At 36.2% G+C, this 51,672-nt stretch carries 37 protein-coding genes and 2 tRNA genes; 17 read left to right on the top strand and 22 right to left on the bottom strand.

What is annotated here, in order from left to right:
• Positions 1-192: 192 nt before the first annotated feature.
• Genes HHL23_RS19765 through HHL23_RS19755 form a run of 3 tightly spaced genes read right to left on the bottom strand, consistent with a single transcriptional unit; the run spans position 193 to position 2,631 of the window.
• Positions 193-1,230, bottom strand: coding sequence for a patatin-like phospholipase family protein (locus HHL23_RS19765; protein ID WP_169236474.1), 1,038 nt, complete (start codon positions 1,228-1,230; stop codon positions 193-195).
• Between the two features lie 4 nt (positions 1,231-1,234).
• The gene (locus tag HHL23_RS19760) at positions 1,235-2,038 is read right to left on the bottom strand and encodes a phosphatidate cytidylyltransferase (RefSeq protein WP_169236473.1); all 804 of its coding nucleotides are present in this window, start codon (positions 2,036-2,038) and stop codon (positions 1,235-1,237) included.
• Positions 2,035-2,631 carry a CDP-alcohol phosphatidyltransferase family protein gene (locus HHL23_RS19755; RefSeq protein ID WP_169236472.1) on the bottom strand — a complete coding sequence of 199 codons (597 nt, stop codon included), beginning with the start codon at positions 2,629-2,631 and terminating at the stop codon, positions 2,035-2,037. The genes HHL23_RS19760 and HHL23_RS19755 overlap by 4 nt, the downstream gene beginning before the upstream one ends.
• Positions 2,632-2,783: 152 nt before the next feature.
• Here HHL23_RS19755 and HHL23_RS19750 point away from each other — a divergent pair, with 152 nt between their 5' ends.
• Complete coding sequence (locus HHL23_RS19750) at positions 2,784-4,391, top strand: CTP synthase (RefSeq protein ID WP_169236471.1); 1,608 nt, start codon at positions 2,784-2,786, stop codon at positions 4,389-4,391.
• 180 nt (positions 4,392-4,571) lie between these two features.
• Positions 4,572-6,368: a membrane protein insertase YidC gene (yidC, locus tag HHL23_RS19745; protein ID WP_169236470.1), complete on the top strand. Its 1,797-nt coding sequence runs from the start codon at positions 4,572-4,574 to the stop codon at positions 6,366-6,368.
• 479 nt (positions 6,369-6,847) lie between these two features.
• On the opposite strand, the gene HHL23_RS19740 is transcribed toward yidC, so the two are convergent.
• The gene (locus HHL23_RS19740; RefSeq protein WP_169236469.1) at positions 6,848-7,432 is read right to left on the bottom strand and encodes a ribonuclease HII; all 585 of its coding nucleotides are present in this window, start codon (positions 7,430-7,432) and stop codon (positions 6,848-6,850) included.
• Between the two features lie 313 nt (positions 7,433-7,745).
• Here HHL23_RS19740 and HHL23_RS19735 point away from each other — a divergent pair, with 313 nt between their 5' ends.
• The 5 genes from HHL23_RS19735 (at position 7,746) to argS (ending at position 19,174) form a co-directional block, all read left to right on the top strand.
• Complete coding sequence (locus HHL23_RS19735; protein ID WP_169236468.1) at positions 7,746-10,721, top strand: SusC/RagA family TonB-linked outer membrane protein; 2,976 nt, start codon at positions 7,746-7,748, stop codon at positions 10,719-10,721.
• 10 nt (positions 10,722-10,731) lie between these two features.
• Entirely contained in the window at positions 10,732-12,357 is a 1,626-nt protein-coding gene (locus tag HHL23_RS19730) for a SusD/RagB family nutrient-binding outer membrane lipoprotein (RefSeq protein WP_169236467.1), read from the top strand.
• Positions 12,358-12,775: 418 nt separating this feature from the next.
• Positions 12,776-15,697 carry a SusC/RagA family TonB-linked outer membrane protein gene (locus HHL23_RS19725; RefSeq protein WP_169236466.1) on the top strand — a complete coding sequence of 974 codons (2,922 nt, stop codon included), beginning with the start codon at positions 12,776-12,778 and terminating at the stop codon, positions 15,695-15,697.
• Positions 15,698-15,702: 5 nt separating this feature from the next.
• Positions 15,703-17,277: a SusD/RagB family nutrient-binding outer membrane lipoprotein gene (locus HHL23_RS19720; RefSeq protein ID WP_169236465.1), complete on the top strand. Its 1,575-nt coding sequence runs from the start codon at positions 15,703-15,705 to the stop codon at positions 17,275-17,277.
• 136 nt (positions 17,278-17,413) lie between these two features.
• On the top strand, positions 17,414-19,174 hold the full coding sequence (argS, locus tag HHL23_RS19715; RefSeq protein WP_169236464.1) for an arginine--tRNA ligase: 1,761 nt from the start codon (positions 17,414-17,416) through the stop codon (positions 19,172-19,174).
• A 105-nt stretch (positions 19,175-19,279) separates the two neighbouring features.
• On the opposite strand, the gene HHL23_RS19710 is transcribed toward argS, so the two are convergent.
• From HHL23_RS19710 to ccoN, 5 genes are all read right to left on the bottom strand, one after another.
• The gene (locus tag HHL23_RS19710) at positions 19,280-20,218 is read right to left on the bottom strand and encodes a YihY/virulence factor BrkB family protein (RefSeq protein WP_169236463.1); all 939 of its coding nucleotides are present in this window, start codon (positions 20,216-20,218) and stop codon (positions 19,280-19,282) included.
• Positions 20,219-20,293: 75 nt separating this feature from the next.
• The gene (gene tamL / locus HHL23_RS19705; RefSeq protein WP_169236462.1) at positions 20,294-22,618 is read right to left on the bottom strand and encodes a translocation and assembly module lipoprotein TamL; all 2,325 of its coding nucleotides are present in this window, start codon (positions 22,616-22,618) and stop codon (positions 20,294-20,296) included.
• Positions 22,618-27,642: a translocation/assembly module TamB domain-containing protein gene (locus tag HHL23_RS19700; RefSeq protein WP_185194897.1), complete on the bottom strand. Its 5,025-nt coding sequence runs from the start codon at positions 27,640-27,642 to the stop codon at positions 22,618-22,620. The genes tamL and HHL23_RS19700 overlap by 1 nt, the downstream gene beginning before the upstream one ends.
• Before the next feature lie 452 nt (positions 27,643-28,094).
• Positions 28,095-28,982 carry a cbb3-type cytochrome c oxidase N-terminal domain-containing protein gene (locus HHL23_RS19695; protein WP_169236461.1) on the bottom strand — a complete coding sequence of 296 codons (888 nt, stop codon included), beginning with the start codon at positions 28,980-28,982 and terminating at the stop codon, positions 28,095-28,097.
• Between the two features lie 19 nt (positions 28,983-29,001).
• A complete protein-coding gene (gene ccoN / locus HHL23_RS19690; protein WP_169236460.1) occupies positions 29,002-31,281 on the bottom strand; it encodes a cytochrome-c oxidase, cbb3-type subunit I in 2,280 nt (759 codons plus the stop codon).
• 185 nt (positions 31,282-31,466) lie between these two features.
• Between ccoN and HHL23_RS19685 the strand changes: the two genes are divergently transcribed.
• The 3 genes from HHL23_RS19685 (at position 31,467) to HHL23_RS19675 (ending at position 34,378) form a co-directional block, all read left to right on the top strand.
• Complete coding sequence (locus HHL23_RS19685) at positions 31,467-31,760, top strand: helix-turn-helix domain-containing protein (protein ID WP_111955217.1); 294 nt, start codon at positions 31,467-31,469, stop codon at positions 31,758-31,760.
• 116 nt (positions 31,761-31,876) lie between these two features.
• A complete protein-coding gene (locus HHL23_RS19680; protein ID WP_169236459.1) occupies positions 31,877-33,304 on the top strand; it encodes an amino acid permease in 1,428 nt (475 codons plus the stop codon).
• 273 nt (positions 33,305-33,577) lie between these two features.
• The gene (locus tag HHL23_RS19675; protein ID WP_169236458.1) at positions 33,578-34,378 is read left to right on the top strand and encodes a GLPGLI family protein; all 801 of its coding nucleotides are present in this window, start codon (positions 33,578-33,580) and stop codon (positions 34,376-34,378) included.
• A 71-nt stretch (positions 34,379-34,449) separates the two neighbouring features.
• Here HHL23_RS19675 and HHL23_RS19670 read toward each other — a convergent pair.
• Both HHL23_RS19670 and HHL23_RS19665 read right to left on the bottom strand, forming a co-directional pair.
• Positions 34,450-34,520 (bottom strand) — tRNA-Gln (locus HHL23_RS19670).
• Between the two features lie 186 nt (positions 34,521-34,706).
• Positions 34,707-34,777 (bottom strand) — tRNA-Gln (locus HHL23_RS19665).
• A 98-nt stretch (positions 34,778-34,875) separates the two neighbouring features.
• Between HHL23_RS19665 and HHL23_RS19660 the strand changes: the two genes are divergently transcribed.
• The 4 genes from HHL23_RS19660 to HHL23_RS19645 all read left to right on the top strand — a co-directional run bounded on the left by HHL23_RS19660 (position 34,876) and on the right by HHL23_RS19645 (position 38,253).
• Positions 34,876-35,907: an AMP-binding protein gene (locus tag HHL23_RS19660; RefSeq protein ID WP_169236457.1), complete on the top strand. Its 1,032-nt coding sequence runs from the start codon at positions 34,876-34,878 to the stop codon at positions 35,905-35,907.
• 72 nt (positions 35,908-35,979) lie between these two features.
• The gene (gene arfB / locus HHL23_RS19655) at positions 35,980-36,372 is read left to right on the top strand and encodes an alternative ribosome rescue aminoacyl-tRNA hydrolase ArfB (RefSeq protein WP_169236456.1); all 393 of its coding nucleotides are present in this window, start codon (positions 35,980-35,982) and stop codon (positions 36,370-36,372) included.
• 345 nt (positions 36,373-36,717) lie between these two features.
• Positions 36,718-37,098: a GreA/GreB family elongation factor gene (locus tag HHL23_RS19650; RefSeq protein ID WP_169236455.1), complete on the top strand. Its 381-nt coding sequence runs from the start codon at positions 36,718-36,720 to the stop codon at positions 37,096-37,098.
• A gap of 180 nt (positions 37,099-37,278) precedes the next feature.
• Positions 37,279-38,253 carry a deoxyhypusine synthase family protein gene (locus HHL23_RS19645; RefSeq protein ID WP_169236454.1) on the top strand — a complete coding sequence of 325 codons (975 nt, stop codon included), beginning with the start codon at positions 37,279-37,281 and terminating at the stop codon, positions 38,251-38,253.
• A 233-nt stretch (positions 38,254-38,486) separates the two neighbouring features.
• Here HHL23_RS19645 and HHL23_RS19640 read toward each other — a convergent pair whose 3' ends face one another.
• On the bottom strand, positions 38,487-38,633 hold the full coding sequence (locus HHL23_RS19640; protein ID WP_169236453.1) for a hypothetical protein: 147 nt from the start codon (positions 38,631-38,633) through the stop codon (positions 38,487-38,489).
• Positions 38,634-38,748: 115 nt separating this feature from the next.
• Here HHL23_RS19640 and HHL23_RS19635 point away from each other — a divergent pair, with 115 nt between their 5' ends.
• Positions 38,749-39,045, top strand: coding sequence for an MGMT family protein (locus tag HHL23_RS19635; RefSeq protein ID WP_072922467.1), 297 nt, complete (start codon positions 38,749-38,751; stop codon positions 39,043-39,045).
• 193 nt (positions 39,046-39,238) lie between these two features.
• Here the strand turns inward: HHL23_RS19635 and HHL23_RS19630 are convergent, their stop codons facing one another.
• The 6 genes from HHL23_RS19630 to HHL23_RS19605 form a co-directional block, all read right to left on the bottom strand.
• Positions 39,239-39,619, bottom strand: coding sequence for a helix-turn-helix transcriptional regulator (locus HHL23_RS19630; RefSeq protein WP_169236452.1), 381 nt, complete (start codon positions 39,617-39,619; stop codon positions 39,239-39,241).
• A 423-nt stretch (positions 39,620-40,042) separates the two neighbouring features.
• Positions 40,043-41,935: a molecular chaperone HtpG gene (htpG, locus tag HHL23_RS19625; RefSeq protein ID WP_169236451.1), complete on the bottom strand. Its 1,893-nt coding sequence runs from the start codon at positions 41,933-41,935 to the stop codon at positions 40,043-40,045.
• Between the two features lie 103 nt (positions 41,936-42,038).
• Positions 42,039-42,764, bottom strand: a complete 726-nt coding sequence (locus HHL23_RS19620) for a phosphodiester glycosidase family protein (RefSeq protein WP_169236450.1) — start codon at positions 42,762-42,764, stop codon at positions 42,039-42,041.
• A gap of 74 nt (positions 42,765-42,838) precedes the next feature.
• On the bottom strand, positions 42,839-43,846 hold the full coding sequence (gene recA, locus HHL23_RS19615) for a recombinase RecA (RefSeq protein WP_169236449.1): 1,008 nt from the start codon (positions 43,844-43,846) through the stop codon (positions 42,839-42,841).
• Positions 43,847-44,049: 203 nt separating this feature from the next.
• Positions 44,050-45,237, bottom strand: a complete 1,188-nt coding sequence (locus tag HHL23_RS19610; RefSeq protein WP_169236448.1) for an oxygenase MpaB family protein — start codon at positions 45,235-45,237, stop codon at positions 44,050-44,052.
• Positions 45,238-45,336: 99 nt separating this feature from the next.
• Complete coding sequence (locus tag HHL23_RS19605) at positions 45,337-46,110, bottom strand: response regulator transcription factor (RefSeq protein ID WP_169236447.1); 774 nt, start codon at positions 46,108-46,110, stop codon at positions 45,337-45,339.
• 813 nt (positions 46,111-46,923) lie between these two features.
• Here HHL23_RS19605 and HHL23_RS19600 point away from each other — a divergent pair.
• Positions 46,924-47,124: a bacteriocin-like protein gene (locus HHL23_RS19600; protein WP_169236446.1), complete on the top strand. Its 201-nt coding sequence runs from the start codon at positions 46,924-46,926 to the stop codon at positions 47,122-47,124.
• 68 nt (positions 47,125-47,192) lie between these two features.
• A complete protein-coding gene (locus HHL23_RS19595; protein ID WP_169236445.1) occupies positions 47,193-48,011 on the top strand; it encodes a GLPGLI family protein in 819 nt (272 codons plus the stop codon).
• Positions 48,012-48,090: 79 nt separating this feature from the next.
• Here HHL23_RS19595 and HHL23_RS22785 read toward each other — a convergent pair whose 3' ends face one another.
• The 4 genes from HHL23_RS22785 to HHL23_RS19580 form a co-directional block, all read right to left on the bottom strand.
• A complete protein-coding gene (locus tag HHL23_RS22785) occupies positions 48,091-48,225 on the bottom strand; it encodes a hypothetical protein (protein ID WP_262889257.1) in 135 nt (44 codons plus the stop codon).
• Between the two features lie 339 nt (positions 48,226-48,564).
• Complete coding sequence (gap, locus tag HHL23_RS19590; protein WP_073334309.1) at positions 48,565-49,569, bottom strand: type I glyceraldehyde-3-phosphate dehydrogenase; 1,005 nt, start codon at positions 49,567-49,569, stop codon at positions 48,565-48,567.
• Between the two features lie 30 nt (positions 49,570-49,599).
• Positions 49,600-50,586, bottom strand: coding sequence for a 6-phosphofructokinase (gene pfkA / locus HHL23_RS19585; protein WP_169236444.1), 987 nt, complete (start codon positions 50,584-50,586; stop codon positions 49,600-49,602).
• A gap of 83 nt (positions 50,587-50,669) precedes the next feature.
• Positions 50,670-51,542, bottom strand: coding sequence for a DUF4846 domain-containing protein (locus HHL23_RS19580; protein WP_169236443.1), 873 nt, complete (start codon positions 51,540-51,542; stop codon positions 50,670-50,672).
• Between the last annotated feature and the right edge of the window lie 130 nt (positions 51,543-51,672).

Below are 51,672 nucleotides of genomic sequence, written 5' to 3'. Positions count from 1 at the left end.
ATTCCTATAAGACCTCAGAGATCAAACAAAAGAAATATAGGTAAATATAGAGCAAGAGCTAAACCCATAGTCTCTAAAAATCAAAAGGATAGCTTGTGATATTTTACTATCTTAATGACATTGGGCTAAAGCCCGTTTACTGAAAATGAAAATCATACAATTTGGCTTTAGCCGAAATATTTTTGGAAAACATCACCCGCGAATAGATTTCATTGTTTGATCATAACCATACTGCCACTGCATTTCCATGTCTTTTGCAAACTGTTCGTATGTTTTTGGAAAAGAAAAATCAATCTCAAATTTTCCCCAATTGATTCCTTTTTTAAGATAATGTCCTTCTAAATCCTGTTTGATATCCGTTGTGTCAATCTGGAAATCCACTGAAAGTTTTTCAATCTCTAAAAGTCTTTCATTACCACTGAAGCCAAGCACAGCCCGGACAAAAGCTTCTTCAACCGAGCTGTATGCCTGCTTTTTTTCAATAATGATTTCATCGGCAAGATGGTGAGCCAGTTCAGCAGGAATAAGATCAATTGCTCCGCCTGCAAAATATTTTCCCTGAAGATAAACCGGTTTTACATAAAACATATCGGAAACGGAAATCCGGGTACTTTCCAGTAAAGGAATATCCGTTTTGATGACCGGAAGTTTTTCTACCGCACTGTTCGTGAAATTTTCAGTTCCGATGATGATCTTTTCAGGATCAATTTTTTCTGCAGTCTTTTGATCCGTCAAAATAATTTTCCGATAAAGCTTTCTGCCGTTTCTTTCCTGTCCTGCTTCTTTGGGATCAAAAAGTATTTCTGAACCGATGATTACTGTTGGAATTTCTTTTGAAAACTGAATATTTTTTAATGAAGGAAAAACTTCGGACAGATCCTGAGGCATTTCGACAAGGTATCTGCCAAAGACATCTTCTATGAAAGGGGCGCTTCTTTTGTCCAGTATTTTTTTAAATGAAAAAAGCCCAATTTGGGTAAGTTTTTTATGCATTGTTAAAACCGTTCCTGATACAAACCGGAAGTATTCCTCTGACTTGAGGTATTTCTTTCTGGAATTGTTGTCTGGAAAAGCATTAATAACATTTGCGGCAAATGCTCCTCCGCAGGAAGCGATCAGTATATCAGGTTTCATATCCAATTCTTCAAGGGCTGCAAACATTCCGAGATAAATCATCAGTCTGGTTCCACCTCCTGAAAATAGTACGGCTCTTTTAAATTTTTCTTTCATGATTTTAACTTTTTACAAGAAGAGAAAGGATCCAAAAGAATATAGGCGCATTGAAGATCAGACTGTCCATCCGGTCAAGGAGGCCGCCATGTCCGGGAAGGAGTGTTCCGGTATCTTTTATATTGGTTTTTCTTTTTAAATAAGACATAAAAATATCCCCGATAAATCCTGAAATGCCCAGAATAGTTCCCAGAATTGTATTGACCAAGATATCTGTTTTCAATAAGAAGAAACCTAAGATATTGCTCAATATTATAGTAAGAAAAACCCCACCGATAAATCCTTCCAAAGTCTTATTAGGACTTATTTTAGGCGTGATTTTATGCTTTCCGAAAAACTTACCCATCAGATATTGAAAAACATCATTGAGCTCAGTCACAACAACGATGAAAATGATGGAATTCAATCCGGAAACGGTGTCTCTGATAAATGAGAGATGAGGAAAAGTAAAAAGACAGACTAATAAAGCTGTGAATACTCCATAAAGCAGCTTTAAAGGTGTTTTTAAAAGGAAAAAATACAGCAGAACGATGACCGACAAAATAGCACCGTAGATAAAATAGTTTTCAATGGTGAAAAAATACAAGAGAAAAAACTGTGCAATTCCAACACATAATGATGGAATAATACGGTTTGAATTTATTTTAAATAATCTTAAAAATTCAAAAAAAGACTGGAAGCTGATCCACGAAACAAAAATTTTCATGACGAGAGGATGTGAGACTCCCAGTGCACAAATGAGGATGATATAAATCCACGTTTTTACCCTTAAAGGAACATCTGCAAATTTATTTTCTTCAGGCTTCATGCAAGGGATCTCTTTAATCTGATATAGGTGCTGATTGTCAACAGAATAATAATAAGCCCGAAAATATAGGGTGAAATTCCTGAAATGTCTGCTCCGAAAAACACGGCTAGACCATAAATTCCTAGGATCAGAGCACGGTCGCTTTTCCCCATAGGGCCGTCGTATCGGCGTTCTTTTCCTACGACTTTTCCGATCAGACCTGAAAATTCATTGATGACACTTAATATAATAAGGATAACAATAAGGTAGAGGCTTTCCGGCTGGAATTTTAATAAAGGAAAAAAGATGATCACATCAGAAACAATATCACCCACTTCATTTAAAACTTCACCCAATTTGCTGGTCTGATTGAATTTTCTGGCCATCATTCCGTCCAATGCATTCAGGGCCATTCTCAGTAAAAGTCCTATTGGAAGGCTTAGGAAGAACCATTTGGAGAGATCCCCATTCCAGAATAGGATGCCTATAATAACAGATAACAATATGGAAGCTACCGTAATTTGATTGGCTGTGATCTTATTTTTATGCAGTAATAATAAAACCGGAGTAAGCAGCTGCTGAAATTTTGGTTTTAATTTATATACGGAAATCATGATGGTTATAGCTTTTTGTCATTGTGTTTATCAAATATAGGTAAATTTTTTAATCAGAATTTATAATTGATGGAGCAGGGTTTTTCCATTTTCAAAATTTAAAAAATTGCTTTGTGTCTCTTTTTCCCATAACTTTGCACAAACCTAATCTAATGAGTAAAAAGAATACAAAGTACATCTTTGTGACAGGAGGTGTAACTTCATCTTTGGGAAAAGGAATCGTGTCTGCTTCTCTGGGACTTTTATTAAAATCACGTGGTTTTAATGTAACGATCCAAAAACTAGATCCTTATATTAACATCGACCCAGGCACACTGAATCCATATGAACACGGAGAATGCTATGTAACCGAAGATGGCGCAGAAACGGATCTGGATTTAGGCCACTACGAGCGTTATCTTGATGCTCCTACTTCCCAAAACAACAATGTTACGACAGGGAAAATCTACCAAACGGTTATTGAAAAAGAAAGAAAAGGAGATTTCTTAGGAAAGACTGTTCAGGTAATTCCTCATATCACCAACGAGATCAAACGCAGAATCAAAATGCTTTCCAAGCAGAACTACGATATTATCATTACCGAGATCGGAGGAACTGTAGGGGATATTGAATCTCTTCCATACATTGAAACGGTACGCCAGTTGAAATGGGAGCTTGGTGAGAAAAATTCTATGGTGATTCACCTTACGCTGTTGCCTTATCTGGCTTCAAGCGGCGAATTAAAAACAAAACCTTCTCAGCATTCCGTTCGTCAGCTGATGGAAAGCGGAATCATGGCAGATGTTTTGGTTTGCAGAACAGAACACAATATTCCAAAAGATCAAAGAGCTAAACTGGCTCAGTTTTGTAATGTTTCTTTAGATAATGTGATTGAATGTAAAGATTTGGAAACGATCTATGAAGTTCCCATGTATCTTCAAAAGCAGAATTTTGATGATGTCGTTTTAAAAGAACTGGATCTGAAAAATGATAAAGAAGCTGATCTTAAAGACTGGAAAACTTTCCTTAAAAAATTCAAAAATCCTAAAAGAACGGTAGAAATTGCCTTAGTAGGAAAATATATTTCTCTACAGGATTCTTATATTTCTATTGCTGAAGCTTTCAAACATGCAGGGGCAAGTCTTGAAACTGAAGTGAAAGTAAGATGGGTATACAGTGGAGATATCACCGCTGAAAATATTAAAGAAACTTTAAATGGTGTGGACGGAATCCTTATTGCTCCAGGTTTTGGCGATAGAGGAATTGAAGGGAAAATACTTACTGCCCAGTATGCAAGAGAAAATAAAGTTCCGATGTTGGGAATTTGTTTAGGAATGCAGATCATGACTATAGAATTTGCAAGAAATGTTCTTGATCATTCAAAAGCCAACTCCATGGAATTTGATACTTCTACACCGGATCCTGTGATCTCTATCATGGAAGAACAGAAAAATGTAGTGGATAAAGGCGGAACAATGCGTCTTGGAGCCTGGAAATGTTCACTGAAAAATGGTTCTAAGCTATATGATATTTACGGAACTAAAAATATTTCTGAAAGACACCGTCACCGTTATGAATTCAACAGTGATTATCTTCAGGAATTTGAAAAGAATGGCTTCTTGGCGACAGGTACAAACCCTGAAACAGGATTGGTAGAGGCGCTTGAAATGCCGGATCACCCGTTCTATGTAGGAGTGCAGTATCACCCGGAATATAAAAGTACAGTAGCAACGCCACATCCTTTGTTCAGAGCTTTTATCAAGGCTTGCGAAAAGAAATAAGGTAATACTATACCATAAACGTCTTACCATAAACTCAGGCTGATTATTCTCAGCTTGAGTTTATTATATAGTAACATGGTAATGCATAGAGTTTTGATAAAAAAACAGTATTTTTGTCAGCTCAAAAAGTACATCATTGGTGTACTTTGGTTAAATTTAAAATTTTAATATAAAAATAAAATGCAAGAAAACAAGGGAATCGATAAAAGTCAGATGATCAGTTTTGCGGTTTTATGTCTGGTTCTTTTCGGATTCATGTTCTATTTCCAGAACAAGCAGTCGAAAGAAGAGCAGGTAAAAGCTCAGGAACAGAAAACGGAGCAGGTACAAAATGCTGTAAAACAGACTCAGGCCAACAATATCAATCCAAATGTAACTCCTAGTGCCATTCAGACAGCCAGTTTGAACAACAAAGAGCTGAATGTGGAATTCTCAAGCTTAGGAGGACAGGTTTCTAAAGTACAGCTTTCGGAATACAAAGCATATGACCATAAAACAGATAAAGCAGACCTTCCTCTTTATCTGATTGATAAAAAGAATTCCAACTACGGCTTTCAGTTTAAAGATAAAACTGGAAAAGTAATCAATACTAAAGACTTAGTTTTTACACCGGCTGTTAATGGAAACGCTGTAACAATGACTGCAAATTACAATGGTGCTGTTATTCAGTTTATTTATACATTACTTCCAAAATATACACTGGACTTTAAGGTAAGAACAAAAGGACTTGCTGCTATTACTTCTGATAATAAAGCGGACTTTATCTGGGATTACAGTGTAAGAAACCTGGAAAAGGGTAGAGCACAGGAGCAGTCTCACTCAGAATTTTCATATGCGTTCAATAATTATAAGGATTATGATTATGATGGAAGAACAGAGATGAGTGAAGAAAAAGAAACGCTTAACTGGATTGGTGTAAAACAGCAGTTTTTCTCTTCTGTAATCGAAGCTAAAAATGGCTTCACCCAGAGTAAAGGGAATCAGGAAGCAATTGAAGAAGGGGAATATCTGAAGAAACTTAATTTTGAAGGATTTGTTCAGATGACTGGGAGCGAATTGAATCAGGATTTTACCTGGTACTTTATGCCGCTTGATTTACCGTTGTTAAAATCTTATGATAAAAACTTTGACGAAATTTTACCATTAGGATGGTCTTTCATTGGAGGAATGAACCGTTATTTCTTTATGCCTATGTATAATTTCATCGCAGGATGGGGACTTACAGCAGGTTGGGTGATCTTTTTAATGACGATCATTGTGAAGTTGATCTTATCACCCATTATGTATAAACAGCATAAGTTGAGTGCGATGATGAAAGTTATTCGTCCCGAAATTGATGAAGCTAACGCGAAATTCAAGGATGCGGATCCAATGAAGAAACAGCAGGCTACCATGGAAATCTACCGAAAGGCTGGGGTTAATCAGATGGCGGGATGTCTTCCGGCACTGGTGCAGATCCCGATCTTCTATGCCTTATTCCGTTTCTTCCCGAACTTTATAGATCTTAGAGGACAAGGATTCTGGTTTGCAAAAGATTTGACGGCTTATGACGATTTGATCAAACTTCCATTTAAAATTCCTTTCTTAGGAGATCATTTAAGTGTTTTTGCATTAGCATGTACAATCGTAATCTTGATTTATACGGTAATGACTTCAGGAAATATGCAGCAGCCTCAGCAGGAGGGGATGCCGAACATGAAAGTGTTGATGTATATCTTCCCGATCACATTCCTGTTTTTCCTTAATACATCGGCTTCTGGTCTTTCATGGTATTATTTTGTATCGAATGCGATCAACATTTTAATTATTCTTGTTATTAAATACGTGATACTGGATGAAAAGAAAATCCATGCGCAGATTCAGGCGAACAAAGAAAAACCAAAGTCAGAAGGTAAGTTCCAGAAGAAAATGAGAGAAATGATGGAGAAAGCTCAGAATCAGCAGCAAATTCAAGAGCAACAGAAAAAAAAGAAATAAGATAATAATTTATCATAACAAAAGAGAAGCAAATTACTGCTTCTCTTTTTTGTTTTTCTTGATGTAATTTTAATCACAAAGTTTTGGAACGGGTTGATTCATGTGTGGACATGGTGTACCACAAGGACAGATTTGTCCGCCCATAATCTGCTTTAACTGATTTTTGCTAATTAATTTAGCATTTGCAATTTTTGTAAGGTTTTTCATATTTTAATATTAAAATTGTTTGTTACATTTCTTGAAAATTCAAAAAATTGTATAATGTTTGTAAATCAAATATAAGTAAAATATCTATTTCAAATATTTTTATTTGAATTTTATCAAATTTTATATGGTAATGACTTTAGGAAACAGGCAGCAGCCTCAACACGAAGGAATGACAAATATGAAAGGAATGTATTTATTTTCCTGATTATATTCCTATCCTTCCGTAATATATCAGCATCTTGCCATTCTAATCAGAAGATAAAAGCTTCTACTTAATCATATTTAAGTCTGAATGACTGTCTGTGATGTTTTGTAGGGCCATACTTTATTAAAGCCTGTTGATGAGCTTTTGTGGCATATCCGAAGTTGGTGTTCCAGCTGTATTCGGGATGTTCTTCATGGAGTTCGATCATTAATTTATCCCTGTAGTTTTTGGCCAGGATAGAAGCTGCTGCAATAGAGAGTACTTTTGAATCTCCTTTTATGATACATTGGTGAGGAATAAAATTATAGGGATGAAATTTATTTCCGTCGACCAAAATAAGCTCGGGTCTTATCGTTAACTGATCCAAAGCCCGGTGCATAGCATGAATGCTTGCATTAAGGATGTTATGCTCGTCAATGAATACAGGAGGTAGCTCTGCAATAGCGTAGTTTTTTACATTGTCTTTAATATAGCTATCCAGTTCCATTCTCGTTTTGAATGTTAACTTCTTGGAGTCATTAACCAGATTTTGCTTAAAACTGTCGTCTAAAATAACGGCAGCAGCAACAACGGGTCCGCTTAGGCATCCTCTTCCTACTTCATCACACCCAGCTTCGATGTAAAGATCTGTCCATTTTTGTAATAAATCCATGAGTTTATTTATATCATATCATAAAAGAATCGTAAAATTAGTGAAAATTGTATTTAATCAGGTATGCGTTTTTTTTAGATATATTTTGGTTTTAATAAATATATTGCTTCTATTTAACACAATGGTTGTATTGTATTTAATCCAGATGTTTTTGTGTTATTTTAAGTAATATATTCTTTTTGTTAATATATTTCTAAGTATTTGGTTTCTTGATATGATGTTATTAGTTAATTTAAATATTTTTAACGAAATATTTGGTGATTTTAAGAAAGTTTCACATATTTGCAATCATAAAAAAATAATCAATTTAAACATGAAGAAATTAACAACAAGTGTTTTGGTGGTAGTTCTAACTTCGACTTTTGCAATAGCAAGTGGACAGAAGCGAGATACTGTTAAGACGACGGAGATTGGTGAGGTAATCATGACCGGAGCCATGAACAGAAAAATGAAGCTGGATGCTCAGACTTCAACGGCTGCCGTTATTAGTAAAGAAAAGCTGACACAGGCTGGAGCTCCAAATGCTATTGCGGCTTTAGCAAGTAAAGTTCCGGGACTTACTATTAATAAAACAAGCAGTAGTGTTGATGGTACATATGATATCAAAATCAGAGGTTCGAGAACATTAACCGGAAGTACTGCCCCGTTAATCGTTATTGACGGTGTGATTTCTTCTATGAATATTTTTCAGTCATTACCTTCTGATGCGATCGAATCTGTTACTACTCTATTAGGTCTTCAGGGTGCTGCTCTATATGGATCTCAGGGTGTAAATGGTGCGATTATCATCACAACTAAAAAAGGAAGTGGTTCGAGAAAACCAAGAATTAGTTTTAACAGCAATGTGGAATTCGAAAATGTACTTTTTACCCCTAAAAGACAACAAAAATATGGTCAGGGTTGGTATGGAGATAGAATCCACGTTGAAAATGGTTCATGGGGACCAGCGTTTACTGATCCAGCTTATGCCGGGCAAAATGTAGCGATTGGTGTTCCTTTTTATGATGTGAACGGCGATGGGGTTATTTCTGTTAATCCAGATGGAGATGTTCCTGCTGCAGATGCAGCAGCATCTGTTTTTGCTCCGTTTGCTGCAAGAAGCAAGGATAACGCCAAGGAATTTTTTAATACGGGATTGAATTTAAATAATACATTGAGCATAAGTGGAGGAAGTGAAGGTGCCTATGCGGGATTGACAATTAACCGTCAGGACAGAGAATTTATCGTTGCGGATGATAAATTGAAGAAAACCTCTGTAACGTTGAATGGAGGTTTTAAAATGGATAAATTTACTTTAGATGGATCGGTGACGTATATCAACAGCTCTGTTAATACAACGGATCCTGCTTTATATAGAAATCTTCTTCAATCGGCTCCTGAAATTCCAATTACGGAATTCATAAACAGCCCGAATCCGTATGCATGGACCTTATTTTACACTAATCCATACTGGACTATGAGAAATGTAAGGAATACTACAAAAACGGATATTTTAAACGGAACGATTTCATTAGGTTATAAATTTAATGACCATATTTCCATTACCAATAATGGAACAGCCCAAATGACTTCGACGGATATACTGAACTATAATAATGGATACGTTCCATCAACTGCAACGCCGAGAATTGTGTCAGCTCCTAATCCGATTACTTCGACATTTTTGCAGTCTAATGCAGTCAATAGGTATTACTATAATGACTTAATGGCTAATTTTAATTATGACTTTACAAAAGATATCAACTTTAAATTAACATTAGGGTACAACGTTCAGCGAACAGAATTGAAAACCACCAGCGTAGGAGGTAATGGTATCAAGATTCCGGGGATTTATCAGTACTGGAATCTTACGAATCTGACCAATCCATATAGATTGAATAACAGAAGGTTTATTGATAACAGGTATGCCTATTTTGCCAATTTGGATCTATCATACAAAGATTATTTATATGTGAATGGTACAGCACGATATGAAAATTCATCTAAGCTGCTTCATTCTGATAAGAGTCAGCCAAGTGAATCTGGATACTTCTATTATTCAGGTGGGGTTTCCTTTATGCCTCTGAAAGCCTTCAATATTGAAAGTAATACCATAAGTAGATTTGTTATCAAAGGATCTCATACCAGAGTAGGGAATGATCCGGTAAATGTTTTCGCAATAGAGGATACAGTTGTTTTAGGTGCAGGTTATCCGTTTGGTACAGGTCCTTTAAGTTTTACCAACAATCAGACTCCTACAGATACCAATATCAGACCTGAAAAAGTAACCAGTAATGATATTAGCTTAGGTTTAGGATTCTTAAAAAATAGAATTACCTTAGATGCCAGTGTTTATCTTCAGACTACGAAGGATTTGATTACTAATCAAACTACATCATCCGCGTCTGGATTAAGATTTACTCCTGTTAATATAGGTGATATCCGTAATAAAGGAATGGAGGTAAGTTTGGGGTTGGTACCTATTAAAGGGACTGATTTTTCATGGGACTTAAATCTGGCATGGTCAATCAACAGAACCAAAGTAATTGAGCTGGCTAACGGACAGGATGAGGTCAATCTTACTACAGGAGGCATTGCCGGTATTTTTGCAGTTAAAGGGGAGGAATTTCCAATGTTGAAAGGTACGGCGTATATGAGAGATGAGCAAGGCAGAATTATCATTAATCCTGACAATGGAAATCCTTATATCAGTAATAAATATGTTAACTTCGGTAGAGTAACGCCTAATTATACATTAGCATTAAATACGAATTTTAAATATAAGAATTTTGGTTTCTATGCGGTTCTTGATTATAGAAACGGTGGTAAATTGTACTCAGGAGCTATGAGTGGATTGGCATTCAGTGGAAACTTAGAACAGTCCGCGGAATTTGACAGAACTCAAGGGGGTTATATTATCCCAAATTCTGTGTATATGAATTCTGCAGGGCAGTATGTTGAAAATACATCCATAAAATCCGGAGGAAATGATTATACAGGTTTGCCGGATTATTACGGGAAAATATATGGAGGGATTGCGGAAAACTTTGTTATAAGTGGTACAGCATTCAGAGTTAGAGAATTAGGGGTGTCTTATACCTTAGGTGCTGATATGGCAAGATCAATTGGGCTTTCAGGATTAAGTTTCAGTGTGTATGCAAGAAACCCATTCTATAAGTTTGCAAAAGACAATAAAGGATATTCTGATCCTGAAGGATCGTTTGGAACAGGCAATATAGCTGGTCTTACAAATAATAACCAATATCCATCAACTAGAACGGTAGGTTTTACCACCACTATTAATTTTTAAATAAATCATAATGAAAAAGATATTAATACCAATTTTAGGAATGACTACGCTGCTGTTTTTTAATTCTTGCAGTGATGATTTCTTAGATGTTAATCAAAATGTGAATGAAGCTTATACCAATCAGGTAAGCCCTAAGGATAGGCTGTCAGCTGCTGAGTCTATAGTATTCAGAACACAGGGCAATACCATGAACAGATTTGGTAACCTGATGATGAATGCATGGGCAGGAAATATTTATTACTTTGCTTCTCCATATGGGGATGAATTCAGAATGGCTGCAGATGCGCAGTTTTATGATAATATTTGGGATAACCTTTATTTGGGAGTTTCCAACTTACAGTCTGTTATTGATGCTCCTGGTGCTGAAAATTATCCACACCATGTTGCAGCAGCGAAAGTGATGAAAGCTTACTATATGCAGATGATTGTAGATCTTTATAATGATGCTCCTTATTCTGAAGCATTTAAAGGACAGTCTAATAAGAATCCCAAATACGATAAATCTAAAGATATATATAAAGGATTGATGGTGGAGCTTAATCAAGCGTTGTTATTAATTGATAAGACGCCTGCTGCTTCTAATGCTTTAGTTTTTACTGAAGATCCAATATACCAGGCTACTGCTATTGCTAATAATGAAACACAAAATGTTGCTAACTGGAGAATATTTTGGAAAAAAATGGCAAATACAGTGAAACTTAAAATGTTAGTGAGATTGTCTAACTGTACTGATGCAGAGGTGACTACATGGAGAAATGCTGAACTTCAAGCAATGACTTTGCTTACTGCTAATCCAACTGTTAACTTTATTGATAAAGATGTAAAGATTAATCCAGGCTATGTTACTTCTACTCCAGACCAAAGAAACCCGTTCTATGGTACTTTCGGAAGAATTGACTTAGATGCACAAGATATAGGTCAGGATTTCAGGATTACTGTGGCGTCAGATCATATGATCAAAACGTTAAAAGGGGAAACAACTGAAACATCAGGGATTGTAGACAACAGAATCAGTAGGTTATTTAAGGCTAACGGAATGGGTGCTGGTAATAATACAGTGGTTAATATGAAAGGTCAGGTTCAGGGTGGTACCAAAGAAGTTGGAGCCGTTGAAGATGATTTTGCGACTTTGGGTGACTTTATGATTTATAATAGTGGTGCTGGAGCTACTCTTCCGGGGATTGTACTGACAGTTTCTGAAGTGAAATTTTTACAGGCTGAAGCTGCGGTAGTATATCCTGCTACAATGGCATTTAATGCCCAGACAAGCTTTAATGATGGTATTACTCAGTCGTTTGTAACATTTGGTTCTACACCAGCTGCTGCAGCTACTTATCTTACTGCAATAGCTGCAAAACCAGGAATGGGATGGGCTGCTACCGCTAACAAGATCCAGGCAATTCAGTATCAAAAGTGGGTTGCGTTGACCAATATTAACCCAACGGAGACTTACATCAGTTATACTAAAACTGGATATCCTCAGTTGCCGATGCCAATAGGATCTTACTACCCGTCAAGACCTAAGAGATTAATGTATCCGCAATCTGAGTATGTTTCTAATAGTGCCAATGTGCCGAATCCAAGTGTTAATGATATGTACAATATTAACGCTTATTCTCCTTTCTGGATGAAGTAACCGAAACAAATTTTTAATATATTTTATTACCGCCTTCGGGCGGTTTTTTTGTTTAATAAGCTTAATTTTTTCGTTGTTTAGGATGAAAAATGTAATATGTACAGCATTGTATGTTTTGGGATTTATTTTTGCTTTTTCAATATAAAGTGACTAATATATCTGATAATCAGCTTGTTATTGATGTGTGTTGTTAATATTCTAAATAGAAATTATCAATTAAAATGATTTGTGTTTTCCTAAAAAAAATATTGCTTAAATGATTTGTTTTTGTTAATTGTATTGATTTTAACTTATTTTAATAATTTTTTTAATCCTAATTTTAAAAATTAATGAATATTTAATAATTTTTTATGATTTTGTTTTGTATTTTTAAGAAAGTTTTACAAATTTGTAGAGTTACAAAAAATAATAATTTGATATGAAGAAACTAACAGCTAGTCTGCTTGTTTTGGTATTGTCTTCTTCGATTGCTATAGCTCACGCTCAGCAGAAGAATGATACTATAAAAACAAAAGAAATTGAGGGGGTAGTGGTAACTGCACTCGGAATTAAGAGAGAGAAAAAGTCTTTGGGATATGCTTCCCAAGAAATCAAAGGAGATATGATCTCTGATGCCGGACAAACTAATGCGGTAAGTGCATTATCTGGAAATGTTGCAGGGGTACAAGTTACCGCGCCAAGTACAATGGGGGGATCTACTAGAATTACTATGAGGGGTATCAGTTCTATTACTGGTGAAAACAGACCTTTGATTATTGTTGACGGGGTACCATTAGATAACTCAAATGTTAACGATATAGATACACAAAGAGGTGCTGGAGGTAGAGATTATGGAGACGCATCTTTTGATATTAATCCTGATGATATTGAAAGTGTAACTGTTTTGAAAGGAGGTCCTGCAGCTGCATTATATGGTTCAAGAGCTGGAAACGGTGCTATTTTGTATACCACTAAATCTGCTAAAAAGGGTAGAACGGATATTCAGTTAAATACAGGAGTAGCTTTTGAAAGTATTTATATCCGTCCTAAATTACAAAATCAATATGGTGGTGGATATTCTGCTACATTACCAACGGCCAATATAAATGGGCAAACCTATAACATACAGGAATACGAAACAGATGCTTCATGGGGACCAAAATATGATTCTAATTTGATGTATCTTCCATGGTATGCATTTGATCCTGAATTTTCTAGTGATTATTTGAAACCAGTTCCGTGGGTAGCTCCTAAAAATGATGTAGATTCTTTTTTTGATACAGGGGTAACGTATACTAATAACTTATCTGTAGCCAAGTCCTTTGGAGATACTAACGTAAGACTTTCATATACGAATACAAATATTGGAGGTATAGTTCCAACTTCTAAAATTAAGAAAGATAACTTTAGTATTAATCTTAACTCTAAATTATCTGATAATCTAAAAGCTGAAGCAATTTTTAACTATGTTCATACTGATGGTTACAATCGACCTGAATTAGGATATGGAGATAATTCTGTGGCTCAAAAATTTTATCAATTTGGCCAAAGAAATCTAGATTTTGTTAAGTTAAAAGATTATAAGCTTTCTAACGGAGGTCAAAGAACATGGAATAGAACAGCATGGAATGATCCTACACCATTATATTCAGACAACCCTTATTGGATTATTAATGAAAATACATCAGAAGATTCAAGGCATCGATTTTTTGGTAATGCAGGTTTAACATATAATTTTAACAAGAATTTTTACATTGTAGGTAAGGTCTATGGTGATGTATATTCTCAAAATATCAGCTCAAGAGTGGCAGTGGGTTCACAAGCTGTCTCTGATTATACTATAGAAAAAAGAAATGTATCAGAATTTAATTATGAGGGTAGAGCCCACTATAACAATAATTTTGGAGATTTTAGTGTAAACTCTTTTGTTGGATTTAATATTAGGGATAATAAGATGAGCTGGTTGAACGGCACTACCGTTGGAGGACTTGTCATTCCTAATTTGTATAATTTGAATAATGGCGTGGAAAACTCCTTAGCTACAAATGCATCTATTCATTCTTCAGTAAAAAGTTTATTTGGATCAGTTTCATTAGGATATAAAGATATGTTATTTGTAGAGGCAACGGGAAGAAATGACTGGTTTTCTTCTGTAAATGATGATCAATTTTATCCATCTATAACAGGTAGTTTTGTATTCTCAAAGGCATTAAGCATAGATTGGTTATCATTTGGTAAAGTTAGAGCAGGGTGGTCTAGTATTGCATCGGGGGGAGATGCATATAAAAGACTTACTTATACGGTGATCGGTATTCCTTTTAATGGGGCTCCTCAATATTCGAATCCAAATACAAATAATGATCCAAACATTAGGCCTGAGGTAAAAACGACTAAAGAGTTTGGTATAGAGGCTAGTTTCTTTAAAAATAGATTTGGTTTTGACGTAACGTATTATGATACTAAATCTAAAGATTTAATACTTCCATTACCAATTGACCCTGCTACAGGATTTTTATTTAAAAATATTAATGTGGGAGAAATGACTAATAAAGGTATTGAAGCAATGGTAAACGTTAGCCCAATCAGAAATGATAACTTTTCATGGGATATAACTTGGAATTTTGCTAAAAATAAAAATAAATTAGTAGAATTACAAGGGGATTTAAAGAATCATATTCTTACTAATGCACCATTTAGAGCTCAATTGGCAGCACAAGTAGGAGAAGCATATGGTGCTATATTAGGTACGGATTATGTGTATGATGCTAATGGAAATAGAGTAGTTGACGCCAATGGTTTCTATAAAGCTTCAGACCTTAAATCTTTAGGATCTATACTTCCTGATTATAATATGGGTTTTAGAAATACTGTTAAATATAAGTCATTAAGCCTATCTTTCTTAATAGATATTCAGCAAGGGGGTAAATATTTTTCAACTACACATATGTGGGGAATGTACTCCGGAATGTTGGAAGAATCTGCTTTGGGAGGAAACAGAGAGGCAGGTGTGATTCTTGATGGTGTTAAAGAAGATGGAACTAAAAATGATATTTTACTAGATGCACCTACATGGGGGGGAACTTATTATAATACGGTGGATGCACAAAATGTCTTTGATGCTAGCTATATAAAATTAAGAGATGTAACTATAGGCTATGATTTGCCAAAATCACTTATAGGAAATGTATTTCAAGGCATTAGAATTTCAGCGTTTGCAAGAAATTTATTTGCGTGGAACTTAGCTAATAAAGGAATTGACCCTGAAAATACATCTTATGGTTCTGGTAATATTCAAGGTATGGAAGGTGGATCTTTACCTTCAACAAGAACTTATGGGTTCAATGTTAACTTTAAATTTTAATTAAAATGAAAAAAATAGCTTTAATATTATCTGTTTTAACAATTTCATTAGTATCAAATAGTTGTTCAGATAAATTTGATGAAATCGATACTAATCCTAATTCAACAGATAAGCCATTAACTTACGGTTTATTCAATAGTGCCAATAAAGAATTGATGGACAATACAAGGGATGAATGGCAATCAGGCAGGATTGTTTTGCCGTGGGTACAATATTCTGCACAAAGAGCATATACAGAGGAAGACAGATATCAGTATAGACTTTCTACTGGGGTGTCATTATGGAGCTTTTCTTATAGGGTGGCTCAAGATTATAAGCAAATTATAGATCTTAATACTGATCCTGCTACGAGTACTCAGATGAGTGTTTATGGACCTAATAAAAATCAAATTGCAGCGGCAAGAGTAATGTTATCTTATGTGTTTCTTAACTTAGCAGATTCATTTGGAGATATTCCTTATTATTCTTATGGTAATAAAGATGCAGATTTTCAAGCTTTAAGTATTGGGGGAACTGCACAGCCTATTATACAGCCTAAATTTGCAAGTCAGCAAAAAGTTTACGCAGATATTATGAAAGAATTGAAAGAAGCTTCTTCAATGATTGATGCTAATGAAGTTGTTTTTACCAAAGGAGATGTTTTATTTGGATCTGGAGAAAAACTTAAAAGATTTGCTAACTCATTAAGATTAAGAGTAGCAACTAGAGTTAAAGGAGTTGTACCAGGTGCTGAAGCACATATTACAGATGCAATAGCTTCTGGAGTAATGCAATCTAATAATGATAATGTAGGAGTTACTTATGAAAATAATTTAATAAATCCTTCTCCTTTATATGATAACTTTAGAACCAGATCAGATTTTGCAATTTCTAAAACTTTTGTTAATTTATTGAAAGGTAATGTAGGGAACTTTAACCAGGACCCTAGATTATTTAAATTTGCTACACCTAAAGGAACAAATAAAGCTTTGATTTTGGATGGATCTGCCCCAGAATCGACTAATCCAGCCGATTTTAATGGTATGCCTTATGGAGTTCCTAGTTCTTTAGCACCAAGCCAAGCTGCAAGTTCAAACTTTTTTAGCAAGAATATTTTAAAACCAGATTATACTGAAATTTTAATGGAGTATTCTGAAGTTCAATTTTTATTAAGTGAAGCAAACGGTTGGTCGCAAACCAATTACGTAAACGGAGTGAGAGCATCAATGGAAAAATGGGGAGTAAGTGCAGCGACAATTAATAGTTTTGTTTCAGCATTACCAGCAGCTTCAAAAGCAAATGTTTTAACCCAGAAATACATTTCGTTGTTTATGCAGCCATATGAAGCGTGGGCAGAGTATAGAAGAACAGGTTATCCAAACACTTTATTATTACCTGGACAGACTGGTACTCTTAATGTAGCTTCTGGAGGTAATACCACTTATACTTTTACGTCTCTAATTGCAGGTCTTACAGATCTTCCTAAAAGATTATTTTATCCGACATCAGTACAAACTCTTAACACAGTTAATTATCAGGCTGCGTCTAATGCAATCGGTGGTGATAAGATGGATACTAAATTAATTTGGGATACCAATTAATATAATTTTAATATATTTAACATTCATATCAAATAACCGCCTTCGGGCGGTTTTTTTATTTCCGTATATTTGTATCTCAAAATATTTAGACGAAGCAGGCTGCTTCATCCGGCCTTTAAAAAAGTAATACATACACATGAATATTAAAGATATAATAGAAAAGAAACTTTCGGAGGTTATTTTAAATGTTTATCAGTTAAAAGAAATCAATCTGGAAGTTCAGGAAAATAAAACGGAATTTGAGGGTGATTTTACTATTGTTACATTTCCATTGGTAAAACAGCTGAAAAAGAATCCGGAAAGTATTGGCGTTGAACTCGGAGAAGCTTTGACGGAACAGTCTGATCTGTTCGAAAGCTTTAATGTAGTAAAAGGCTTCCTTAATGTTAAGGTGAAAAATCAGTTGTTTGTAGATAATTTCAGATCTGTGAGCAACGATTTTGACACCATAGAAAAGAAAAACTCGACGGTAATGGTTGAATATTCTTCTCCAAACACAAACAAACCGCTTCACTTAGGACATGTCAGAAATAATCTACTAGGCTTTTCTGTAGCACAGATTCTTAAAGAGGCTGGGTATGATGTGATTAAATCTCAAATCATCAATGACAGAGGGATTCATATCTGCAAGTCTATGCTGGCTTGGGGAAAATTCGGGCATGGTGAAACTCCGGAATCAACAAATATAAAGGGAGATAAATTTGTAGGAAACTATTATGTAGAATTTGATAAAAACTACAAAAAGGAAATTGCTGAACTTATTGAGCAAGGGTCAACCGAAGACCAGGCTAAAAAAGAGGCACCATCAATTGTTGAGGCTCAAAAAATGCTTTTAGATTGGGAAAGTGGTGATGAAACCGTAAGAAATCTTTGGAAAGAAATGAATTCCTGGGTTTATAAAGGTTTTAGTGAAACTTACAAAAGGTTAGGTGTTGATTTCGACCAGGTTCAGTATGAAAGTAATACTTATATTCTGGGGAAAGATTTGATTCAGGAAGGTTTGGACAAAGGTATTCTTTATCAGAAAGAGGATGGCTCTGTTTGGTGTGACCTTACAGACGAAGGCCTTGATCAAAAACTTTTGCTTCGTTCAGACGGAACTTCGGTGTATATGACTCAAGATTTAGGAACGGCAGTAGAGCGTTTTAAACAAAATAATATTCAGAAATTAATCTATACAGTAGGAAACGAACAGGATTATCATTTCCAGGTTTTATTTAAGATCATGAAAAAGCTTGGATACGGCTGGGCAGATCAGTTATTCCATCTTTCTTATGGAATGGTAGAGCTTCCTAACGGAAAAATGAAATCACGAGAAGGAACTGTTGTGGATGCTGATGAGCTGATGCAGGAAATGTATGAAACGGCAAAATCGATCACAACAGACTTAGGAAAACTAGAAGGACTTTCTGATGAAGAAAAAGAAATTTCTTATGAAGTAATAGGATTAGCTGCTTTGAAATATTTCATGCTCAAGGTAGATCCGAAGAAAAAAATGCTGTTTGATCCCGCTGAAAGTGTAGAGTTTTCAGGAAATACAGGTCCGTTTATTCTCTATACCTATGCACGTATTCAATCGCTGTTATCAAAAGCTGATGTAGATTATAAGGAAATTTCAGATGTTGCTTTAAATCAATTTGAAAAAGAACTGATCATGCTATTGACCAATTATAAAACAGTAGTTGCAAAATCGGCAGAAGCTTTAAGTCCTGCTTTGGTAGCCAACTATGTTTACGATTTAGTTAAGGCTTACAATTCATTCTATCAGAGCAATGTCATTTTGAAACTTGAAGATGAGAATTTAAAACAATTCCGTTTAAATCTATCAGACCTTACCGCTAAAACGATTAAAAAATCTTTAACGCTGCTCGGCATCGGAACCGTAAACAGAATGTAAAAAATAAAGCCTCCTGATTTTTTGGGAGGCTATTTTTTTGTAATATGTATTAATGATAAATAATCAATGAGGGGAAATCTGGAATCCTTCCACGCATCATAACGATTAACTCTCAGTTTTAACCTCCTCTTCACTTTTTCTTCTCTCCTCATACAGTTTTGCAGCGCTCCATTTTGCGTGTTTTGAAGGAACGATTTTATATCCTTTTTTATAAGTATACACTTTAGTAAATTCAGCTCCAAAAAAGACAAGCATACATGAATAATTGATCCACATCATAATTAAGATCACTGTTCCTGCAGTTCCAAAAGCAGAAGTCGGTTTGAAATTGCCAAAATACAGACTCAATAAGAATTTACCTAATGTAAATAAAATGGTAGTCAAAAAAGCACCTTTCCAAACTGGTTTCCAGCTGATTTGTACATCGGGAAGGAATTTGAACATTAATGCAAATAGCAGCATAACAAGCCCGAACCCTATTATAAAATTTACTAATTCAACTAATAAATAAGTCTCAAAACCGAAATAGGTAGTAATTATAGTATTAAAAACACTTATCAGTGAAGATAGAATCATCGTGATCATTAATAAAAATCCGATCATAAGAATCATTCCTAATGAATTGGCTCTGTCTAAAAGAAATTTTATTAAAGCTTTTTTAGGTGCAGACTGCACGTCCCAAAGACTATTCAGTGAATGTTGAAGTTGGAAGAATAAAGTCGTGGAACCAAAAATCAATGAACCGATACCCACGATCTTCATGAAGATATTTTGTTTGTCAATTAAAGCTCCCGCAATCATGCTTTCAACACTTTTTGACACTTCTGTTCCCATAATTCCGCTAATCTGGTTGCTTATTTCACCGCGAATAGCTTCTTCACCGAAAAAATTACCTGCGATCCAAATAATAATGATCAACAACCCCGGAATGGAAAAAATAGCATAGTACGCTAAACTTGCAGAATCTCTTGATGCATTTGAATCATTCCATTCATCGAAAGTTTCTTTTAAAATCTCCCAGAAAAATTTTACGTTTTTAACCATACAATTGTTTAAACTGATCAAAAAAAGCACAAGACAAATGATTTAATTGTCTGGAATCTGAATTCTAATATCTCATTAGAAAGGATATCCGATGGCTAAATTGAAAACTAAATTATCTTTTCTCCATTGCGAATCTCCGAAATTGATTCGGTCAAATGCCCATCGGTCTCCTTTTTCATAATAAGGAACCCGTAACGGCATTGCTAGATCCAGCCTTAAAATTAAGATAGAGAAATCAAGTCTTAGACCAACTCCGGCTCCAACGGCAATTTCACTTAAAAATTCTTTTGAAAACTTGCCTCCTGGTCTGGTTGAATCTTCATTTATTAGCCAAACATTTCCTGCATCAACAAAGGCGGCTACGTTTAAAAATTTATATAGATTGGCGCGGTATTCTGCATTCAATTCTAATTTGATATCTCCCGCTTGATCTAATAGAGTACCTTTTTTAATTGTTCGTGGGTCAAAACTTCCAGGTCCCAAAGTTCTTGCACGGAAAGCACGAATGCTGTTGCTTCCCCCTGCAAAAAACTGTTTGGAGAAAGGAATGAATTCCGAATTTCCATAGGGATAGGCTATTCCGCCGATAAACCTGCTGGCGAATGAACTCTTTTCAGTGAATTTATGATAGAACCTAAAATCATTCTCGATTTTTGCATACTGACTGAATGGAATTCCAAATATTTTTTTCTCCTTATCGTTTTTGACGTTGGCACCTGTTACCAAACCGGTAATATTTCCAGCTAAATCCAACGTCCCTTTATAATAAATGGTGGTAGGCTTGGACAACATGGTATTGGTATACGTATACGAGTAAGTTGGCCCGAAAATAAGTTGCTTCGCAACGACTCTTTGTGCAGCAGGAGTGGTTGCCTGCTTGTAAAACTCATCAGTTACATTGGCAGGAGATACCAAAGTAATGTCAATGACCTTTAAATCATGCTCCTTTCTGGCGTTCTCTTTCCATACATAGCCAAATGCAGCATTAAAATTATTAAGAGTATAAAGTTGAGTGCGATTTTGAAATTCATACCCCAAAGTAATATTTGTTCTTGGAACAAAAGCACTTGAAGAATTGAAACGAAAAGGCGCTACAATTCTCGGAATCGAAAGCTGCACATTCGTTCCTGCACGGAATAGATTCTGTGCATTTTCCTGTCCTCCCATCTGGAAATCAAAGGCTCCATAAACGGCTGCTTTAAACTGTTCGGCTCCTTTGAAGAAGTTTCTGTGCGTCCAGTTCAGGTTTAGTTCACTACCTGCATAGTTGGCGGAATTGGTTCGTCCCAAAGCTTCCAGTCTGAGTGACTGAATTTGTCTCGGTGTCAATAAATAATAAGTATCAAATTGATGTTTTAATGAATCTGAAACAATGAATTCATTTTTTACAAACTTAAAAACACCCAAGCTGATCAGACGGTTAAGGGTAAGATTATGATTGGAACGGTTATAAAGATCTCCTTTCTTAAAATATAATGCCCTGTCGAAAATTTTGGGTTTGAATTTATGTTGAGGGTCAATTACATAGATGTCGTCATAAGCATATTTGGACAGTGAATCAGGATTCATCGGAACACTGTACTTGCCTCTTTTTACATCCTGAATATTATAATTTGGAAAGACAATGACCTTATCAATACTGAACTGTTTCGTTGCCAGATCCGGAGTGTCTTCTTTAAGTTTTACGTTAACTTCAACCTTATGATTTTTACTTACTGTACTGTCTGCCTGAACAATAATATTATCGGGGCTGAAATAATAGAAGCCTCTTTCTTTTAAGCCATTATCAATACGTTCCCTTTCGTTTTTAATCACATCAAGATCGAAAGGCTGTCCGGATTTAAGTAAAGTTTTATGGGCGAAATTTTGAATTTCTTTGTTGACCAGTGATGAATCCTGTTGAAACTTAACATGACTTACAAAATACCTTGCACCAGGTCTTAAAGTGTAAATAACCTGAGCTTTTTTGTTTTTGGAAACCGTATCATAGGTAGCTTTTGCATTAAAATATCCTTTGTTTTCAGAATAATTTTCAATGATTTTTCTGTTGAATTCACGATCTACATCTCCTAGTAATACAGGTTTTTCACCTACTTTATATTTTAGCCAGTAATTAAAACCTTTATCTTTTTTGGGTTCTTTGGCAATGTTGTAGAAATATAATTTCGGACGGAGACCTAATAAGGTGGAATTGGGTTTAGGAACCAAATTCTCCTCCAAAGCAGCCTTGAGCTCCTTTTTTTCATTCTTCGAAAGGCTGTCATTTTCTATTTTTACTTCTCCGCCGGTGTAAAGCATCTGTCCCTGCTTCAGATATTTGGTATTGCTGCATGAAAGAGTAGCTGCGGTAAGGCCCGAAGCGAACAGATATTTACAATATATATTAAGTCTGCTTTTCATTATTTAAATTCTACCACTTGGTTATTTTTGTTTTCTTTTTTGCGTCTTTCCTTCTTGGTTTTTTGGAAAATCTCACGGAATTTATCATAGTCTAAAGTAATGATAAAGCCTACTCCCGTTTCTATGATCTGCCCCTGAAGCGCCACCTGATATTCATCCTTACGATAAGCCCGAAGCATGTATCTTCCGTCTTTTGAAAGGCTGTAATCTACGGTAACATTTCCTGCGATGTTTGTTGTACTTTCGTTTTGACGTGCTTCCCCTTCCAGTGCAAAATTACTTCCCACGGAAACCTTCAGACGGTCATTCAGTAGTTTTTTACTTACGCCTACATTCAGGTCGGTTCTTGTATTTTTTGTTCCGGTGGAATAATCCTCAGAAGAATCAAGACCTAAATCTATATCAACTCCTTTGATCAAACCTGAGGCAAGATTGTTTAGCTGTTGGGAAAGAATTTTACTCACACTTTGTCTGGCCATCATTTCAGCCGACATTCCGGCACCGGATTCAAAAGGATTTTCCCCAATGAAACGGTTCAGTAAAAGAAGGGCGAAAACCTGTTTATTCATTTCCGATTCCTGAGTTCGGAGCTGTGTAAGTTTTTGGTCAACAACATCGGTTACCGCAGATGAAACAGAATTATTTTTTTCGGCCGTAGTTATATCAAAACTGATTTGCGGTTTTAGAAGTTCACCTTTCATTTTTAATAAGGTATTGAAAGGAATTCTTTGTTTAAGTTGACTCAATAAAGACGCATCATCAACCTGTTGCTCAACGAGGTCAATAGGTGGAGCTTCCGTTTTATAGACTGCTGTGATGTCCATAATCGCTGCAGTCGGTTCTCCGGTCCAGGTAATGGTACTTCCTTTCTGAATATCAAATTTACGCTTCAGAAGACTTACCGAAAGTTCATAAGAACCTTTTTCCACTTCATACACGCCTACAAGAGTTGTTTTTCCTGAAGGATCAATTCCTCCGGTTAATTCTGCTTCACCTTGTAGTTTTACAAAATCTCCGTTAGCCTTATCAATAACAATAGACATTTTAGCTTCCTTGCTGACTTCAATATTCACACTTACATCCATTCCTTTGAAACTGCTTTGTGCTTTCAGAGAATCAGCCTTAATCGTTTTGTTTAAAACGACCTGATCCTGATCGATGAACTCTACAATCCCGTCTCTTTCCTGAAGAGATGGACTGGACTGAGGAAGGACAAAGGTGAAATCAGTATCATCAGAAACAGAAAGTCTGCCGTCAACTTTTGGAAGATCTAAGTTTCCTCTGATATGAAGTCCTGCATCAATAGCGAGAATTCCATACATCATTGCATCATTGGATTTTTCTGAATTAACTACTTTGAAATCTTTGGCGTTCACATCAAGATTAAATGCGAAATCCCTGTAGGTCTGTGTAAGAACCTGCCCGTTGATGACAAGAGAATTTCCGTCCTTATCATTTATTTTGAACTTATTAAATTCAATTCCCCGGTTTGTAAAATCAATTTCATCATTCAGTTTTCTGAAATCACTGCCTGTTTTGGCAATTTCAAGTCCTGCATCATTAAATTTTACTTTCCCTAAGATATTCGGTTTATCCGTATTTCCGGTGATCTTTAAATTCCCTGAAATATAGCCTTCCGTATTCGTTATGGCATTCATGGAAAAGCCCTGAACACTCTTCATCTGAAGTTTATTGATCGCCATATTCAGATCAAATGTGCTTGAAGAAGTATTGTAATCTCCAAGAATTTTCACATCGTTATTATTGCCGGAAAGGGCAACATCAGCATTTAAAATATTCGAGGAGGTATTATTTACTTTTACAGCAAGGTTTCCAACTGCATTTCCATAGACGATCAGGTCTGAAATATTCAGATCGGAAGTGAAGGTCATGTTTTTTGTAACATCCCGAAGTTGTGCCGTTCCGTTGATCGTTCCCCTTGCCAGCACCGTATCTTTTTTGATCAGTTCTGTGATGGTTTCAATTTTAAAATCTTTCAGTGCAACATTCAATGGACTGGTTGGACTGTCGGTTTCAGATTGAAGTGAGATCTGACTGCCTGCATTCGACAAAACAAAATTATCTGCCAAAATCCCTTTGCTGCTGATCTGGATCTTGTTGTTATCCGCAACATTCCAATCCGAGTAATTTAGTTTTAAACCATTTGGGTTTAAAGAAATTTCTGTGATGTCATTCAAAGACTTGGCGTTTCCTGCGATCAGAAACTGTGTGGCATCTTTATCGTCTTTCGTGGTGATATTGTAGTTGATTATATTATCTGCAACGTCTCCACTCACAGCCACTTTTTTCAAAGTGAAGCTGGAGCTTTTTAAAGCGGCTACATCAAGACCGTATTGTAAAGCCTGATTTTCATTGGTTACTTTTAAAGCTACGTTTTCCAAAGAATTTTCACCATACAACAGCTGCGGAATTTGCCCGTCAATTTCTATTTTTTGAGAATCAGCATCATAATTTCCTGCTAAATTGATGGTTTCAAAACTTTTCAGATCCGGAACAAACTTTCTGATCAGATCATCATTTTTGATCTTCGCATTGAATGTGAAAAACTGCCCCGGATCAATTTTCTGACCTTTAGCGGGTTTCTGGAACTGATAATACTGATTGATGGTCTGTGTTAAAGCACCAAAGATCTGTGTCAGTTTATATTTTCCCTTTAAAGAAATATCAGCGATTTGAGAATTGAAAATGATCTGTGTGGAATCCTGGGTAGAAGAGGCCTTCAGGTTCACTTCCTGTACAGGATAAACTTCTTTGGTATCTGAAAAAGCGAAATCTTTTAAATTTAAATAACCATTCAGGGCATCCGGATCAAGGCTTGAAAAATCTCCGTCGATCTTTCCTGCGATAATCATGGGCTTCTCATAGAAACCAAGTTTATTAACATCAAGCTTGATCACCTCACCGTTGATTTTTACTGTAGGATTTTTTTCGTTATAAACTCCCGACGCTATTAAATTCAGATTTGCATTCGGATCTTTTGAGTTTAAAACAATGTTATAAACTCCTTTATTAATTTTGCCTGTCAGATCCATATTCTGGTAGCGGTATCCTTTATAGACAGCCGATGCTACATGACCTTTCAGATCTGCTTTTGCATTTTTGAAATCAAAGCTTTCGCCTTTTGCGGAGATCTGAGCGGTAATAGCTCCAATATCTTTATTCTTAATGATCTTTCCAACCTGGATGCCCTGAAGATTGGCTTTTACATCATACAGCTCACGGTTTTTTCTGCTCATATCCACATCTGCAACAATCGCGGCGTTTCCAAAGGTAGAGTAGAGGTTCAGGTCTGCTTTTACGACTTTAGTAGTTCCTTTTGCACTTCCTTTGATACTGAAATGAGAAGGCAGCGAAATATTGGAAGGAATGGTATTTTTCGGAACAAGATTGTAAACTGTTTTAGCTTCAGCTGAAAATTCTCCGATCCTTAAATCATAAGACAGGTTTTCAGGTTTCATCGCATTTTTTATTCTTCCGGATGCCGCAACTCTCAACTGGTCTAAACCTGAAACTTTAAGATCTTTGATCAATAGGTCATTCACCATTCCCTGAACGTTGGCATTAACATTCAATATAGCATTCGGATATTTGTTAAAGGGAGCTGTATTTCGTAAAGTCGGAACAATATTCAGAATATCTGCGAAACCGATTTTGGAATCTTTGATGTTGGCTGAAATTTTTACCGTACCCGGATTTGAAGTCAGTTGATCAAGGGAATCATAATTTAAAATCACCTCATCACGGATCAGCGTTTTGGGAGTCTGTAAATAAAGATCTTTTAAATAAGCCTGCTTTTCCGCATACACAAAATCTGTATTGAATTTCTGAATATCCAGACCTTTTCCTTCCTTAATTTCCGCTGAATTGACAGTTCCTGCAAAAGTGTTGTTCTCCATTTTGAAGCTTCTTACTTCCACGTTCATTTTGGAAAAATTCATGTGGTTGAAATCCATTCCCTGTTTTGTTGGAGCGATCGCGGTGTTGTTGTAGACGGCTTTTACATCATTCAGGACAAGTTTTCCAAGGAGTACCTTCATGGCTTTATCCTGATCTGCAACTTTCGAAACTTCAGGTTCTTTTTGGTCTTTCGGATTAGCGTTTTGGGCAGGAAGATAAAGGTTGGCATTAATATCTGCCCCGGAAAGGAAAACATTGGAAATATTATAGGAATTATTTTCAAGATCCAGTTTATTGACCTTTGTACTTAATTCTTTGAACAGAACCTTAGCGAATGTTTTGGTATTGTCATCACCGTAATCGATATCGAAATTGGTGAGTTTGATTCCTCTCAGTCCAATATTCATCGGCTTTTTGTCATTGAGGGAATCTACCTTTTTTTCTACTTTTTTAGAAACTTCTTCGAGCAGGTCCTGCTTTAATTTGAGTTTAAGTCCGTCAAGATTAATATCATTAACGGCATAGGTATTTTTATTAAGGTCAAATGTTTTAACCCTTGTATCAAATGATTTGAAATACAATTGAATATCATTCCTCGACTGCTGGTCGTTGAACGTCACCCCAATATCTTTTAAATTGATCTTATCAAGCGAAATGATAAAAGGTTTGGAAGAGCTTTCCTCCTTATCACTGGTCGCAAAAGCATTGATGATATAATCAAAATTGAATGTCCCGTTGGGTTTCCGTACCACATTGGCACGCGCTCCTTCAAGATCTACAGAAGTAATGTCGGCAGTGGAACTGATGAGCTTCATCATATTTAGGCCAACGTCCAGTTTTCTGACAGCAAGAAGTGTGTCTACATCTTGTCCTTTAAGGTAAAGGTTTTCCATTACAAGACTGTTTGGAAAGCCAATGTAAACCCTTTCAAGACTGACTTTGGTCTTGATCTTTTTTTCAAGATACACGACGAGTTTGTCTTTGATGAAGTTTTGAACGGCAGGAAGCCTTAAGCTCAGGATCAGAAGGGTAAGGAAAACCAATATCGAAATAAAGGTTATTGCAATACGTTTTAAAAGTTTTCTTTTGTTTATTTTCAGTTTCAAATGCGTTCAGGTTTCTAACAAAGATAAGAATACTATTTCATTAGTCCTTTGTTGTGGTATCCTATTGCAAGTGCAAAAATCCTGCCTTGGCTGTCCTGATATGGAATTTAGTCTAGTAGTTGTCAAGTGAATAGTTGATATAGACAACCAAGGTTTGGATTTTTTGTTAAAAAAAGCCCCCTTTATATCATTTTTAATAGTTGAAAAGGTTAGCAAAAATGAAAATTCAAATGTTAGATAAGTTGTAAAGGGGGCAAGGAATATATGGAGATAATAAATTTTTATTAATTATTAATTTACTTGAGTTAAGGGGCTGGAAGAGCGATGCTGGAAGTTAATATTGGATACTCATTTTTAACAGTTATCGTAGGCTTAAAAAAAATAATAAAATGGTTCTGTAGGTCTGCTTTTGGACCTCAATAAATTCCCTCTGCCAGCTTCAAACTTCCTGATTAATTATTTGCGTTTTCCCATTTTACTTCTTTACCCTGAGGAGCGGCACCGCCCTGAGCCGGAGTAATAGGAGCCGTTTCCTGATTGATGTGATAGATATAGGCTGCAATTTTTTCAGCGTCCCTGCCGCTGATGGTTCCTTCTTTAATAAAAGGTCGCATCGTAGGATTATTCGGTGAACCGTTTTCAAGCATCCAGAAAACATTTTTAAACAGACTTTTCTCTTTGATATTGATCCAGTGTGTATCCGTAAGATTTGGGCCAATACCTCCTTTTCCGCCGTCACCATGACAGGTTACACAGTTGGTTTTAAAAAGTTCCTGACCTTCTGCGATATGGTCTGCATTGTACTTTGCCGTTTCCAGATCAATCTGGGGTGCTGTTTTTTCATATTCTGCTATCGATGCCAGCATTGTAGTGGTTTCTTTGTTTAATTCCGCTTCAGGATGAGCATATTCTGTAAAGGCAAAGGCGGTCATATATACGACACAGAATATACATCCAAACCAGAACAGACCTATCCACCATTTCGGAAGCGAGTTGTCGAGTTCTGTAATCCCGTCAAAACCATGGTCGATAAGAATGTCTTTTTCTTCCGTAGCAGACTGTTTTTTAAACGCTGAATTCCAAAGCTTCTGATAATAAGGAATACTTTTTTCTGCTAAATATTCTTTCTTTTCCTCTTCTGACAGCCTGCTGAAGCTTTCATTTTCTACCAGATCTCCAATCGAATTCATGATCAGAAGAAGAATTACAGTGATCACAATAAGCGCCCAGAAAAATGGCGAGGAAAAATAACCTGAATCTCCGGCGAACATTTCAAACGCCATGATCGTTAATCCTATCGTTGTTGCGATATATATTGAAATTGGGGTTCTCTTTTTCATTGCAATACAATTTTATAGGTTACTCAGCACTTGCCGTCTGGATCTGTGTTGTTTTAATATCGGTTCCTAATCTTTGCAGGTAGGCAATCATCGCTACAATTTCTCTCTGCTCAAGCGGAACATAAGATACCCCTTTTGCGGCTTTTTCTTTTTCCATCTGATCTTTCAGATCATTAGCTTCAGAGTAAATTCTTTGTACAATGGCTTTGGACTGGTTGTCTGCCCATTGGTTGGCAGAATCTATTTCAGCTTTTGAATAGGGTACATCGAAAGTGTTTTTCATTAACCTCATCTTGTCCACCATTTGAGTGCGGTCCAGCTTATTCGTGATCAGCCATGGGAAACGCGGCATAATGGAACCTGCAGATGTAATTCTCGGGTTGTACATATGTTTAAAATGCCATGAATCCGGGTTTCTGCCACCTTCTCTGTGAAGATCCGGTCCTGTTCTCTTGGATCCCCATAAGAAAGGTCTGTCATAAATAAACTCTCCGGCTTTTGAATACTGTCCGTTTTTACCCTCAAATCTTACGATCTCATCACGGAAAGGTCTGATCATCTGTGAGTGGCATGAGTTACATCCTTCACGAACATACAGATCTCTTCCTTCCAGTTCAAGCGGTGTGTAAGGCTTTACAGCGGTGATTGTCGGAACGCTTTGTTTTAATGATAATGTCGGAACGATTTCTATTAATCCGCCTATGGCTACCGTGATGAAAGCCAGGATGGACAGTAATTTTGGAGTTCTTTCCAGCCAAAGGTGTACGCCTTCGCCTTCTTTTCGTGAGCTACCGATATCTGCCAGTGCAGGAGCTTCTGCAGGAACTTCTTTCTGGAATGAGCCTGATCTTACGGTTCTGATCACATTCACCACCATTAAAATAGCACCTGAAAGATAAAGGATACCTCCTAAGAATCTCATTTTAAAATAAGGAATGATTGCCGTTACCGTATCCAGCCAGTTTTTATACATTAATGTACCATCCGGATTGAACTGTTTCCACATCAACCCCTGAGTGAATCCTGAGATATACATGGGAACTGCGTAGAAAATAATTCCTAATGTCCCCAGCCAGAAGTGCCAGTTGGCTAATTTTTTAGACCATAACGGTGTTCTCCACATGATCGGAACCAGATAATAAACAACTCCGAAGGCCATAAAACCGTTCCATCCAAGCGCTCCTAAGTGTACGTGCCCAATCACCCAGTCCGTGTAGTGCCCGATTTTATTTAAAGATTTCGTGGCTAACAGAGGTCCTTCGAAAGTAGCCATACCATAACAGGTAATCGCTACCACAAAGAATTTAAGGATCGGATTTTCTCTTACTTTATCCCAGGCTCCTCTTAAGGTAAGAAGACCATTCAGCATTCCTCCCCATGAAGGTGCGATGAGCATGATAGAAAACCCTGTTCCTACAGCCTGAGCCCATGCCGGAAGCGCCGTATACTGAAGGTGGTGAGGACCAGCCCATAGGTAAACGAAAATCAGCGACCAAAAGTGAATAATGGATAATTTATAGGAGAATACGGGACGCTGTGCCGCTTTCGGCATGAAGTAGTACATCAGACCTAATACCGGAGTGGTCAGTACGAATGCTACGGCGTTGTGACCGTACCACCATTGTACAAGAGCATCTTTTACACCGGCATATACAGAATAGGATTTCCAGCTTGTGAATGATAGGGGAACTTCAAGATTATTAAAGATATGCAGCATGGCTACGGCAATCCAGGTTGCGATATAGAACCATATGGCTACATAAAGGTGTCTTACTCTTCTCTTCGCAATGGTTCCGAACATATTGATTCCGAAAATAACCCATGAGAAAGTGATCAGAATATCAATCGGCCATTCGTGTTCTGCATATTCTTTGGATGTATTGATTCCCATTAAGAATGTTATGACTACGGCAACGATCATCAGTTGCCAGCTCCAGAAGTGGATCCATGAAAGCGTATCGCTGTACATTCTTGTTTTTAAAAGTCTCTGCATACTGTAATAAGCACCGCAGAAAAAAGAATTACACACAAAAGCAAAAATAACGGCACTCGTATGAAGCATTCTGATCCTTCCGAATCCCATAGCACCCTGCGTGTTAATCAATCCTTGAATATTTCCGCTTCTCAAACTCTGGATTGTCGTATCATCTGTCCCGAATAAAAACTCAGGCAACTCAGGGTAGAAAAGCATCAGCGCAGCCGAAAGTCCCAGCAGAAAGCCGACCAGCCCGAATACGATAGTAGCATACAAGAATGCTTTGACAATATTATTGTCATAATTGAATTTTTGCGTCTCCATAATTCCAATTGTGTTGTACCGAAGTGATATTTATCCTCTGAAATCGGATGGTAATAACCTTGATTTGTATGAAAATATAAATATCATGTAACGTGTATAATGTTTTGCCAAAGGTATTTATTAACTTTGTGTAAGTCTAGTAGGTATCCTTCTAAAGTATACCGAAAACTACTAAAACAGAAACGATGAAAGTATGTGGTCAAAATATCAGGAAAATCCGTAGAAGTAAAGACTTTACGCAGGAGTATATGGCTTTTGAAATGGGCATTTCCCAAAAGGCCTATTCCGACATTGAAAATTCTAAAGTGAAGATTAATCTGGAAATCCTGACCAAGATCTCCGATATCCTGGAAATTAAGCCTTCAGACATCTGCAGTATTTCGCACAAATGTGGAACAGACGGGAATGATGATCGCTATCAGTCGCTTTTGGAATACATGAAAAAGAATAATATTTCAATTCCGGAGGAATACCTATAAGAAATGCTCCATTTTTACTTTTTAATTCTTTAAAACTGAACCTTTTGAATGTTCTTATAGCTTCATAGAACGCGAATTTCTCTAAAGTTTTATATATTTAGGGCATAATTGATTTTATGAGCAGCGAACAGAAAACGGAGTCCAATGATGGGGCTCTAGTGAGAGGATTAACCAACAGACATATTCAATTAATTGCCCTCGGGGGAGCCATAGGAACAGGATTGTTTCTTGGGATTGGTCCGGCAGCAGTTTTAGCGGGACCTTCCGTTATTCTGGGATATGCTTTAGCAGGAATTATTGCATTTTTTATTATGCGCCAGCTTGGTGAAATGGTCGTTCAGGAACCTGTTTCCGGAAGTTTCAGTCACTTTGCCTATAAATACTGGGGGAATTTTCCCGGATTTGCTTCCGGCTGGAATTACTGGATTCTCTATATTCTGGTAAGTATGGCCGAATTGACGGCTATCGGGCATTATATTCATTTTTGGTGGCCCGAAGTCCCGCTCTGGGTATCCAGTTTGTTCTTTTTTATCGTGATTACAGCCTTAAACCTGGCTTCTGTAAAAGTATATGGAGAAACCGAATTTTGGTTCTCTATCATTAAAGTGGTAGCCATTATTGGGATGATCGTTTTTGGTGTTTATTTACTGTTGAGCGGAACTGGAGGAGATAAAGCAAGTATATCGAATTTGTGGAACGACGGCGGATTTTTCCCCAAAGGATTTTTTAATAAAAGTGAAAGTGGATTTTCCGGGCTGTTTGCTGCCATGGCGATGATCATGTTCTCTTTTGGAGGATTGGAATTAATAGGGATTACTGCCGCTGAAGCTAAAAATCCTGAAAAGACGATTCCTAAAGCCACTAACCAGGTTATTTACAGAATTTTAATTTTCTATGTGGGGGCTTTGGTGATTTTATTTGCTTTGAGTCCCTGGAGAGAGATAACAGAGGGAACAAGCCCTTTTGTTATGGTTTTCCAGAATTTAAATGGTTTTGAATTCAATATCTTCGGAAAGGTGATTCAGTTCAATATTTTAATTGCCAATATTCTTAATCTGATTGTTTTAACCGCGGCTTTGTCGGTGTACAACAGCAGTGTTTATAGCAACAGCAGAATGCTTTTCGGACTGGCTCAACAGGGAAATGCACCGAAATTTCTGAAGAAACTAAATAAAAACAGTGTTCCTACCAATGCGATCCTTATCTCATCCTGTTTTGCCGGAATCTGTATTATCATCAATAAACTGGTTCCCGAAAAGGCATTTGAATACTTAATGGCTTTGGTGGTTTCTACTTTAATTATCAATTGGCTGATGATCTGTTATACCCATTTGAAATTCAGAAAAGATAAAGATCAGTCGGGGGTAAAAACATTATTCCCTTCCATATTCTATCCGGTATCAAATTACATCTGTATCCTGTTTTTAGTGGCAATTTTGGTGTTGATGAGTATTACTGGAATGGAAATTCAGGTGATCTTAATTCCTATTTGGCTGGCTTTTCTGTTTGTAATGTTTAAACTGTACAAACCTAAATCTAAATAGAAAACTGTAGAACGGACTTACTCAAATTATATAGAGGATGGATTTTTATCTGTCCTTTTTTGTTTAATTGGAAACCATAATGAAAGTATGTCTATGCTGAACAAAAAACTTCTGCTAACATAGATTTTGTATTAAACAGCTGAGGTGCAAAATGCAACGCTTGTCTTTTTCAGTGAAATTGTATACATTACTTAAGTTTTTGTGCTTCAATTTTATTTCGTCGAACTAGTGTTTTCGGGCCGAACAGAAAGTCCAAAACTTAACATAGATTTTATGAAAATAACAGACCAATTGAAATTTATTTTATTTTTTTCACTACTGTCAACATTTTGTTTTTCACAGAAGTTTAGTTTTATCTATGAAGCTAAATATAGAACAAGTAAAGAAAAACCTGAAGATATTAATACTGAAAATATGATTTTGGATTTTGAGAATAATACTTCTATTTTTAGAGAATCCATGTCCAAAGATGCTGATTCCCTAAAGCTTATTAATAAAAATGGAGGCTATAGAATGGGAGTTGAAAATCATTTTTACATTAAAAAAGATGTCACTAATAAGAAAATAGGGAAGATTATTACCTACTTACGGGCAAATTATCTTCTCCCGATTGATGAAAAATTAAATTGGAAAATCTTATCAGAACAAAAAACAATTGGAAAATACAAATCACAAAAAGCAGAAGTCAGTTATGGTGGCAGAAACTGGATGGCATGGTTTACAACAGAATTACCTTTTAATGATGGTCCCTATATTTTCAATGGATTGCCTGGTTTAATCATTTCCATTGAAGATACAGAACATGATTACTCATTCAATTTAACACAAATAAAAAAAGGAGGGGATTGGTTTGATGTAAGGACAAAAACCATTACAATAGACTGGACACAATATGATCAGCTGGGAAAATCGTATTATAATGATCCCTGGAATTCCAAAACTGCCAGAAAAGTTACATTTACTGATCCTCAGGGAAATGAAAAAGATATGAATGAAATGATTCGACAAGCGCAAAAATCTATTCTTGAAGAAAATAATCCTTTAGAGTTGAATCACAAAATCAATTATAAATAAAAGCTTTTGAAGGAGTGCTTTTTGACCGTTATTTTAAACAAAAAAACCATCCTTAAAAAAAGAATGGTTTGTAGACCCACAGGGATTCGAACCCCAACTGATGGTACCAAAAACCAGAGTGCTACCGTTACACCATGGGTCTGTTTTATTTTGGTGGTGCAAATTTACATTTTTTTTCTTTACAGACAAGAATCTGTTGCAAAAAGTAGACTTTTTTTAGTTGAAAATAGATAAAAGCCTATGCTTTTATAAGTTAAGTTTTATTTTTAAAGAGATCTTGCTATATAATATTAAAACAAAAAAACCATCCTTAAAAAAGAATGGTTTGTAGACCCACAGGGATTCGAACCCCAACTGATGGTACCAAAAACCAGAGTGCTACCGTTACACCATGGGTCTGTTTATTTTGGTGAGGCAAATTTACAGCTTTTTTATTTAGATACAAGAAAATTTTAAAGTTTTTTTTACATTTACACTACTTTTTATGTCATACCAACATGCTGATAGACTTCAATAATCTCAATATTAATAATTTATCCTTTCAAACGGATTTCGATTATAAAATTAGAAATTTTTTAGACGAATGGTTTTCCGATGAAAATGTGGTAAAAGTGCAGACTTCGGGTTCCACAGGTGTACCCAAAATTTTCGAAATTGAAAAAAATAAAATGGTCAATTCTGCTGTGATGACTTGTAATTTTTTAGGTTTAAAAGAAGGAAACAAAGCATTGTTATGTCTTCCGGTAGACTATATTTCGGGGAAAATGATGGTGGTTCGTTCCATTGAAAGAAAGTTGAAACTGATTGTCACTGAGCCGTCCTTAAAACCACTAGAATATGTGAGTGAAGAAGTAGATTTTTGTGCAATGACTCCGCTTCAGGTGGGAAATTCACTTGACAAGCTGCATTTGATTAAAAATTTAATCATCGGTGGAGCTACTGTTTCCGAAAATCTAAAGGATAAAATATTTCATACAGAGATGCTTTCCCATACTTCAAACCATATTTTTGAAACCTACGGAATGTCCGAAACACTTTCTCACATTGCTCTGAAACAATTGATGCCACAACCGGAAGATTATTTTACTGCTTTCGAAAATGTTTCTGTCACTACGGATGAAAGAGGCTGTCTTAAAATATTTGCTCCCAATGTAAATGCTGAGGTACTGCAGACTAATGATTTAGTTGAAATTAAAAATGAAAAACAGTTTAAATTTCTGGGACGTATAGACAATGTCATCAATTCCGGTGGAGCAAAAATTTTTCCGGAAATATTGGAAGCTTTAGTCAAAAAAGAGATTCCAAATGAAGCCGTATTTGTGGGAATAGAAGATGAAAGTTTAGGGCAAAAACTTATTTTGATCATCGAAGGAGAAGCATCTGCAGATTTTACAGAAAGGATTTTAAAAATACCTTTTGAAAAAAACTTCCACAAACCAAAAGAAATTATTTTCATCGGAAAAATTCCAAGAACGCCGAATGGTAAAGTGAACCGAATAGAACTGCATAAAATAATAGCTGAAGGCTAAAATCTTACCTACGTCTATTATCTCTCTCTATTATCTTTTATCTTTACTCTTTAATCTACTCATCTCTATCGTATGAAAGACTTCTCAAGAGAACTCAGCTTTAAAACTTCCCGCAGCAGTGGGGCAGGAGGTCAGAACGTCAATAAAGTGGAAACTGCTGTAACTGTTCTTTGGTTGGTCGCTGAATCCGAATTTTTTAATGACTATCAAAAAGAGCTGATCCAAAATAAATTGAAAAACAGGATCAATGCTGAAGGTTATATGTTCCTCACTGTTTCAGAAAGCAGGACTCAACTGATGAACAAGAACAAGTCGATCGAAAAAATTATTGACCTAGTCAATAAAGCTTTAATTATTCCCAAGAAAAGAGTAGCGACAAAACCTTCGAAAGGGCAGAAGCAGAAGAGGCTGGATACCAAAAAGAAAATTTCCGAGAAGAAAGATAATAGGAAGTTTAAGTTTTAAGGGTTCAGATTCGGAATCGTGAGTTTTTTTTTCTCTACATGTCAGGATTTTTGAGTATCTTAGGGTATTATTAATAACTTTTAATGTATGACAGCAATTATTCCTTTATCTGCAGACCGCCACTCTAATGGCCTTTTGCTGTCGCTGTTGTACTTACATAAGGATTCTTTTCTGAAGAGTTCCAAGGACTTTATCAATTAGGCCCTGTCAGGATCCACGACAGGGAAAGGATTCCAATAAATTTCACATATTTGCAGTTTTCTACTGGAGAAAAACTGAGGAGAGGTGTAATCCTGCATTGGGTCACTGGAATAACTGCATCTATTCATTTTAAAAGAATTAAAAATGTCCAATCATATCACTGTAACTACCGGAATTTATGATGCTATAAAAGATACACTCAGAAGAAAAAAGGTAAGCATGCCGGAAGAGAAAAGACTTACTGAAGAATTGAGAAAAGCTAAACAGGTTTTGAGAAGAGATCTTCCTGATGATGTAGTGACTGTTGACAGAAAAGTAACGATCAAAGATCATACTAGGAATTTCGAGCATGAATATATTTTCGTTGCCTCTGCAAAAGCTAAGCCTGCCAAAAATAAACATTCCATCTTATCAGATATTGCCTTGGCAACTGTTGGCTATAAGGTAGGAGATATCATCGACTGGCCTTTCAAAGACGGGGAAAGAAAGATTGAGATCTTAAAAGTAGAATCTTGTCACGGGTAATTCCTGTGTAATCTATATTTGTTAGATGAAAGTACAGCTTCATAGCTGTACTTTTTCTTTAAAACATTGATGAGTGGAGCCTTTTTATCATTTGTTAAAAAAGGATGTTCAGGCAATAGTTTCTTTAAGTACCCATGTTGCATTCCGTTTTTAAGTTTTATCTTTGCAAAAATTAAAAAAATGAGCAAACCGATTTCTGAATTTATAGAGAAATATTACCTGCACTTCAATGCGGCTGCATTGGTAGATGCATCTAAAGGGTATGTTGCACATCTTAAAGATGGCGGAAAAATGATGATCACTTTGGCAGGTGCTATGTCTACTGCTGAGTTGGGGAAGATTCTTGCAGAAATGATCCGTCAGGGAAAAGTTGATTTTATTTCTTGTACAGGAGCCAATCTTGAAGAAGATTTAATGAATCTTGTGGCACACTCTCACTACGAAAGAGTTCCGCATTACAGAGATTTAACGGCACAGGATGAGTGGGCTTTATTAGAAAGAGGATTAAATAGAGTTACAGATACATGTATCCCTGAAGAAGAAGCTTTCAGAAGACTTCAGAAACATATTGTGGATATCTGGAAAGATGCAGAAGCTAAGGGCGAGCGTTATTTCCCGCACGAATTTATGTACAAAATGATTCTTTCAGGAGTTCTTGAGCAGTATTATGAAATTCCGAGAGAAAACTCATGGATGATCGCTGCTGCTGAGAAAAACCTTCCAATTGTGGTTCCGGGATGGGAAGATTCTACCATGGGTAACATCTTCGCCTCTTACTGTATCAAAGGTGAGCTTACCGCAACAACTATGAAATCAGGAATCGAGTATATGATGTACCTTGCAGACTGGTATACTCACAATTCAGCTGGAAAAGGAGTTGGTTTCTTCCAGATCGGAGGAGGTATCGCAGGCGATTTCCCTATCTGTGTAGTGCCGATGTTGTATCAGGATATGGAAATGCATGACGTTCCATTCTGGTCTTATTTCTGCCAGATCTCAGACTCTACAACGTCTTATGGTTCATACTCAGGAGCAGTTCCAAATGAGAAGATCACTTGGGGTAAACTAGATATCACCACACCGAAATTTATCGTTGAAAGTGATGCAACCATCTGTGCACCATTGATGTTCTCTTACATCTTAGAAAATTCTTAAGAATAAACTTCTTATAAAAATACAAGCGCTTCAATTCATTTTGAAGCGTTTTTTATGTTCCCATATACGTTGGAATCATGAATACATTAATACTTTTTACATTTTACAGAACTTATTGCGTGCCCCTCGCTATCCCAATCCCCAACCCGGGTCGGGCTGTTCCGGGCTCCACTTCGTTCCGGTACGCGGTACCGCTCGCTGCGCTCGCGCCCTCCATATCCCTCACGCGGAGGTCAGTCAAGGGAATTGACCAGCACAAAATAGCGGTAGGCCAGAATTCCTTTCTCAATTTTACTGAGGCTGTTCGGATCTTTGTTGCTCAGCTTGGGGAGCATCTTTTTATTCACTGTATTCAGCAGTTGGAAAAATGATTTTTTCATACCTTTATATTTAAAATGAAACATCATTGAATCATTAAGAATTCAAAAATGATGCAGAAATGGGTTAAAATTCATTTAAACCTTAATTTTCAACGCGATAACAGAGTACTTACCTATGGACGAAATTTTCAAACAACAGATTTACGAGATCACAAGGCTTATTCCCAAAGGAAGAGTTTCCTCTTATGGTGCTATAGCTAAAGCGGTAGGGTATCCCAACCATTCCCGTCATGTAGGAAAAGCGATGGGTGGATGTCCTGAAGATGTCCCCGCACACCGTGTCATATCCAGTTCCGGCGTATTATCTGTTCCCGAATTTCAGAAAAGACTGGAAGCAGAAGGCATTACTGTTGAAAATTTAAGGATAAAAGATTTCAAAAAACTGTTCTGGAATCCGCTTGAGGAAATTTAATTATCACTCCTGGCACTAAAAAGTAAACCATCGTTCCCTTCTTGAAGAGGTGATTTTGCCTGCAAAAAACAGGGCAGCTAAAAAAATAGAAGCAAGAAGTTACCACAAAATAAAATGCCTTGAATACTCATCAGTATTCAAGGCATTTAAAATTTATAGGGTAAATAATAGACGGATTTTAAAAATACGCCCGTTATTTTCTTCCTTTCGGAGTTCTTAATTCTTCTTTCAATCTTTCATTTTCTTCCTTCAAAAGCGCGATATAACCCTGAAGGTTTTCAATAATAGCTCCTGGAATGTTATTAAACTGTTGATTGATATTTCCTCCTGAAGCATTTCCATTAAATATAGGATGATCATTATTAATAACCACCTTAGCTTCCTCATCCTCATAAATTTCCTCTACCGAAACATCCAGGAAGCGGGCAATTTTATCCCATTCATCCTTAATGATTCTTACATCACCACTTTCCTTTCTGCTGTAGTTGGATACATCAGTCGCGATAATATCAGCTATCTGCTGCTGAGTATAGCCCTTTTGTTTTCTGATGACGCGTAATTTTTCTTTTTGCATATCCGACATTTTATACAAAAATGGAAAAAAAGCACAATCTGTACAATAGAAAACAGAAAAAATATGCAGTGGATTCTTGGAATTTAACCAAAAATGTCAAAAAAGGGTAGAATATTAAAGATATAGAATCCATATGTTTATGATTTACTCTCTATATTTTATGTTTTATACGCAAAGGAGTAAGGTTTTTTCAAGTGTATAGCCGTTTTTAAGCCGCAAGAAAATCTAAGATTTCCAGTAAGGGAAAAGGATAGAAAAATTGTCAGTGGTGTACAATTTTATCGGAGATAAAATCTCTGCGTTTTAAAGTTGAATGAAGGAAAAAACTTTTGTGCCTTTGCGTTTCATCAAATCCTCAGCCTCTAATGCATAAAAAAGACTGCTCCCAATATGAGAACAGTCTTTTCATTTCTGTATTTTTTATTATTTCTCCAGTTGCTTGTAGCTTCTCTGGATAAAATCTGTCAGGTCTTTTCCTTTCAGTAGATTCTGTGACAGTTTCGCAAGATCAAGAGCATATTTAATCAGCGTTTCTTTTTCTTCAGGATTTTCTGTCTTTAAGATCTGGTTAGAAAGCTCACTGTTCGAGTTCACTACCAGATTATACATCTCCGGGAAACCTCCCATGCCGAACATACCACCTCCGCCGGTTGCCTGCATCTCTTTCATTCTTCTCATGAATTCAGGTTGTGTGATGGTAAACGGAGCATCATTGCTGTCAAGATCTTCAAGCTGTACCGTAAATTTGGCGTCTTTTACAGCCTCTTCAACGTTCTTCTTTAAAGATTCTTTTTCAGTTTCAGTTAATTTGGAAATAACCGGTTCATCTTTTTTGATCAGGTTATTGATGTGATCTGCATCTACTCTTGCAAATGAGATCTTTTCTTTTGAAGTTTCCAGTTTCTGGATTACGTGAGAAATGACAGGGGAGTCCAGTAACAGAACATCATAGCCCTTATCATTAGCTGCCTGAATATAACTGTGCTGTTCGTCTGCATTGGTTGCATAAAGGATTACCGTATTGCCATCTTTATCTGTATGGGCTGGCTGGATCTTTTCAAGCAATTCATTCCACAGGAAATATTTTCCGTCGGTCGTAGGATATAACGTGAATTTATCTGCCTTTTCTGCAAACTTCTCTTCTGTGATAATTCCGTATTCAATCACTATTTTAATGTCATTCCATTTTTGCTCATAATCCTGACGGTTTTCGTTGATCAGAGAAGACATTTTGTCGGCCACTTTTTTCGTGATGTAAGAAGATATTTTCTTTACAGCACCATCTGCCTGCAGATAAGAACGGGAAACGTTCAACGGAATATCCGGAGAATCAATAACTCCTCTTAAAAGCATCAGGAAGTCAGGAACGATTCCTTTTACTTCATCAGTTACAAATACCTGGTTCTGATACAGCTGGATTTTATCCTTATCAATATTTAAATTGTTGCTCAGTTTCGGGAAGAATAGAACACCTGTAAGATTGAATGGGTAGTCAACGTTCAGGTGAATATTAAACAAAGGTTCTTCAAACTGCATTGGATACAGCTCGTGATAGAATTTCATGTAATCCTCGCTGGTCAGTTCGCCCGGTGCGATAGTCCAGGCCGGTGTCGGGTTATTGATGATATTATCTACTTCTTCAGTTTCTGCAACTGCATCTTCCGGAGCATCTTCCGGTAACGGAAGGGTGTGTGTTTTGGTCCCGAATTTAATCGGAACAGGCATGAATTTATTATATTTTGAAAGGAGTTCGCGAATTTTTGCTTCTTCTAAGAATTCTGTAGAATCTTCTGCAATGTGAAGGATGATCTCCGTTCCTCTGTCTGTTTTGTCAGTGGTTTCCTCAAGGGTGAATTCAGGACTTCCGTCACAGATCCAACGTACGGCAGGCTCGTCTTTGTAAGATTTAGTGACGATTTCCACCTTTTCAGCCACCATAAATGCTGAATAAAATCCAAGACCGAAATGGCCAATAATACCGGAGTCTTTTGCAGAATCTTTATATTTTTCAAGGAATTCTTCAGCTCCCGAAAAAGCAACCTGGTTGATGTATTTTTCAACCTCTTCAGCGGTCATCCCGATTCCTTGGTCTATGATGCGAAGTGTTTTTTGTTCTTTGTCGATCTTTACTTCAAGCTTCGGATTTCCATATTCCACTTTAGCTTCTCCAATGCTTGTTAAATGCTTTAATTTTAAAGTAGCGTCAGTGGCATTAGAGATGAGTTCTCTCAGGAATATTTCGTGATCACTGTAAAGAAATTTTTTGATGAGAGGGAAAATGTTTTCCACAGATACATTAATATTTCCTTTAGTCATAATATTTTAGATTTTTTAATTTCTTAGTAATGCTCAAAAAAAATACCGATTTGAACAAAGTGACAGATTGGCATTTTTTCTGCAGACCGAATCCTGAAATTTGCTACTTTGCTGTGGTAATACCTATCATGACTCCGAAATCACCATCTTCCTGAATCCAGTTTTCTTCCGGGAAATAGGCTCTTGAGAAAAAACCGTCAAGATATAATGCCTCGTTACATCCTAAACTTTTAAAGAATGAAGCGAAGTGGTAAAAGTTTATTTTTTTCTTAGACATGACAAAAATAGGATCACCATTCTTCAATATCCCGACACCGTTTCTGATATTTAAATTCCCTGAATTTTTTCGAAAAATTGGATTTATTTTTCCATTGATCAGCAGCATAGGACCGGACTGTGTAGCAAATCTGATATCTGAATCTGTTTTGAAATTTTCAGTGGAAATAATGACAGATTCATTGGATCTTGTCATGTAGAAAATACCGTTGGGTTTTAAGTAGAAATTTCCTTCACCACTTAAAGTATCAATGGGATGTAAAGTTTTATAATTTTCTATATATAATCCTTTTGGGATATTGTTTTCAATGAACATACCGCCATTCATGGCGAATTTTAAATCCCGATTTTTGGTGTTAATGTATTTTTTTAAATTCTGAATATTTCTGAAGGCTTGGTTCTGATTATTTTTCCAAAAGAATTCAACCTTCTCGTTTTTTGTATCGACAGAGTACACTACGAAATCAGGGTTGATCTGTCTGTCTTCTTTGCAGGAAAAGAAGACTACAAATACCGAAATAAATGATATTTTGGATAAAATATTCAGCTTCATTTAAGTTTTTATTTAAAATTACATAAAAAAAGACAGCCTAAAAGCTGTCTTTAATGTATAGATTGGAAAAAAGATTATTTAACCTTATTTTTCAATTCTTCTTTGATCTTATTTTCTAATTCCTCAGCTAGCTCAGGGTTGTCTTTCAACACATCTTTTACCGCGTCACGACCTTGTCCTAATTTAGTTTCTTCATAGCTGAACCAAGAACCGCTTTTCTTTACAATTCCTTGTTCTACAGCCTGATCAAGGATTTCTCCTGTTTTAGAAACTCCTTCACCGTACATAATGTCGAATTCAGCTTGTTTGAAAGGTGGAGCTACTTTGTTTTTCACAATTTTCACTTTCACACGGCTTCCTACTGCTTCGTCTCCGTTTTTAATAGGCGCACTCGCTTTTCTGATATCTACTCTTACAGAAGCGTAGAATTTCAATGCATTACCCCCTGTCGTGGTTTCAGGGTTTCCGAACATCACACCGATTTTTTCTCTCAACTGGTTGATGAAAATTACCGTACATTTTGTTCTTGAAATCGTAGCGGTCAGCTTTCTCAATGCCTGAGACATCAATCTTGCATGAAGACCCATTTTAGAATCTCCCATTTCTCCTTCAATTTCCGCTTTTGGTGTCAATGCAGCCACAGAGTCAATGACAACGATGTCAATTGCTCCTGAACGGATTAAGTTATCAGCAATTTCCAAAGCCTGTTCTCCATTGTCCGGCTGAGAAATAATTAAGTTTTCAAGATCGATTCCTAATTTTCCCGCATACCCTCTGTCAAAAGCGTGCTCTGCATCAATAAATGCTGCAATTCCACCTGCTTTTTGAGCTTCTGCAATAGCGTGAAGTGTTAAAGTTGTTTTACCGGAAGATTCAGGTCCGTAGATCTCAATGATTCTTCCTCTTGGATAGCCACCTACTCCAAGAGCGATGTCTAATCCCAGAGATCCGGAAGGAATCACTTCAATGGTCGTATCAATAGTACTATCCCCTAATGTCATTACCGTTCCTTTTCCGTATGTTTTATCTAGCTTGTCAAGCACTAATGCAAGCGCTTTTTTCTTATCTTCTATGTTGCTCATCTGTTGTTAAAATAATTGCTCAAAAATAAGGAATTTTACGGTCAAAAACTAATATTATTTAAGAGCAAAAACTGTTTTTAGCGTTAAATAATAATAATGTTTTGAAGCTGATGTGGTTCATTACGAATGGAATGCATCATTTTATGATCCAAAACATAAAAAATGTTTTTTGTCTTTTAAAGTAGGTGCCGTTCAGTGTTGTTCTAGTGGAAATTTGAATTTTTAGTTACTTTAAGATAATCTTCCAGTACTTTCATCTGGTCTTTGTCTCCTTTTTTTATTCTGACGTCTCTGCTTACAATCTTATCATAGATTTTGTTGATCAGGATCTTTGTTTTAGGAAACAGGTTTCTGTTGGAAACCTCAGGGATCTGTAGTCTTTTGCATACTTCATCATCCAGCAGGAACCATGTACAGCAGATATGCAGGTATCTCAGGTTGGTCCTCTGGAATTTGAATTTTAAAATCGGATTTTCCAGAGATTCATTCAGTAAAGAATGAGCCAGCAAAATAGAGTCTTTGTCTGAAGGAGGCTGAACAGAAGTCCATAAATGGAAAAATTCTGTTGCCTGTTTTTTGCTGTCAGGAAGAAGTTGCTCAGGAATTCCGAGTAAATAGCCAACATATTTCCACAGATGAAAAATTCCTTTTTCCTCTTCTTCTGAAAAGGTATTTCCAAGTTTCTGAAGACTGTGAAGAAAAACAAGACTGAAACCGATATAGGTAGCCATCATATCCCACGAATTGATCGGTTCACCCCAATTTTCAGTATCCCACTGCTTATCATATTTCTTTATGGATAGTCTTGCATAAGAATGGATCAGGCGGGTCTTAATTGCAAATTCATAACCTTTTGCATGAATTTCCAGGGCATCATAGCGTGTCACATTAACCCAAAAGTCCAGCGTTTCTGAAAGACGTTTTACAGCACCTTTTTTCAAAGCTTCTGTAGCGGTGAGGGGTTTATTAAGGTAGGCATAATCATAACCTCCAATCAGGCAGTAATCCCTTAACGAAATGAGCGAGTCGATATTACTTCGCATACAGAGCTCTGCACCGCTTTTCAGCAGGTTGTAGTCGAGCCAATCGGGAATCTGCTGGGTCTGGCTGAATAGTTTTTTTACACTTTCAGGAACATTGTCCGTTTCGGAGATCCCGTTTCGGATATAATTTTCGATTTCTCTTGAGGCTTCATGGAATTTTTTAGTCAAATAAACATCTTTTACCACTTGATCCCCCATTTCGTCCACGTGATAAAAATAGAGTGAAAATTTTTTAAAGTCCTTAAAACTCACTTCAGCTCCAGAAAAATCAATAAGCTGTTTTCCATTGCCTTTTTCCCAGAAATGTTTGAAGTGTGGAGAATCTTTAAAACGTGGCTGTATCATCATGTTTTCCATTATACTATAAAAATACAGGTTTTGTGCCGAAATTCCCTGGTGAGATTTATCAGTCTTTAATTAGATTCTTTATGAAGAAATAGAAGCAGATTAAATAAGGCCTCTTTCAAACGCTTTTTTAACGAGTTCCTTACAGTTTCTTGAGTCTGTTTTTCTTAAAATATTTTTTCTGTGTGTGCGTACCGTATGTTCAGAGAGAATCAAGGCCTGGGCAATTTCAGGTCCTGAATATCCTTTTGTGATATAAGCCAGAATTTCCATCTCTCTTTTCGTTAAATGTTCTGGGAAATTCTCGGGCTTCGAAAAGCAATCCAGCTTCACCTGGTGAAAATCATTTCTAGGACCTATTCCGGAAATCAGGACGGTGTGGGGATTTTCTTTGGTGATATGATGAATATTGGTATGGATATTTATAGCCTGAATGGGAATTCCTGTTTCATCTTCCATGGTGATGACAGACTGATGATGGAACAGTTCATAGTTTCCTGCGGCTGTTTTCATTCTGAAGCAGTAGCTGCACTTGAGGTAAAGTTGGTGCTCGAAACCTATTTCTGTCATTTTGTCGATAAGGGTCTGCTCTGCTTTTATGACAAATTCGATATCATCCGGATGGGTAAGATCAATGACTTCTTTTAAGTTTTCGGGATAGCTGTTTAGGCCGTGAAGTTTGAGAATATTTTCATGATGATGGGAAAGTGTACTGTTGGTAAGATTCAGAGCATAATAATAAAACTCACCAATGGCAAACATCTCGCTAATGATACGTTCTATAGGCGGTTTATCCTGGATCTTTCTGTCTCTCCTAACGGCTGGGTATGTATTCCAGACTTCAATAAGAGGATGTTTTTTTTCTGAATTCTCCATGAATAAATTGTTTTATGCTAAAATAATTAAAATACTTTCAAAATACCACAAAAGGGGGATTTTTTTACTTTAATAAAATTTTAAACTTTGTACTAACTAATAACCAGGAAAACTCAATTTACTTTGCTCCGTTTTGTTTAATGACTTAATTTTTTCTATAATTTAATTTTAATTGAGAAAAACATTAACTGTCAAATCATTGGCAGGCTGTTTCTACAGACTATTGTAATGAAATCTTAATGAATGTTATAAAACAGTTTACTCTTTTCTTTTTAGTTGTTTGAAAATGATAAACTTATGGCCTCTCGTTGCTGGGGGGCTTTTTCAATACTTTATTTTTACCTTTTCAAAATTGTAATAAGTAGGGTTTTGATTCTTTAAAATTTTCATGATTTAATTTAACCTTGTATTAAAAATATTTCCTGAGAGATATCCGCCCTATTCCGGACTAAACTTCCAATCCTTGAAAAAAGGCTGCGATAGGTAGCTAGATTTTTGTAGGCGGTTTTCTGTTCCTCAGTCAAAAAGTTTAAGCTCTTTGCTCAGAGAACAGAGAACCATGTAACTGCTCATGCTCATCCCCGTTTCCCTCGCTCGGGATTCGATAAGCATCCGCTCAATTGGGGGTCATTCGTACAGAGACGGAATGGCTCTTTTTACCCTACTATCTTTACATCACAAAAAACAAACTCTGGAGCCTGTTATTTTTTTATTGAATTAACAGGCTCTTCTTTGTTTAACATAATAAAATTCCCTACACAGTGATTGAATTATTTTTTATATTTGTCAATTAACATTTAAATTTTTACAAATATGAAAAAACTTAAAAAAATTTCAAGAGGTGAATTAAAAAAACTTTATGGTGGACGAATAAATCCAAATGATGATACAATGACAGAAGTTGGACAGGGTGGACCTGAAAAGACTTATAAATGTTGTAGTGATCTTTATACTTGCGGTTCATGTAGTACTGGCAGCAATTGTCCATCAGGTTATTTTTTAAAAGCTTGTTAAAATCGACCAAAATGATTAAGGCTGTTGAATAACTATTTGACAGCCTTTTTTTTAAATAAAAAAATATAATGAATACAATTAGAATCATAATTCTTATTCTCATCTCAACTAATGTTTTTAGTCAAAACAAACAATTTTTCTATGAATACAAATTTATTCGTGATTCAACAAACGTGAAAAATTTAGAGAAAGAAATAATGGTTTTGAATATTGGTAACAATAAATCAGAATTCTATAGTTTTGAAAAATACAAATCTGACTCAACATTGAATGCAGATTCAAAGAAAGGAATCTTTTCCATGCCCCCTAATATAAAAATGAATAAAGATAGAGTAGTTAGAGATATTAATACTCAAAAAATTGAATTTATTACACCTCTTGAACCTTATAGATATTCAGTTAGTCAGAATATAGATTTAAAATGGAATATACTTGCGGAGTTTAATAATATTTTGGGGTATGATGTCCAAAAAGCAACCACAGAGTTTGGAGGCAGAAAGTGGATTGCGTGGTTTGCAAAAGAGATCCCGATACAAAGTGGTCCGTATAAATTTTTTGGACTTCCAGGATTGATTCTTAAAATAGAGGATCTTCACAAAAGCCACATTTTTGAACTTAAAGGAATAAAAGCGACAAAAGGAGACTTTAATTATCCTTACGTGAATAATTATAAAGATGTGAAAGTCACTTATCCAAAATATGTGAAAATTTATAAAAATTTTAGAAAAAATCCGATGGCAGGTTCAGTTGGGGCTTTTCCAGACCAAACAGATGCTAATGGTGTTTTTCACTCCGGAAATGAAATTTTTCGTGAATTTGAAAAAATAGCGCTTGAACGTTTGAAAAAAGATAATAATATTATAGAATTAGATTTATTAAAACAATGAATAAAAATTCAATATATACGAAATTTTTTCATGAAATAAAATAGAAATTTTTTGAATGGAAAATCAGGAACCTATTATTTTAGGTGTGTTTTATTTTTTTACATCTGCCTACCTTTTCTCTGTTTCTACGATCATAGACCATTACATGAGTCCATTCTATTTTTTTAGAATTTGCCCAGTTGATCATTTTATTGGTATCGTGTACATATTCCATACTGTTAAGGATTTCTAAAAAAAAATAGCACAAAAGGGTAGTTTTTTCACATTTAAAAAAATCAACACTTGTATAATTAATAATCATGAAAACGAGTAATATTAATATGAGTCTTGTAAATCTGGAAGCTTCTTGAAAGGCTTTTCAACTCATATCTAAAACTATGAATATTTATCAGGTTATATATCCGTTTTTATTTAAATAGACTTCCATTAATTCTGGATCAGAATATTGAGAATATCTTTCAATAAGTTCATTAAGCATAGTCTAATTTTAACGACTAAATTAAAAAAACCTTCCAATTTGGAAGGTTTTTTATTATTTATTTGCTCACTACTATTATAAAGAAGCAGAATGGATAAGCATATCTACCAATTTGTTTGAGTAACCCATTTCGTTGTCATACCAAGAAACAAGTTTTACAAAGTTTGGAGAAAGCATAATACCAGCATCTTTGTCGAAGATAGAAGTTCTCTTATCTCCTACAAAGTCCTGAGAAACTACAGCATCTTCAGTGTATCCTAAGATTCCTTTCAATTCACCTTCAGAAGCAGCTTTAATAGCAGCACAGATCTCATCGTAAGAAGTCGCTTTTTCTAATCTTACAGTAAGGTCAACTACAGAAACGTCAACAGTTGGTACTCTGAAAGACATACCTGTTAATTTTCCGTTTAATGAAGGGATTACTTTTCCTACCGCTTTAGCAGCACCTGTAGAAGAAGGGATAATGTTGTTAAGAGCAGCTCTACCACCTCTCCAGTCTTTAGCAGACGGTCCATCAACAGTTTTTTGAGTTGCTGTTGTAGCGTGTACCGTAGTCATAAGACCTTCTACGATTCCGAAGTTATCATGGATTACTTTAGCTAAAGGTGCTAAACAGTTGGTTGTACAAGAAGCGTTAGATAAGATTTTGATATCGTCAGTAAGCTCTAGGTGGTTTACACCCATTACGAACATCGGAGTATCGTCTTTAGATGGAGCAGAAAGGATTACTTTTTTAGCTCCGGCGTTGATGTGAGCCTGAGCAGAGTCTTTAGATAAGAAAAGACCTGTAGATTCTACGATATACTCAGCACCTACTTCATTCCACTTTAAGTTGTTAGGATCCTTCTCAGCAGTTACTCTGATTTTTTTTCCGTTTACCACAAGGTCGTTACCTTCTACAGAAACTTCTCCAGGGAAAATACCGTGTACAGAATCATATTTTAACATGTAAGCCATGTATTCTGCGTTGATTAGGTCATTGATTCCTACTACTTCAATGTTATCTCTTTCAGTCATTGCTCTGAAAACAAGACGTCCAATTCTACCAAAACCGTTGATACCTACTTTGATTGTTGACATAATAGTTTGTTTTAGATTTATAAAAAATAATTAGATTGCTAAAATTTCGGAAATCAATAAAAGATCTTTATTGATTTCATTATGTTTTTTAATGGCTTCTTCAATCGGTGTATACACCATATCGTTGGAACGCATTCCAGCCATTACATTTGTTTTTCCTTCCATTAATCCCACTACGGCACCGTAACCCAGTCTGCTGGCCAAAACTCTGTCTGCACAGCTTGGAGAACCTCCTCTCTGGATGTGTCCCAAGATCGTTACACGGATATCATAATCAGGGAATTCCTTTTTAGTTTGGTCTGCAAGATCGTAGATGCTTCCCAGTTTTTCACCTTCAGCCACTACAACGATACTGGATGCTTTTCCTGTTTTTTCAGCTTTTCTGAAATTAGCAAAAAGATCTTCCATGCTGTCTTTTTTCTCAGGAATAAGGATATCTAAAGCACCTGTTGCTAATCCGCTGTTTAAAGCAATGAAACCGGCGTCACGACCCATTACCTCCACAAAGAAAACCCTGTTGTGAGAAGTAGCCGTATCACGAACCTTATCAATAGCTTCCATCGCTGTATTCAAAGCCGTATCGTAGCCGATGGTATTATCCGTTCCGAAAATATCATTGTCGATAGTTCCCGGTACACCAATTACCCTGATTCCGAATTCTTCGTTAAAGATCTTGGCTCCGGTAAAAGTTCCGTCCCCTCCAATACACACCAATGCATCAACACCATGTTTCACACAGTTGTTATAAGCTTTCTGGCGTCCTTCCGGAGTTCTGAATTCCACGGATCTGGCGGATTTCAGAATGGTTCCGCCCTGGTTGATTATATTTTTTACGGAACGGGGACCCATTTTCAGGAAATCATCATTGATGAGCCCGTTATAGCCTTCCCTTACTCCGTAGCATTCGATATTATAATAATTGGCGGTTCTTACGACCGCTCTTAATGCTGCATTCATACCTGGAGAGTCACCTCCTGAAGTAAGAACTGCAATTTTTTTTACAGCACTCTCTTTCATCTAGCAAAAAATTTCGAACACAAATTTACAAAAACAAGTTCAGATAATGGCAGTAAGTTGAGAAGAGTTTTGAATATAAATAATTAAAAGCTTCTAAAATTTGTAGGTTTAAAAAAATACCTTGCCGTTTTGGTTTCAGAAGAATTTACATCAAGACGGTACCATGGCGAAATACTTTTATCAAAAGGATTGGAAAGCATATGAATAGATTGTGCCGGAGTGAATCCTTCACTTAATAAAAATAACTTTTCACCTTCCTTATTCTGACATACTCCCGAAATAAAAACAATATGTCCCGGACTGCCTGGTGTGATCAGAATATTACCCGTTTTCAGATCCGAATTTTTTGCGACCGGTTTTGTCTCCTTATTTAATGAAATAGTTCCTGCATAATTAAAAATCAAATCCAGATATTTTCTGAAATTTGGATAAGAATCATCAAAATCTGCTGTTTTTCTAAAGCTCACCGAATTTCCATTGACGAAAGCACGGATACCGTTTTTATAGTCATTCCACGTAACTAAATCGCCACTTGTAAAATGAAATTTGATCTCGTCAAACTTTTTGGCTTTGTACAAATATTCAGCTCTTAGACGGATTGCGGCATCCGCACACTGTTGCAGATCTTTATTCCCTGTGTCAATATCGAAAATGGCTTCATGAACATCCTGCGTGGCAATGGGCGTTCCGTCATATTTTAGAATCTGACTTCCATAAGGTTTCAGCTTGAAATTCTCAATGAAATATCCGAAAGAATCAGGCTGCTCTTCAATCCATGTATACCCTTTAGGAGCAGAAAATCTTCCCCTGATCGTATTTTTGTCTTTATTAATTTGAACGGAGCTTTCGGGAACCAGGGTTCCGGCCATTTCGATTGTGCTGCCTGATAACTTTTTATCATTATGACAGCTCGAAATGACTATAGCCAGCATCAGACCTAAAATATTTTTTTTCATGGGGTTTTATTGGTCTCAGAAATAGTTAAAACTATGCACTTTAGTGCATTTTACTTTCAGTTTCTAAAAATGTTATCTTTGTTTTGTGGATTATCAACGTAGCAATGGTCATAGTGTAAGTAGGTTAACA

This window comes from Chryseobacterium antibioticum, from assembly GCF_012927325.1.
Taxonomy (GTDB): Bacteria; Bacteroidota; Bacteroidia; order Flavobacteriales; family Weeksellaceae; genus Chryseobacterium; species Chryseobacterium antibioticum.
Note: the sequence above shows the minus strand (reverse complement) of the source record. Positions and strands in the feature narration are given on the sequence as shown.

Excerpts from the sequence above, each read along its gene's own strand:
- HHL23_RS19635 (WP_072922467.1), top strand. The coding sequence starts at position 38,749 with ATGGACGAAATTTTCAAACAACAGATTTACGAGATCACAAGGCTTATT.
- HHL23_RS19600 (WP_169236446.1), top strand. The coding sequence starts at position 46,924 with ATGAAAAAACTTAAAAAAATTTCAAGAGGTGAATTAAAAAAACTTTAT.
- HHL23_RS19760 (WP_169236473.1), bottom strand. The coding sequence starts at position 2,038 with ATGAAGCCTGAAGAAAATAAATTTGCAGATGTTCCTTTAAGGGTAAAA.
- HHL23_RS19580 (WP_169236443.1), bottom strand. The coding sequence starts at position 51,542 with ATGAAAAAAAATATTTTAGGTCTGATGCTGGCTATAGTCATTTCGAGC.
- arfB (WP_169236456.1), top strand. The coding sequence starts at position 35,980 with ATGAAAGACTTCTCAAGAGAACTCAGCTTTAAAACTTCCCGCAGCAGT.
- HHL23_RS19765 (WP_169236474.1), bottom strand. The coding sequence starts at position 1,230 with ATGAAAGAAAAATTTAAAAGAGCCGTACTATTTTCAGGAGGTGGAACC.
- HHL23_RS19675 (WP_169236458.1), top strand. The coding sequence starts at position 33,578 with ATGAAAATAACAGACCAATTGAAATTTATTTTATTTTTTTCACTACTG.
- HHL23_RS19755 (WP_169236472.1), bottom strand. The coding sequence starts at position 2,631 with ATGATTTCCGTATATAAATTAAAACCAAAATTTCAGCAGCTGCTTACT.
- ccoN (WP_169236460.1), bottom strand. The coding sequence starts at position 31,281 with ATGGAGACGCAAAAATTCAATTATGACAATAATATTGTCAAAGCATTC.
- HHL23_RS19605 (WP_169236447.1), bottom strand. The coding sequence starts at position 46,110 with ATGGAGAATTCAGAAAAAAAACATCCTCTTATTGAAGTCTGGAATACA.
- HHL23_RS19680 (WP_169236459.1), top strand. The coding sequence starts at position 31,877 with ATGAGCAGCGAACAGAAAACGGAGTCCAATGATGGGGCTCTAGTGAGA.
- HHL23_RS19725 (WP_169236466.1), top strand. The coding sequence starts at position 12,776 with ATGAAGAAACTAACAGCTAGTCTGCTTGTTTTGGTATTGTCTTCTTCG.
- HHL23_RS19740 (WP_169236469.1), bottom strand. The coding sequence starts at position 7,432 with ATGGATTTATTACAAAAATGGACAGATCTTTACATCGAAGCTGGGTGT.
- yidC (WP_169236470.1), top strand. The coding sequence starts at position 4,572 with ATGCAAGAAAACAAGGGAATCGATAAAAGTCAGATGATCAGTTTTGCG.
- tamL (WP_169236462.1), bottom strand. The coding sequence starts at position 22,618 with ATGAAAAGCAGACTTAATATATATTGTAAATATCTGTTCGCTTCGGGC.
- HHL23_RS19730 (WP_169236467.1), top strand. The coding sequence starts at position 10,732 with ATGAAAAAGATATTAATACCAATTTTAGGAATGACTACGCTGCTGTTT.
- HHL23_RS19660 (WP_169236457.1), top strand. The coding sequence starts at position 34,876 with ATGCTGATAGACTTCAATAATCTCAATATTAATAATTTATCCTTTCAA.
- pfkA (WP_169236444.1), bottom strand. The coding sequence starts at position 50,586 with ATGAAAGAGAGTGCTGTAAAAAAAATTGCAGTTCTTACTTCAGGAGGT.
- HHL23_RS19720 (WP_169236465.1), top strand. The coding sequence starts at position 15,703 with ATGAAAAAAATAGCTTTAATATTATCTGTTTTAACAATTTCATTAGTA.
- recA (WP_169236449.1), bottom strand. The coding sequence starts at position 43,846 with ATGAGCAACATAGAAGATAAGAAAAAAGCGCTTGCATTAGTGCTTGAC.
- HHL23_RS19645 (WP_169236454.1), top strand. The coding sequence starts at position 37,279 with ATGAGCAAACCGATTTCTGAATTTATAGAGAAATATTACCTGCACTTC.
- HHL23_RS19630 (WP_169236452.1), bottom strand. The coding sequence starts at position 39,619 with ATGCAAAAAGAAAAATTACGCGTCATCAGAAAACAAAAGGGCTATACT.
- gap (WP_073334309.1), bottom strand. The coding sequence starts at position 49,569 with ATGTCAACAATCAAAGTAGGTATCAACGGTTTTGGTAGAATTGGACGT.
- htpG (WP_169236451.1), bottom strand. The coding sequence starts at position 41,935 with ATGACTAAAGGAAATATTAATGTATCTGTGGAAAACATTTTCCCTCTC.
- HHL23_RS19595 (WP_169236445.1), top strand. The coding sequence starts at position 47,193 with ATGAATACAATTAGAATCATAATTCTTATTCTCATCTCAACTAATGTT.
- HHL23_RS19735 (WP_169236468.1), top strand. The coding sequence starts at position 7,746 with ATGAAGAAATTAACAACAAGTGTTTTGGTGGTAGTTCTAACTTCGACT.
- HHL23_RS19750 (WP_169236471.1), top strand. The coding sequence starts at position 2,784 with ATGAGTAAAAAGAATACAAAGTACATCTTTGTGACAGGAGGTGTAACT.
- HHL23_RS19650 (WP_169236455.1), top strand. The coding sequence starts at position 36,718 with ATGTCCAATCATATCACTGTAACTACCGGAATTTATGATGCTATAAAA.
- argS (WP_169236464.1), top strand. The coding sequence starts at position 17,414 with ATGAATATTAAAGATATAATAGAAAAGAAACTTTCGGAGGTTATTTTA.
- HHL23_RS19695 (WP_169236461.1), bottom strand. The coding sequence starts at position 28,982 with ATGAAAAAGAGAACCCCAATTTCAATATATATCGCAACAACGATAGGA.
- HHL23_RS22785 (WP_262889257.1), bottom strand. The coding sequence starts at position 48,225 with ATGGAATATGTACACGATACCAATAAAATGATCAACTGGGCAAATTCT.
- HHL23_RS19640 (WP_169236453.1), bottom strand. The coding sequence starts at position 38,633 with ATGAAAAAATCATTTTTCCAACTGCTGAATACAGTGAATAAAAAGATG.
- HHL23_RS19620 (WP_169236450.1), bottom strand. The coding sequence starts at position 42,764 with ATGAAGCTGAATATTTTATCCAAAATATCATTTATTTCGGTATTTGTA.
- HHL23_RS19610 (WP_169236448.1), bottom strand. The coding sequence starts at position 45,237 with ATGATGATACAGCCACGTTTTAAAGATTCTCCACACTTCAAACATTTC.
- HHL23_RS19685 (WP_111955217.1), top strand. The coding sequence starts at position 31,467 with ATGAAAGTATGTGGTCAAAATATCAGGAAAATCCGTAGAAGTAAAGAC.
- HHL23_RS19710 (WP_169236463.1), bottom strand. The coding sequence starts at position 20,218 with ATGGTTAAAAACGTAAAATTTTTCTGGGAGATTTTAAAAGAAACTTTC.